The 57,671-nt window shown below is 49.8% G+C and carries 50 protein-coding genes (2 of these 50 running past the window's edge); 38 read left to right on the plus strand and 12 right to left on the minus strand.

The features are described 5' to 3' along the window. From OIR97_RS02345 to OIR97_RS02370, 4 genes are all read left to right on the plus strand, one after another. A protein-coding gene (locus tag OIR97_RS02345) for a CHASE2 domain-containing protein (RefSeq protein ID WP_169544108.1) crosses the window boundary here: on the plus strand, positions 1-1,995 show its 3' portion. It extends 261 nt beyond the left edge of the window; only the last 1,995 of its 2,256 coding nucleotides appear in the window; its start codon lies beyond the left edge, outside the window; the stop codon is at positions 1,993-1,995. 125 nt (positions 1,996-2,120) lie between these two features. Beyond that, positions 2,121-3,437, plus strand: a complete 1,317-nt coding sequence (locus tag OIR97_RS02350) for a TolC family outer membrane protein (protein ID WP_169544109.1) — start codon at positions 2,121-2,123, stop codon at positions 3,435-3,437. Between the two features lie 128 nt (positions 3,438-3,565). Continuing rightward, entirely contained in the window at positions 3,566-9,574 is a 6,009-nt protein-coding gene (locus OIR97_RS18685) for a FecR domain-containing protein (RefSeq protein ID WP_169544110.1), read from the plus strand. A gap of 140 nt (positions 9,575-9,714) precedes the next feature. Beyond that, the gene (locus OIR97_RS02370) at positions 9,715-10,296 is read left to right on the plus strand and encodes a PhnA domain-containing protein (protein WP_169544111.1); all 582 of its coding nucleotides are present in this window, start codon (positions 9,715-9,717) and stop codon (positions 10,294-10,296) included. A 36-nt stretch (positions 10,297-10,332) separates the two neighbouring features. Here the strand turns inward: OIR97_RS02370 and OIR97_RS02375 are convergent, their stop codons facing one another. After that, the gene (locus tag OIR97_RS02375; RefSeq protein WP_169544112.1) at positions 10,333-11,115 is read right to left on the minus strand and encodes an enoyl-CoA hydratase/isomerase family protein; all 783 of its coding nucleotides are present in this window, start codon (positions 11,113-11,115) and stop codon (positions 10,333-10,335) included. A gap of 361 nt (positions 11,116-11,476) precedes the next feature. Here OIR97_RS02375 and OIR97_RS02380 point away from each other — a divergent pair, with 361 nt between their 5' ends. After that, a complete protein-coding gene (locus OIR97_RS02380) occupies positions 11,477-14,269 on the plus strand; it encodes a CHASE3 domain-containing protein (protein WP_169544113.1) in 2,793 nt (930 codons plus the stop codon). A 42-nt stretch (positions 14,270-14,311) separates the two neighbouring features. Here the strand turns inward: OIR97_RS02380 and OIR97_RS02385 are convergent, their stop codons facing one another. Beyond that, a complete protein-coding gene (locus tag OIR97_RS02385) occupies positions 14,312-14,845 on the minus strand; it encodes a glycine cleavage system protein R (RefSeq protein ID WP_169544114.1) in 534 nt (177 codons plus the stop codon). Between the two features lie 247 nt (positions 14,846-15,092). Between OIR97_RS02385 and OIR97_RS02390 the strand changes: the two genes are divergently transcribed. Further along, positions 15,093-16,589 carry an ATP-binding protein gene (locus OIR97_RS02390; RefSeq protein WP_169544115.1) on the plus strand — a complete coding sequence of 499 codons (1,497 nt, stop codon included), beginning with the start codon at positions 15,093-15,095 and terminating at the stop codon, positions 16,587-16,589. Positions 16,590-16,607: 18 nt separating this feature from the next. Here OIR97_RS02390 and OIR97_RS02395 read toward each other — a convergent pair whose 3' ends face one another. Further along, positions 16,608-17,261, minus strand: coding sequence for a response regulator transcription factor (locus tag OIR97_RS02395; protein ID WP_169544116.1), 654 nt, complete (start codon positions 17,259-17,261; stop codon positions 16,608-16,610). Between the two features lie 111 nt (positions 17,262-17,372). Continuing rightward, positions 17,373-18,107, minus strand: coding sequence for a UTRA domain-containing protein (locus tag OIR97_RS02400; protein WP_169544117.1), 735 nt, complete (start codon positions 18,105-18,107; stop codon positions 17,373-17,375). A gap of 347 nt (positions 18,108-18,454) precedes the next feature. Here OIR97_RS02400 and htpG point away from each other — a divergent pair, with 347 nt between their 5' ends. From htpG to OIR97_RS02415, 3 genes are all read left to right on the plus strand, one after another. Next, the gene (gene htpG, locus OIR97_RS02405) at positions 18,455-20,335 is read left to right on the plus strand and encodes a molecular chaperone HtpG (protein WP_169544118.1); all 1,881 of its coding nucleotides are present in this window, start codon (positions 18,455-18,457) and stop codon (positions 20,333-20,335) included. A gap of 129 nt (positions 20,336-20,464) precedes the next feature. After that, entirely contained in the window at positions 20,465-21,544 is a 1,080-nt protein-coding gene (locus tag OIR97_RS02410) for a hypothetical protein (RefSeq protein WP_267177779.1), read from the plus strand. After that, positions 21,528-21,848, plus strand: a complete 321-nt coding sequence (locus OIR97_RS02415) for a hypothetical protein (protein WP_267177780.1) — start codon at positions 21,528-21,530, stop codon at positions 21,846-21,848. The genes OIR97_RS02410 and OIR97_RS02415 overlap by 17 nt, the downstream gene beginning before the upstream one ends. Here OIR97_RS02415 and OIR97_RS02420 read toward each other — a convergent pair whose 3' ends face one another. The 3 genes from OIR97_RS02420 to acnA form a co-directional block, all read right to left on the minus strand. Next, positions 21,849-22,673: an NUDIX hydrolase gene (locus tag OIR97_RS02420; RefSeq protein WP_267177781.1), complete on the minus strand. Its 825-nt coding sequence runs from the start codon at positions 22,671-22,673 to the stop codon at positions 21,849-21,851. It lies immediately after the preceding gene. A 92-nt stretch (positions 22,674-22,765) separates the two neighbouring features. Further along, entirely contained in the window at positions 22,766-23,515 is a 750-nt protein-coding gene (locus OIR97_RS02425; RefSeq protein WP_169544120.1) for a DUF1223 domain-containing protein, read from the minus strand. A gap of 76 nt (positions 23,516-23,591) precedes the next feature. Then, a complete protein-coding gene (acnA, locus tag OIR97_RS02430) occupies positions 23,592-26,285 on the minus strand; it encodes an aconitate hydratase AcnA (RefSeq protein ID WP_169544121.1) in 2,694 nt (897 codons plus the stop codon). 885 nt (positions 26,286-27,170) lie between these two features. Between acnA and OIR97_RS02435 the strand changes: the two genes are divergently transcribed. From OIR97_RS02435 to OIR97_RS02525, 19 genes are all read left to right on the plus strand, one after another. Continuing rightward, on the plus strand, positions 27,171-29,126 hold the full coding sequence (locus OIR97_RS02435) for an AMP-binding protein (RefSeq protein WP_169544122.1): 1,956 nt from the start codon (positions 27,171-27,173) through the stop codon (positions 29,124-29,126). 20 nt (positions 29,127-29,146) lie between these two features. Beyond that, complete coding sequence (locus OIR97_RS02440; protein ID WP_169544123.1) at positions 29,147-29,938, plus strand: ABC transporter ATP-binding protein; 792 nt, start codon at positions 29,147-29,149, stop codon at positions 29,936-29,938. 21 nt (positions 29,939-29,959) lie between these two features. Next, on the plus strand, positions 29,960-30,865 hold the full coding sequence (locus tag OIR97_RS02445) for a branched-chain amino acid ABC transporter permease (protein WP_169544124.1): 906 nt from the start codon (positions 29,960-29,962) through the stop codon (positions 30,863-30,865). Positions 30,866-30,870: 5 nt separating this feature from the next. Continuing rightward, positions 30,871-31,956: a branched-chain amino acid ABC transporter permease gene (locus OIR97_RS02450; RefSeq protein ID WP_169544125.1), complete on the plus strand. Its 1,086-nt coding sequence runs from the start codon at positions 30,871-30,873 to the stop codon at positions 31,954-31,956. Positions 31,957-32,071: 115 nt separating this feature from the next. Beyond that, positions 32,072-33,388, plus strand: coding sequence for an ABC transporter substrate-binding protein (locus OIR97_RS02455; protein ID WP_169544126.1), 1,317 nt, complete (start codon positions 32,072-32,074; stop codon positions 33,386-33,388). Between the two features lie 34 nt (positions 33,389-33,422). After that, positions 33,423-34,238, plus strand: coding sequence for an ABC transporter ATP-binding protein (locus OIR97_RS02460; protein WP_169544127.1), 816 nt, complete (start codon positions 33,423-33,425; stop codon positions 34,236-34,238). A gap of 42 nt (positions 34,239-34,280) precedes the next feature. Then, positions 34,281-35,528 carry a phenylacetate--CoA ligase family protein gene (locus OIR97_RS02465; RefSeq protein WP_169544128.1) on the plus strand — a complete coding sequence of 416 codons (1,248 nt, stop codon included), beginning with the start codon at positions 34,281-34,283 and terminating at the stop codon, positions 35,526-35,528. Between the two features lie 117 nt (positions 35,529-35,645). Beyond that, on the plus strand, positions 35,646-36,272 hold the full coding sequence (gene ccmA / locus OIR97_RS02470; protein WP_169544129.1) for a heme ABC exporter ATP-binding protein CcmA: 627 nt from the start codon (positions 35,646-35,648) through the stop codon (positions 36,270-36,272). After that, positions 36,269-36,934 carry a heme exporter protein CcmB gene (gene ccmB / locus OIR97_RS02475; RefSeq protein ID WP_169544130.1) on the plus strand — a complete coding sequence of 222 codons (666 nt, stop codon included), beginning with the start codon at positions 36,269-36,271 and terminating at the stop codon, positions 36,932-36,934. Before ccmA ends, ccmB begins: the two co-directional genes overlap by 4 nt. 41 nt (positions 36,935-36,975) lie before the next feature. Next, positions 36,976-37,707, plus strand: coding sequence for a heme ABC transporter permease (locus OIR97_RS02480; protein WP_169544131.1), 732 nt, complete (start codon positions 36,976-36,978; stop codon positions 37,705-37,707). Positions 37,708-37,824: 117 nt separating this feature from the next. After that, the gene (gene ccmD / locus OIR97_RS02485; RefSeq protein ID WP_169544132.1) at positions 37,825-38,022 is read left to right on the plus strand and encodes a heme exporter protein CcmD; all 198 of its coding nucleotides are present in this window, start codon (positions 37,825-37,827) and stop codon (positions 38,020-38,022) included. Beyond that, on the plus strand, positions 38,019-38,471 hold the full coding sequence (gene ccmE / locus OIR97_RS02490; protein ID WP_169544133.1) for a cytochrome c maturation protein CcmE: 453 nt from the start codon (positions 38,019-38,021) through the stop codon (positions 38,469-38,471). Before ccmD ends, ccmE begins: the two co-directional genes overlap by 4 nt. Next, the gene (locus OIR97_RS02495; protein ID WP_169544134.1) at positions 38,471-40,465 is read left to right on the plus strand and encodes a heme lyase CcmF/NrfE family subunit; all 1,995 of its coding nucleotides are present in this window, start codon (positions 38,471-38,473) and stop codon (positions 40,463-40,465) included. The genes ccmE and OIR97_RS02495 overlap by 1 nt, the downstream gene beginning before the upstream one ends. A 1-nt stretch (position 40,466) precedes the next feature. Next, a complete protein-coding gene (locus OIR97_RS02500; RefSeq protein ID WP_169544135.1) occupies positions 40,467-41,003 on the plus strand; it encodes a DsbE family thiol:disulfide interchange protein in 537 nt (178 codons plus the stop codon). Next, positions 41,000-41,491 carry a cytochrome c-type biogenesis protein gene (locus OIR97_RS02505; protein WP_169544136.1) on the plus strand — a complete coding sequence of 164 codons (492 nt, stop codon included), beginning with the start codon at positions 41,000-41,002 and terminating at the stop codon, positions 41,489-41,491. The genes OIR97_RS02500 and OIR97_RS02505 overlap by 4 nt, the downstream gene beginning before the upstream one ends. Next, positions 41,488-42,876: a c-type cytochrome biogenesis protein CcmI gene (gene ccmI, locus OIR97_RS02510; protein ID WP_169544137.1), complete on the plus strand. Its 1,389-nt coding sequence runs from the start codon at positions 41,488-41,490 to the stop codon at positions 42,874-42,876. Before OIR97_RS02505 ends, ccmI begins: the two co-directional genes overlap by 4 nt. A gap of 55 nt (positions 42,877-42,931) precedes the next feature. Beyond that, entirely contained in the window at positions 42,932-43,120 is a 189-nt protein-coding gene (locus OIR97_RS02515) for a hypothetical protein (protein WP_169544138.1), read from the plus strand. A 45-nt stretch (positions 43,121-43,165) separates the two neighbouring features. Beyond that, a complete protein-coding gene (locus OIR97_RS02520; protein WP_169544139.1) occupies positions 43,166-43,729 on the plus strand; it encodes an NUDIX hydrolase in 564 nt (187 codons plus the stop codon). An 8-nt stretch (positions 43,730-43,737) separates the two neighbouring features. Beyond that, the gene (locus OIR97_RS02525) at positions 43,738-44,508 is read left to right on the plus strand and encodes a DUF4197 domain-containing protein (RefSeq protein WP_169544140.1); all 771 of its coding nucleotides are present in this window, start codon (positions 43,738-43,740) and stop codon (positions 44,506-44,508) included. A gap of 11 nt (positions 44,509-44,519) precedes the next feature. On the opposite strand, the gene OIR97_RS02530 is transcribed toward OIR97_RS02525, so the two are convergent. The 5 genes from OIR97_RS02530 to dapF are packed head-to-tail and all read right to left on the minus strand — an operon-like array spanning position 44,520 to position 49,021. After that, complete coding sequence (locus OIR97_RS02530) at positions 44,520-45,362, minus strand: heme-dependent oxidative N-demethylase family protein (protein WP_169544141.1); 843 nt, start codon at positions 45,360-45,362, stop codon at positions 44,520-44,522. After that, the gene (locus tag OIR97_RS02535) at positions 45,359-45,943 is read right to left on the minus strand and encodes a septation protein A (RefSeq protein ID WP_169544142.1); all 585 of its coding nucleotides are present in this window, start codon (positions 45,941-45,943) and stop codon (positions 45,359-45,361) included. The genes OIR97_RS02530 and OIR97_RS02535 overlap by 4 nt, the downstream gene beginning before the upstream one ends. 20 nt (positions 45,944-45,963) lie before the next feature. Then, positions 45,964-46,911, minus strand: coding sequence for a signal recognition particle-docking protein FtsY (ftsY, locus tag OIR97_RS02540; RefSeq protein ID WP_169544143.1), 948 nt, complete (start codon positions 46,909-46,911; stop codon positions 45,964-45,966). A gap of 8 nt (positions 46,912-46,919) precedes the next feature. Beyond that, the gene (gene mtaB, locus OIR97_RS02545; RefSeq protein ID WP_169544144.1) at positions 46,920-48,185 is read right to left on the minus strand and encodes a tRNA (N(6)-L-threonylcarbamoyladenosine(37)-C(2))-methylthiotransferase MtaB; all 1,266 of its coding nucleotides are present in this window, start codon (positions 48,183-48,185) and stop codon (positions 46,920-46,922) included. Then, a complete protein-coding gene (dapF, locus tag OIR97_RS02550) occupies positions 48,185-49,021 on the minus strand; it encodes a diaminopimelate epimerase (protein WP_169544145.1) in 837 nt (278 codons plus the stop codon). The genes mtaB and dapF overlap by 1 nt, the downstream gene beginning before the upstream one ends. 245 nt (positions 49,022-49,266) lie before the next feature. Between dapF and ffh the strand changes: the two genes are divergently transcribed. The 10 genes from ffh to OIR97_RS02600 form a co-directional block, all read left to right on the plus strand. Then, entirely contained in the window at positions 49,267-50,628 is a 1,362-nt protein-coding gene (ffh, locus tag OIR97_RS02555; protein WP_169544389.1) for a signal recognition particle protein, read from the plus strand. A 35-nt stretch (positions 50,629-50,663) separates the two neighbouring features. Further along, positions 50,664-51,065, plus strand: a complete 402-nt coding sequence (rpsP, locus tag OIR97_RS18690) for a 30S ribosomal protein S16 (RefSeq protein ID WP_169544146.1) — start codon at positions 50,664-50,666, stop codon at positions 51,063-51,065. Positions 51,066-51,076: 11 nt separating this feature from the next. Then, on the plus strand, positions 51,077-51,646 hold the full coding sequence (rimM, locus tag OIR97_RS02565) for a ribosome maturation factor RimM (protein WP_169544147.1): 570 nt from the start codon (positions 51,077-51,079) through the stop codon (positions 51,644-51,646). A 23-nt stretch (positions 51,647-51,669) separates the two neighbouring features. Then, complete coding sequence (gene trmD / locus OIR97_RS02570) at positions 51,670-52,413, plus strand: tRNA (guanosine(37)-N1)-methyltransferase TrmD (RefSeq protein ID WP_169544390.1); 744 nt, start codon at positions 51,670-51,672, stop codon at positions 52,411-52,413. An 11-nt stretch (positions 52,414-52,424) separates the two neighbouring features. Further along, positions 52,425-52,811 carry a 50S ribosomal protein L19 gene (gene rplS, locus OIR97_RS02575; protein WP_169544148.1) on the plus strand — a complete coding sequence of 129 codons (387 nt, stop codon included), beginning with the start codon at positions 52,425-52,427 and terminating at the stop codon, positions 52,809-52,811. Between the two features lie 103 nt (positions 52,812-52,914). Beyond that, on the plus strand, positions 52,915-54,321 hold the full coding sequence (leuC, locus tag OIR97_RS02580) for a 3-isopropylmalate dehydratase large subunit (protein WP_169544149.1): 1,407 nt from the start codon (positions 52,915-52,917) through the stop codon (positions 54,319-54,321). Between the two features lie 11 nt (positions 54,322-54,332). Continuing rightward, entirely contained in the window at positions 54,333-54,944 is a 612-nt protein-coding gene (gene leuD, locus OIR97_RS02585; RefSeq protein ID WP_169544150.1) for a 3-isopropylmalate dehydratase small subunit, read from the plus strand. Positions 54,945-55,038: 94 nt separating this feature from the next. Further along, on the plus strand, positions 55,039-56,151 hold the full coding sequence (gene leuB / locus OIR97_RS02590; protein ID WP_169544151.1) for a 3-isopropylmalate dehydrogenase: 1,113 nt from the start codon (positions 55,039-55,041) through the stop codon (positions 56,149-56,151). An 83-nt stretch (positions 56,152-56,234) separates the two neighbouring features. Then, the gene (locus tag OIR97_RS02595; RefSeq protein WP_169544152.1) at positions 56,235-57,257 is read left to right on the plus strand and encodes an aspartate-semialdehyde dehydrogenase; all 1,023 of its coding nucleotides are present in this window, start codon (positions 56,235-56,237) and stop codon (positions 57,255-57,257) included. Positions 57,258-57,414: 157 nt separating this feature from the next. After that, positions 57,415-57,671, plus strand: partial view of an HpcH/HpaI aldolase/citrate lyase family protein gene (locus OIR97_RS02600; RefSeq protein WP_169544153.1) — the start only. 619 nt of this gene lie beyond the right edge of the window; 257 of the gene's 876 nt are visible here — the first part of the coding sequence; the start codon lies at positions 57,415-57,417; its stop codon lies off the right edge, out of view.

Raw genomic sequence — 57,671 nt, forward strand, 5'->3', positions numbered from 1 at the left:
GCGCTGGGCCAGTGGCCGTGGTCGAGAGATGTTCTTGCGGATCTGATTACCAAGCTGACCGAGGCGGGTGCCGTTGTGATCGGCTTTGATATTGTGTTTCCTGAACCAGATCGTTTGTCGCCGCCTGTTCTGGCAAATCAATTGAAGGGGTTGGATGCGCAAACGCGGAAAAGACTCTCTGAAATGAAGGGGAGCGATGAGAATTTTGCGGCGGCAATCGCGAATAGTCGTGTGGTGCTTGGCGGATTTATCAGCAATGATCCCTCAGTCCTTCAAACGGAAACCCTGGAGCGAATGCCCAGTGTTAATTTTATGGGGGTAAATCCAAAGAAATTCGTAAAGCCCGCGGCGCATTATGTGGGGAATGTAGATGTGTTGGAGGCTGCCGCGGCTGGCTACTCCAACTTCTCACTCGATAGTGATTTTGACGGTATTATCCGGCGCATTCCGCTTTTGAACAGGGTGGGTGACAAGCTCATTCCTATCCTTGGTTTGGAGATGCTGCGTGTTGCAACCGGCCGCAATATTCTGGTTAAGTCCAATCCGGCTGGTGTCGAAGGGGTCGTTATTGCCCGCTCGCTTATCCCAACGGATGGGTATGGGCGCATGTGGATCCGATATTCCAAATTTGATGACGCAAACTACTTCCCTGCGGTTGATATTTTACAAGGTAGGATTGGTTCCGCCGAGATAGCGGGAAAGCTCGTTTTGGTCGGCACCAGTGCAACAGGGCTCAAAGATTTGCGATCGACTCCGGTGAATTCTGTGGTGCCCGGTGTTGAAGTTCACGCCCAAATGCTGAAAACGGTTTTTGAAGGTGATTTTCTGTATCGGGGAGACCTCATGCGAGCAGTCGAATGGCTGGTGATTCTTGTGTTTGGGCTCCTATTAATTGTATTTGTTCCTCGTTTCGGAGCCAGAACGACATTTTTTTCTGTTCTTTTTGCAGTTGGTCTGGCCGTTTTATGTTCGGCCTATTTGTATATTGAAATGTCGATTTTGATGGACGTAACCTTCCTGATGGGCGCCGTTACTTTTATGTATATCGCGCTAGTCTATTCGGGCTTCCGGTCCGCCGAACAACAGCGCAGTCAGATCAGAAGCGCCTTTTCTCATTATCTTTCCCCGGAAATGGTTAATAAACTCACGGATTCTCCCGATAGTCTCCATCTCGGAGGAGAGGTGCGCAGGATGACGTTTCTTTTCTGTGACATCCGAGGCTTTACGGCAATATCCGAAAAATTTTCTGATGACCCTGTCGGTTTGACCGACCTGATAAATCAGTTTCTGACCCCCATGACGGATGTGATTTTGCAACATGGCGGAACGATCGATAAATATATGGGCGATTGTATTATGGCGTTCTGGAATGCACCGCTGGAAGATGAGGCGCATGCCCGTAATGCCCTGAATGCCGCTACGGAAATGCAGCGTCGCCTTAAAGAAGTTAATAGAACCAGTCGTTTAAGGGTCGAGGAAGAAGGTGGGACGTTTACCGAGATTAGGGTGGGTATCGGTTTGAATACCGGGCCGTGCGTGGTTGGCAATATGGGATCGGACCAGCGTTTTGACTATTCTGTTCTAGGCGATGCAGTGAATTTGGCATCCCGCCTCGAAGGGCAATGCAAGCAATATGGAATGGATATTATTGTCGGCGAAGAGACCTATGAGGAAGTGGACCAGCAGGCGTTATTGGAGCTGGATGTTATCGCGGTGAAGGGAAAAGACCGTGCCGTCAGGATTTTCGGAAGCCTCGCTCATCATGATGCATTTTTAGGCAGTCGTGTCGAGCGATTGAAGGTGCTGAATGAAGAAATGCTTGCTCTTTACCGGGCAAGGGCGTGGGACGAAGCCGAAAAGAAGGCTGTTGAATGTCAGACGATTTACCCCGAGTTGAATAAATTCTTTGGGCTGTATGTCGCCCGAATACGGGAATTCAAAAAGACCCCCCCCGATGACAGCTGGACGGGTATTTACATTTCGCAAACAAAATAACCGCAATAAGTGTGATAGACAGGTGCCGTATTTTTGGATATTTCTTAAATATTAGTTAAAAGTGTTCGAAAATTTGGAATAATAACAAACTGAATACAAGATTTTTTGTGCTTTTGGGGAAGACTATGCAGTTTCGGATTACGGGGTGTAAGAATATTATTCGGATTGGGGTGGGCGTCGCAGTGTTAAGCACGGCTTTGTTTTCTGGATCGGTTGCCACCGCTGATAGTTTGCAGGAAGACCTGAAGTATTTATTGGAAAATCACCCGAAGCTTGCAGCGGGGAAGCAAAATATTGTTTCGGCTGAAAAGGGAATTGACGCAGCGTATTCAGGTTTTTTACCCAAAGTTTCAATCAACGGCGATGCCGGTTGGGAGACGACTGATAATCGGTCATTGGATGGCCGCTATGATACTGACCGCTACAAGGCGGGTATTTCAGTTCGTCAAAACCTGTTTCAGGGGCAAAGGACAACAGCGGATATAAGTTCTGCTGAAACACAAAAGAACATTGCCGATGTTGAGTTGTCATTTGTGACCCAGCAGCTGATTTATGAAGGAGTTGTTGCGTATCTCAATGTTGAGCGTTTCCAGTTCCTCGATTTGCTTGCGCGGGATAATGAAGACACGCTGAAAAAGCAATTGCGGCTTGAAGATGAACGGGTGCAACGCGGCGCCGGAATTGAAGTGGATGTGCTGCAGGCCAAATCCCGCTTGCAACGGGCGATCGAACGCCGGGTTGCTTTTCAGGGGCTGTTGAAAGAGGCGAAATCTCGTTATCTGCAGGTGTTTGGTAAACCTGCAAACAATGTCGGTGTCTTTGATGCGGTTCCGCCGCTTGAGAAAATGCCAACAACGCTGGATGACGGTTTGCTTCGGGCGGTGGAAACGAATTTGCAGATCCAGAGCGTGAAGCTTCAGGTTGAGAATACGGAATACCAGAAAATACAGGCTTCGTCTGATTATTATCCATCAATTGATGCGGTCGCCCGCTATGACTGGGAACGGGATGTGGATGGTACAAAAGGAACAGAGAAAAGCTTCTTTACGGGGCTGGAACTGAACTGGGAAATTTTTTCAGGCTTTCTGACGGACGCTCGTGTTGGTCAGGCGGCGGCCCGGCACAGCGGCTCACTGGCCTCTTTGCAATTTGCAAAGCAGAAAGTCGAAGAAGAAGTTCGGATCGCGTGGGATGCATTGGAGACAGCCCGGGAACGGGAAAACCTTCTGAAGAACGCGGTGAATATTGCCGCGGAAGTATTTGTTGCTCGCCAACGCCTCAGGGATGGCGGCAAGGAAACTGCATTGAACGTGCTGGATGCAGAGAACGAATTTTATAACGCTCGAATTGCTCAGGTTGGTGCAACCTATGAAGCGCGAGCGGCTGTGTATCGAGTATTGCTCGCCATTGGTGAGTTGAGCCCGGAGAACCTGGAACTGTAATTTTCAGTTTTGATGTTTGACGGCAAGTAAGACGTGTTTTGATAATTTGTCTTTTCGTTCCGGGGGGCTGCGAATAGTCAAATTTGGTTTCGTTATTTTCCGGTGGGTTTTCCTGCCAAGGGGGTATTATGGCTATTGATCGAACTGAAGTTGGAACGACTGACGTTGGAACGTCTGATCCAGTTAATCCGCTAGGATTGGGATTAGGAGCTGAGCGCGGAATAGAGGCGGCGCATACTGTTCCCATGGGTTCATTCATTCTGGATGCCGCTTATTCACGCGACGGTCAGGATTTGAAGCTTGAGGATGCGCTCGGCCGTGAGTTGGTTATTGATGGGTATTTTTCTGATACTCCCTACCTTCCTTTGGTCAACGAAAATGGTGCAATGGTCCGTGGCGACTTTGTTGCCCGCCTAGCAGGCCCCGGTCAGGTCGCGCAATCTACAACCAGCGGGACCGATTTAGGGGATCCTGTCGGGACGATTGAAAGTCTGGAAGGGCAGGCGACAGTTCAGCATGCAGACGGAACAAGTGAAACACTTCAGCCCGGCAGCGACATTTACCAAAATGATATTATCGAGACAGGTAGTGATGCCGTCTTGGGCGTCTTGATGAAAGACGGTTCTGTTCTGGGGATAGGCGAGTCCTCCAGGATGACCATTGATGAGTTTGTTTTTGATAATTCATCCAATGACGGTGCCATTGGGCTTTCTTTCCTTAAAGGCGCAATTTCGTTTGTGTCCGGAAAAATTGCCAAGAACGATTATGATGACGTTGAAATCAAGGTCCCTTACGGATCAATTGGTATTCGCGGAACGGAATTTGTCGTCGATATCGCACCGGATGGTACTGCAACGGTGTCCGTGCTGGATGGTGCCGTTTTCACCGGCGGTAACGGGCAACAGCTTATTCTGGATCCCGGCCAGTTTGCCCTGATCGGATCCTTGGGCCTTTCCCCTGTCGAGCAGCTGGCGATTGCCGCTATTCAGGCACGGTACGAGCGTATTCTGGATGCGCAGAATATTACCATCAATATCCGCGACGGTCGGGAAGAAGATGGCGAAGGACTGGATGTAAGTCCAGAAGGCGGCGGGAACCAGCCTTCAGATGAACCTGGTGATGGCGATAGAGGGGATCTGGAAGACTTTATCAAAGTGGTTGAGGGGGACCCAAATCAGGGCCTTAATCAGGCAGATCCTAATTTGGATATCACTGAAATTGCCGGAGAAGATATTGGCCTTATCCCAAATCCGAACGGCATTGGCGGCGGCGCAGGTTTTAATCCTTTCGACCCTGATAATGATGGCTTGCCAGGTGTAACCAACCCATCCAATTTTGATTTCTCAGGCACTGATGGCGACGATACCTTCATCGGCGGGCCTTCCAATGATTTCATTTTTGGGTTTGGAGGCAATGATACGCTTTCCGGCGCAGGGGGCGATGACTTTGTCAGTGGCGGCGACGGTGATGATTTTGTCAGCGGGGATGGCGGTGATGACACCGTCGATGGCGGCAACGGAGATGATATTGTCGCCGGCGGTGAAGGCAGTGTGGACTTGCTGTATGGCGGCGCCGGTAACGATGAAATCTATGGCGATCGCATTATTGATGATGACCCGACAACCGGTGATCTGGATACACTTTACGGTCAAGAAGGGGATGACACCCTTTATGGCGGCGGCGGCGATGATCAGCTGTTTGGTGGTGAAGGACAGGATTCTCTGGTTGGCGGATTTGGTGATGACCTGCTTTTTGGCGGCGCGGGTCAGGATGTTGCGGCCTTTGACGGTAGCAGCAGTGACTTCAGCCTGGTCGCCACAGAGACCGGTTTTAGACTAGAGAACCTGAATACGGGGGAGTCGGATACTCTGGTTGATATTGAAAAAGTGTCTTTTGATGATGATGCTTTTTCATTGGTTACCTTTGATCTGAGCGGAGATGCCGCTGTTAATGAGGGAGGGCTTGCAAGTTATACAGTTTCATTGGGCGGTGTTCCGCTTGTTGCGGGTCAATCGGCGACAGTTCAGGTTTCAATCACCGATTTAGAGACATCATCTTCTGACTACGGAAACCTCATGACTGCCCTGCAATCAGCGGCCGACGCGGCTGCAGGAATAAGCTTCAACGGGGCGGGACAGCTCACGTTTGAAGGTGGTTTCGGATCCGAAACATCCTTGACGTTTGAGTTGCCAATCCCAGTGGATCTGCCGATTGAAACAGCGGAACAATATAACGTTGTTTTGAGCAATCCTGGGGGATCCGGCCCCGCCGGAATGGGTGTTTTTTCGGCCATTAAGAATTCCGATGTGACCACGGAAATTTCAGATCAGAGTGCAGCAAATATTGCATGGTCGTTAGAACAAACGTCCAACATAGTTGGCGAAGGCCAGTCTGCAACCTATACAGTTTCTTTTTCAGGTGTCACTCTGGGAACAGGAAGTGAAGCCTCTATTGATGTTGCTATAGTGACGGGGTCCGCCGGGAGCGATGATCTTGCGGCAGCCCTGAATGATCAATTGTCTGCTGCTGCGGATGTAGTGGCGGGCGTGACGGTTGTTGGGAACCGTCTGACATTTTCAAGCAACGCGCCTCAATCCTTTAGTTTTGACATCCCGCTTGCGGTCGATGGCCTTGCTGAAGGCACTGAAGACTATTCGTTGGTTATCTTTAATTCCCAAGTAGATGGTGTCGCGACAGGCTCCATTAATACCGGGAATGTTACAACCAATATTTCTGATGCAGCGGCCGACGGGATCGTCTTCGGTTTGACCGGCTCGGACGTGGTTGTTGAAGGTAACGGTGCTACCTATACCGTTGGTTATGCGGGCACGCTGGCCGCGGGAGAGACAGCCAGTGTCACTGTATCCCTTGATCATATCAGCACAGAGGCGTCGGATCTGGGGCCTTTGGTCGCTGCCTTGAACGCAGCCGTCTCTGCGACCTCAGGTGTGACGCTGGACGGGACGACCCTTACTTTTGATCACACGGTGAACTCTCTTGATTTTACGGTAGACACCCTTGTTGATGGTCTTGTAGAGGGAACGGAAAGTTTTTCTGTCAGCCTGACTGGTAGCGCCTCAGAGACGGGCGTCGCCACTGAAGTTGACACCGATAATGATGGAATACAGACATCGGTTACAAATATTGACCCTGCCTTTATCACCTTCTCCCTGACAACGGATCAGGAGATCGTATCCGAAGGAAGTTTTGCAAATTACTCCCTGACATACAGCGGAACGATGCCCCCGGAAGAGACCGTTTCGGTTGATGTGACACTTACGGATATCGATACGGATACGCAGGATTACGGTGACCTTCTTGCGGCGTTGGCGACAGCCGCAGCGCTGGTTGACGGGGTTACTGTTGTTGGAAACACGGTTACCTTTGACAGCAGTGTTTCCCAACTGGATTTCTCTCTGGCGCTTACCAGCGGCGATAGTGTTGAAGCCTCCGAGCCATTCTCGCTTGGGCTTGAGAATCCGGGTATTTCAGATGGTGGTGTTGCCGTTCTGGGAGCAAATACCTCTGTTATAACCACTATCGAGGATCAGGATGAACTCTCCCTGTCCTTTGCCTCGAACAGCCAGTCTAAACTGGAAGGGCAGGCCGCCAGCTATACGATTGTGCTTGCCGGTTTGGCTGTCGGGCTTGCGTCATTGCCTGTCGGCTCTTCAGTGCAATTTGATCTGGCCGTTGATTTTGGATCCGCGGATGCGTCCGATCTATCGGAAACACTTGCAGAGGCGTTAAACGATCTGCCGGATGGCGTCTCCTTCTCTGGGAATGGTAACAGCGTTACTGTTACCGTATCCGATACCGCAGCGTTTACGGGCGGCGCGCTAAACATCGATTTTGATCTCTTGCTGGCGGGTGAAGATGCCATTGAGCCCAATGAGACCTTTAACCTGACAATCAGTAACATCAATGGAACGGGAGTTTCGGTAACCTCTGCTGTGGCGGACAGCGTAACGACCATTTTGGATGATGGTATTTCAGGTGTGCCGACACCGGGGAATGATTCAATAACGGGAACAGACAATGGTGATTTGATCGATGCTCTTGCTGGTGACGATATTGTCCGGGGCGGCGACGGGAACGATACAATCCTTGGAAGTGCTGGGAATGACCTTCTTTTCGGGGACGATGGAGACGATAGCCTGAGCGGTGGAAGTGGGAATGATACCCTGCTTGGCGGAGATGCCAATGACATCCTGATGGGCGGCGAAGGAGTAAACCGTCTGGAAGGAGGACAAGGGGATGACCTTTTTGTCCTCGGATTGGGAGATGGTGATCATGTCGCTGTCGATACCGATGGTAATGATGGTGTCCAAATAGAAGATTTCCTGAACGCAGAGCGTGTCGGCAGCTCAGATCTGGTCTTTCATCAGACAGATGGATCCAGCCTTACCATTGATGATTTCTTCGGCGCTAGCAGCATTACAACTGCGCATCTGCTAAACCCCGGCGGATATGATTCTTATACAATCAGTAAAACAGTGGGCGGTACCGATGGAAATGATTTGATTGTTGGTTATGCCGGTATCGATGACTTGCTAAGCGGTGAAAATGGTGATGACCTCCTGTTAGGCGGAACTGGGGATGATACTCTGTCTGGCGGTGCAGGAAATGACCTGTTGTTTGGTGACGCAGGAGACGATCTGCTGATTGGCGGTCTTGGTGACGATGCCATTGATGGCGGTGAGGGTGTGGACACGGCGTCTTATGCGGGCGCAAGTGGCGGTATTTCTGTTGGTTTCAGCGGTGATTTTGCGGTTTCCGGCAGTGCAGGCACGGATAATCTTCAAAATGTCGAACGTGTCATTGGTTCCGCGTTTAACGATACATTACTGGCTAGTGCGCCTTCAGGGGATGAGGAACCCGCCAGGATCTTCATTGAAGCCAATGACGGTAATGACCTGATTGCAGGAAACGGCAACACGACAATTGAATACAGGCTGGCGAATGGCGGTGTTCTTGTCAATCTGGGGATTGGACTTGCAAATGATAGTCTGGGCGCGACCAATGTTGGAAGTGACACGTTGCTTGGCGGGATTAATGGCGCGGTTGGTTCTGATTTTGCAGACAGCCTGACCGGTAGTGATCGTGATTATGTTGAAACCTTCGCCGGTTTCGCTGGAAACGATACCATAGAGGGTGGCGAGGGTTACGATATCGCCCTTTATAACAGTGCGGAACAAACTCAGAGTGTGGACGTCAATCTTGGAACGGGTATCGCCCTGAACGACGGTTTTGGTTTTTCGGATATATTGAGTGGTATTGAAGAAGTCCATGGCGGCGCACTGGGGGATATGCTTACCGGGTCTTCCTCTGCCAACGTTCTTGTCGGTAATGGGGGCGATGACAGTCTGGATGGCGGTGCTGGTTCAGACGTTATTTTTGCCGGTGAAGGCAGCGACACGGTTTTTGGGGGCTCTGGATATGACCGTCTGGATTATAGCGACAGTGATCAGGGCATTCAGGTTGACTATGTCGGCTCTGGAGCGGGCACCGTCAATGACGGAACCGGCATTGATCTCTTTGCTTCCATCGAGGCGATTACCGGATCGGATTATGATGATCTGTTTAACGGTGCAGACGGCTTCGATGTGATGATGGGCGGCGCGGGTGACGATACGTTGAACGGCGGTAGCGGCAATGATGATCTAAAGGGTGGTATCGGTCATGATGTGCTAAACGGCGGGGGCGACAATGACTCGCTAACCGGTGGTTCAGGGTTGGATACCATGAGCGGTGGTGATGGTGTTGACCGCTTCTTCTTTGATGCGTTGAGTGACGCTGTTGATGTTGCTTTCAATACTGTCTTCAATGGCCCAAGCGACGTGATCGAGGATTTTCAGGCAGGCGTGGACAGATTGGTTCTGGACGGTCTGGAGTTTGATTTCAATGGGAGCTTCGATGCTGCGGACGATTTTCTCTCGACGATTGGAGGCGTGGCTTTCGATGGTACCAATGCTGATTATTCAGGCGCTCAGAACACGGGTGAAGCGAAGCTGATCTTTGACGGTAGCCGTCTGTATTATGATGATAACGAAAGCGCCGATGGATATACGGTCGTTGCTGAGTTCAGCTCGGGTGATATTTCGGGGGCGGACGTCGATGTAACGTCCGTTGCCTAATCTGCAAAATTCTCAATAATTAATAGGGTGCAGGGACAGGTTTCGGCTGTCCCTGTCTCAAACCGTCTGATAGGGTCCTCCAAAATAAATCCGTGAGGACGGTTTTCTGCTGTTCTTGCATTCACTCTGCGGAATAAACGATGTCTCTTGAAGCCGATCTCCTTGAAAGAAGTCAGTCAAAATGCGAATTATGCGGTGCCTCCGACACGCTTGGTGTGCTGGATGTTTCGCTTGACGGTGTTCCCGACGCACAGAGCTCCGCTCTTGTCTGCGAAACATGCCGGGCACAAACTGCCAATGAAACCGATCTAAACCCTCATCACTGGCATTGCCTGAACGAAACCATGTGGAGTGATATTGGGGCTGTGAAGGTTCTGGCGTGGCGCTTGCTGAATCGTCTGAAAGCCGAGAGCTGGGCGCAGGATTTACTCGACATGCTGTATATGGAAGAAGAGGAACTTAGTTGGGCGAAAGCGGGCCTCATGGATCAGGACGAGGGCGCGCGTGTTATTCACAAAGATAGCAATGGTGCAGTCCTCTCCGCGGGGGATACAGTGATCCTGATCAAGGACCTGCCTGTAAAAGGTGCTGGTTTTACTGCGAAACGAGGTACCGCCGTTCGCAATATCTCGTTGGTACCTGATAACCCCCAGCATATTGAGGGCCGGGTGAGTGGTCAGCAAATTGTTATCCTGACCCAATTTGTCAAGCGATCAACCTGATACGATTGATCGCGTTGATATCCGGAGGGGCGCTGATTAGCGCCCTTTCCAAACGGGCGCTCTTTTTTCGATATAGGCTTTGCGGGCTTCCCGGCTGTCTTCAGAAGCAAAGGCCACGGCCATTGCGTCCAGTGCTGTTGGCGGAACCTGTTTAAACGCCATATCTTCTACCCGATACATCAGTTCGCGAGCGGATTTGAGCCCGATGGGAGATAATTTGGCCAATTTTTCCGCCAGCGCCCGGGTCTCGGAATACAGGTCTTCCCTCGGCACCATCCGCGTGATCAAGCCGAGCTGATCGGCTTGAGCGGCAGGCATGGGATCCCCTGTCAAGATCAGTTCCGCGGCTTTCATGCGGCCAATTAACTTTTGCAGGTGCCAAACATGCATGCCCGGCGGAGCCGCCAGATTAGGGACGCCGGGATACCCGAAATCGGCATCATCTGATGCAATAATCATATCACAGGCAAAGGCCAGTGTGCAGGCGCCTTCTCGGGCATATCCCTGAACGGCGCATATGATGGGTTTTGATAGCGCACGCACTCGCTCAACGGTTTTGATATAAAAAAGGCTGAGAAAGTCCTTCATTTCAGTGGGGCCAAAGCTTTCGAGGAATTTGAGATCAACTCCCCCTGAAAGACCACGCCCTTCTCCTTTCAGGATGATGACACGCACATTTTCATCGGCATCGGCAAGGTCAAGGGCGGCAAGATATTCGTGTGTGAGGATGTCGTCGATCAGGTTGAGGGGCGGTCGATCCAGCGTAATCTCGGCAATCCTGTTGGCGGTTGAATAATTCAGTGTTTGGAACTCAGTCATTTTTTATGCAGAAACGTTCCCGGCAAGCCCCAGTTTACAGCTTGGAAAAGCCTTGGCAGGGGGCCACCTGGTAGGTTCTGTCCCTTTGTTATTCTTGTTCAGATTATCATAACGGCCAGCAAGATTGAGTGCAATGCGTGGCATTTTATGAAATTTATAAAAATTAAGTCTTTGAAATAAATATAGAATTTTAAAATACGTGAGAAAATTATCATGTTTAAGTACATGTTAATTTTTTCGAGGCACTCTTTTTCCAAATCAAAAAAGGGGGTTTGGCATGTGGGTTGTTGCGCTGAACCATAAATAAAATGCTTCCAGACGGTATCTTCTGGACATGGTGAAAAAGAGGATTGTGGGAACCATGGCAAAGAAAAAGCTCGGTTTTTCAACGGAAAAAAAACGTAAAAATAATGCTGTAATGGCAAAGTTTTCCAACTTGAAAACCAAAAGTAAGATTCTCCTGGGGATCTGTTTACCGCTTGTTTTGTTGATGGTTGTCGGCGTAGTTGCCGTCGTGGATATTGACTCCATGGTCTCCACCAACAAACGCTTGGACGAGTCGCGGACAACAGAAGCCAAGGCATCCGCGATTGTTTCTTCCGCCGTGAATATGGAAACAGGCATGCGCGGGTATCTCCTTGCCGGTCAGGAAGACTTCCTCACTCCTTATAAAAACGGTGAAACAGAAACCTATGCTTTAATCGAAGAACTCAAGGCGTTTCAAACAAGCAACCCAGACCAACTCGCGCGTCTTGAAAAAGCGGAAGAAATTCTCCGCAATTGGCAGAAAGATGTGACCGAACCGACCATTGAGCTGCGCCGTCAAATTGGTGACGCCCCGACTATGAACGATATGGCGAAACTGGTTGGCCAAGCCAAAGGGAAGGTGTATTTCGAAAAATTCAGAAAGCAGCTTTCCGAACTGATTAAAATTGAGCAGGACCGGCTAGCCACACGTAATGCAGAGTTTTCTGAAGCGAAAGACGCTGTGAAACAGCAGTTTGCTGTTGTGAAAGAAGCCGCAGCGGCGGTTGAGTATACGCAATCAATACTGACCGCTGTTTCGCGTATCGAGAACTACATTACGCAAATGCAGTCCGGATTACGGGGATATCTGATCGGCGGGAACGAAAAGTTCAAGGAAGATTATCAACAAGCCGAAGATATCATGTTTGCTGAACTTGAGGTGCTTGGACTTGTTGTTGAAGAAGACCCGGAACATGTAAAGAAGGTTGTTGAAGCTGACGAATTTATTTACGAGTGGGTCGAAACAGCAGTGAAGCCAGCGATTGCCCTGAGAGAAGGCGTCGATAATGGCACGAAAAACCTGATTCAACTTAATGGTTTTATTGGCGCAAATGTAGCTGCGGATAAACTGGAAGCGTTCAAAAATGCGCTGGGGGCTATTTCTCAAAAAGAAACTGAACGTGTACATTACAGAAAATCAGATGCACTGGCGGCTGAACAAAAAGTCGAAGCGGGCCTGGTTACAATGATCGTGAACGAACAGAAGGTTTCTGAAACCTACTCACTGATCACAAAGATTGAAACAACTTTGCTTGCTGCGGTTGATATGGAAACAGGCATGCGGGGGTATCTGCTGTCGGGTCAGGATGGGTTCCTGCAACCATATAAAGACGGCGCTGTTGCGTTTAAAGCAGCGGTTTCAGAGCTGAAAAGCCGAATGAAAGAGGACGCCAGTCAGCTTTCTCTTCTGGAAGCGGCTGAAAAAACAATGACGGGTTGGCAAAAAGATGTTGCAGATGTGACGATTGCTTTGCGCGCCCGGATTGGTGATGCAAAAACCATGGATGATATGGCCGACCTTGTTGGTCAGGCGCGTGGACAAAAATATTTCAGCGAGTTCCGCACGGTTATGAACGAATTCCAGCAGGTCGAACGTGATCAAATGCTGGAGCGGCAGCAAGCCAGTGAAGCGGCAGTTACAAGTACATATATGATCATCGGATTGTGTGTCCTTGGTGCCATCGCGATCGGGTTGGCGTTGGCCTTCGTTATCGGAAATGGTATTGCGAACCCAATTCGGAAAATGACTACCGCGATGAACGAACTTGCCAACGGCAAGCTTGATGCGGAAGTACCGTCCTCTGATACAAAAGATGAAATCGGTGAAATGGCCAAAGCGATGTCTATCTTCAAGGACAATGCGATTGAGGCAGAACGCTTGCGGACCGAAGCTGAGAAAAACGCAGCTGCACAGCGTGAACGCGAGGCTCAGGAAGCGGAAGAGAAACAGCGCCGGGAAATGGAAGCTGTCGCGGAAAAAGAGCGTCAGGAAAACGAAAATCGCGAAAACCTGCTTAAGTTGGCGTCTGAATTTGAAGCCTCTGTTGGGACCATTGCCTCAACAGTTGCCGAGGCCGCAAAAGATATGCAGTCTTCTTCACAACAGATGTTGAACACTGTAGAAGAGAGCAACCTGCAAACCTCTGGCGCATTGAGTGCGGCAGAACTGGCCTCTAGCAATGTGCAAACTGTGGCGTCTGCCGCTGAAGAGATGTCCAGTTCCATTCGCGAAATCAGTCAGCAGGTGAACCAGTCGACACGTGTTGCTGGTGATGCCGTAAAGCAGGCGGAAGATACCCATGAACAAATTCAGTTCCTTGTAAACTCTTCTCAGAAAATTGGTGAGGTGGTCGCCTTGATTACGGACATTGCCGAGCAGACGAACCTGCTGGCGTTGAACGCAACCATCGAGGCTGCCAGAGCCGGTGACGCGGGTAAAGGTTTCGCGGTTGTTGCAAGCGAGGTTAAAAACCTGGCATCGCAAACAGCGCGGGCAACTGAGGAAATTTCAAGCCAGATCAGCGGTATTCAGGGTGCAACACAGCAATCTGTTGATGCTATTCAGAATATCTCGACGACCATTGGTCAGATGGACGAGATTTCCGCGGCGATCGCTGCGGCGATTGAAGAACAGTCCGCGTCGACTGACGAAATTACTCGGAGTGCCGGTGAGGCCTCTTCTGGAACCAATGAAGTGACGACGAATATCTCGAACGTCACCCGGTCATCACAGGAAACCGGAAGCTCGGCAGGTCATATGCTGGAGCAATCCAACAGTCTGGCAGAACAATCTCAGGAACTGAACGAACAGGTCGCCTTGTTCCTTAAGAGTGTTCGCTCAGCGTAAAATTCAAAGTTTATTGGGAGGCGGGCTTAGACGCGTCTCCCTTTATCTTTTTACCGCTTCAAACGAGAGAGATTGGCCCAGCCCTTCTGCGGTATTGCCAAGGGCCGCCAGACAATTGTCAGCGCGTTCTTTCGGAATGTTAACAGAAAAGCGGGTTATAAAGCGGTTCCCGCTTGGGGTTTCCATCTGATCAGATTTTAATCGCACGATGTTGGAATCAAAATTGATGAAGACTTCAGAAAGCCGGGCCAGTAAGCCGGGCTGATCTTCTCCTTCACATTTGATACGGTGGGTGATTTCTTTCGGCGGCGTTTCCGAATTTCGAATGCTAAACCGTTTTATGTCGATCTCGGCATCTTCGAGACCAGTAACAGAATGAAGACCATCCGACAGATCCTGTTCGCTCAGGTCATTTGGAATTTCAAGGATACTGGTAAATTCACCACCTTTTCCCAAAATCGCAAATGTCGTATCGCCCAGATTGACCCCCCTGTCAAAAAGATGTCCTGTAACGTGTGAGATAAGGCCAACACGATCTTGAGAATAGACAGAAAGAAGGGCTTTATAACGGCTCATGATAATCCCTATCGGCAAAATGGGTTGTTGTTGTTTAGCAGTTTACACAATCACGTCACGGGCGGAAATCGAATATGCTTTTTATGGGCCCTTTATCCGTAAAAATGCGGGATGCGGGGCGTTGAATTGCTGATTGTATTAAAATTTCTCTATTTCCTAACCCAGCGTTAACGAAAAGGCGCGATACTCTTGGCAGGGAATTTAAAGCCTATTTCCCCGGTGTATATTCCATAATGGAGAGTAGAAAATGCTGATCGGTGATCTGTTGTTGGCTCATGGCCTTGTTACAGCGGCGGATATAGAACTTGCATCCCACAGACAAAAAGAAAATGGTGGACGTCTGGGAGACAACCTTGTTGCGCTTGGTGTCTTAAGCCAGGATCAGCTCGACAAAATAATCTATGAAGCACCGCAAGCGCCCAAAACTATTTCCGACACAGGAATTCAATCGGCGAATTTGCTGCGCATAATGTTTAAGGCGATCTACGTGAACAGCCTTGAAACCGCATCAGAGTTTTCGGCGGCCATCAAGTTGCCCGTCCCGGTGATTAACCGATTGATACAGGAAGCCGGTGACAGGAAGTTTCTTGAAGCGTTGGGGACAACCGATCAGTCAACATTTTCTGAAAATCGCTACGTTATGACGGAAGCTGGGCGCCGGTTTGCATTGGAATCGCTTCAGCAGAATCAGTATGTTGGGCCGGCACCGGTTTCGTTGGAAAATTATCAGGACCGGATTGTTCAACAGAAAATTACAAACGAGCGCGTCGAGCAATCGAAAATCGAAAAGAGTTTTGAAAAGCTCGTGATCGCTGAAGATTTCGTTCGCCGTCTGGGCCCCGGTATCAATGCCGGCAAGAGCATCCTTCTATATGGCCCTCCAGGGAACGGGAAAACGACGGTTGCCGAAAAGGTGGCCGACATCTTTGCCAATATCATCTATATCCCCTACTGCTTTGAAGTGGATGGCCAGATTATCAAGGTTTTTGATCCGGCGATCCATACCCCTGTTCTCAAAGAGTCAGAAGAACTCCCGAAAAGTGGTTTGCGTCGCGAAGAGTTCGATGGCCGTTGGGTTCCGTGTGAACGACCGATCGTCATTACAGGTGGTGAATTGACGCTTGAGATGCTGGATCTCAGCTTTAACGCGCATGCAAAATATTATGAAGCGCCCCTTCATGTGAAGGCTTCCAATGGTACCTTTATTATCGATGACTTTGGCCGCCAGCTTGTGAGCCCGGAAGAGCTTCTCAACCGCTGGATTGTGCCACTGGAAAGTCGGATTGATTTTCTGAAATTGCATACAGGTAAAAGTTTTCAGTTGCCGTTTGATGAGCTGGTTATCTTCTCAACCAATCTGTCGCCCGATGACCTGATGGATCCTGCCTTTTTACGTCGTATCCCATACAAACTCGAAACCGTTGGTCCGAATAGAAGTCAGTATTTTGACATCTTTAAAATTGTGGCAGCGTCGCGGGGTCTGGAAATGACGGAAGAGATTTTGGATATTGTCATAGACGAGCTGCAGGTCAAAAACAGTTTTGAGCTCGCGTGCTATCAGCCCAAATTTATTATTGATCAGGTTCTGTCTGCCTGTAAGTATCAGGGTATGGACCCGCATTTCACCCATGAACTTGTAACGGACGCGCTGAAGAACCTCTATACAAGTAACGCACAAGGGGCTGGGAAAACAGCGGCAAAATCACTGTCAAGCAGCTCTGCTAGCCTTGCGGCAGCTCAATAATTCAATCGGTAAATCGGATCAGGCAATCTCGCGCGCGTGAAGAACGGCTTGGGTCCGGTTGCTGACACCCAGAGTGCGGAAAATGGCTGTAATATGAACCTTAACCGTGCTTTCGGCCAGGTTCAGGCCCGCCGCAATTTCCTTATTTGACTGCCCTTGTGCCATAAGTTCCAGAACATTTTTTTGTCGACGCGTCAGGTGTTGGGTCGCATGCGACTTTTCTGGTGCCTGTTTTGAAAGATGCCCAGTTTTGGTGGCGACTTTTGCGTCGGGCAGGTTAAAGGCCTGTGAAGGAATGTATTTACCGCCTGATAAAACAAGGCGGATAGCGCTCACAAGGACTTCTCTTGTTGATGATTTTGGAATGTAACCATCGGCCCCCAATTGTAAGGATTGGGTCATGTCACCAATTTCTTCAGATGCAGAAACGATCACCACAGGAATGGAGGGATGATCCCGTTTCAGTTTTTTCAAAGCATCCTGAAATGACGCACCCGGCATTTGAATGTCGAGGACAATAAGGTCTGGCAAATCAGTCGCGTTCAGCATCTCAGCCTGCAACTCGTTGAAATCATTACAGTCGACTATGTCGGTCTTTGCATCTAATTGTGAAAGCAAGCCTGACAACGCCATACGATACAGTGGATGATCATCCGCAATTAATATTTTCATGCCTGAAATCTATTCCTAAGCTATGGACTGATTTTATACCATAAACGGATATAAATGTATAGGTAAATAAACCAAAGAGAAACACACCTATAGCGAGAAGTGATTAAAAAATTACCATGTAATTTGGTGTCGATTGCTTGGATAAATATATTGTACAGAAGAAAGAATCTGATTCCCGATCCAAGTCCGTCGGTTGTGTTGCAAACACGGAACGGCCTGGTCCAATTCCAGGAAATGGACAGCTTCGGGGGTTGCCAGGGTCGCTTCTATTTTGTGATCATCCGACAAAAGATTAAAGGTCTTCCGAAAATAGGTGTCCGCGGTTTGACCGGTAAAGTCGAAGGACAGGAAATCGGGTGCCAGTTCCGGGTTTACATATCGGTCTTCCAGCATAACAGGCATGTTGTTTTCCCTGTGAACGCAATATAGGCGATACACTGTCTGGCCTTCAGGGATGTGTAAAAGGGATGAGCCTTCCGGGCCGATTGGTTCGGCCTGCAAGAAGTGAACTGCACAGCTGTGAATATTTCCGCGACTACGAATGGCGATATCTACTTCCTTGATGGATTTGGCGGCTTTGCTGGGCCGAGATTCAGCAACGAAAGTACCAACGCCCTGAATTCGGTCCAGATAGCCTTCCTGCGTTAACTCCCGAAGTGCCCGGTGAATGGTCATCCGGGAAATCTTCATGTCCCGAACGAAACTGTGTTCCGAGGGAATTTGCGAGTAAGGAGGCCATTCGTTCTTCAGGATTTTGTCGATTACAAGTTCCTTGACCTGTTTGTACAGGGGTTGAGGAGGTTTTACAGTTTTGGGATCGTTGTTTTTCAAAATGGCGTGTTCCATAAATGGTCCTCATATGCAGTCGTTGCTGTTTTAGGAGGACGCATGGGAACAGCTTTTGTGAAAGCTGAAAGTGAAGGCGGTTAAAAAAATAACACTGCCGTCTTTTTTTACTTGAACGATCATTCCAAATAAATATATGTTAGTGACTGATCAACACCATCTACACACATCGGTTGATGATCAAGTGGGTCCACTCCGAATTTTTTGCGCCCCTCGAAGTGGACCCTTTTCATTTTTCCCCGGAAACAAAAAAATTGCCTTACAATGTTGGGGTCAAGACTTGATCCAAACGTTTCTTCTCTTCATATAGAGGGATGAACTTTCAATCGTTGTGAGAAAAGAAAAAAATGACCGAACAGACACATGAGTTTCAGGCCGAAGTTGCCAAGTTGTTGCACATTGTCACCCACTCCCTGTACAGCGAAAAGGAAATTTTCCTGAGGGAGCTGATCTCCAACTCGTCGGATGCATGCGATCGCCTAAGATATCTTGCGCTAACACAGCCAGAATTGATCAAGGAAGACCCTAAATTCCGGGTAAAAGTTTTTCTGGATAAGGCGGCGGGTACGCTGACTGTTGACGATAATGGTCTAGGCATGACGGATCAGGAGATGATCGAGAATCTTGGAACCATCGCGCGCTCGGGTACGTCGAATTTCATGTCAAAGCTAACCGGCGACGAAACCAAGGATCTGACAGCCATTGGTCAATTTGGTGTCGGGTTCTATTCGTCTTTCATGGTCGCTGAAAAAGTGGAAGTGACCAGCCGCAAGGCGGGTGAAGAAAAAGCGCATACCTGGATTTCTGATGGACAGGGATCGTTCACGCTGGCGGAAAGCGACAGAGAAGTACGTGGTACGACAATCACCCTCTTTTTGAAAGAAGAAGCGGCAGAATTTCTGGAGCCGCAGCGCGTTCGTTCTGTTATTAAAACCTACGCCGACCATATCGCGCTTCCGGTTATATTGAAATCGGCCGATGATGAGCCTGATGCGGCGGACGATGTGGTCAATACGGCTAGCGCCCTTTGGACCCGGCCGAAATCAGAAATTACCGAAGAGCAATATACGGAATTTTATCATCATGTGGGACAGGCGTTTGATACCCCTTGGGCAACCTTACATAGTCGGGTGGAAGGGATCATCGAATATAGCATGCTGCTGTTTATCCCCGAACAACCGCCTTTTGATCTGTTTAATGCAGAGCGAAAATCGAACCTTAAACTTTATGTAAAACGCGTCTTCATTACGGACGAGTGCGAAGAACTGATTCCGGCCTATTTGCGATTTCTTAAAGGCGTGGTGGATTCCGAAGATCTGCCGTTGAATGTGAGCCGTGAAATGCTGCAGAACAATCCGGTATTGATGAAAATCAAGTCCGGGCTGGTGAAGAAAGTGATTGGCGAGCTGGAAAAACGCGCCAAAAAGGACGAAGAGGGTTTTGCAAAATTCTGGTCAAACTTTGGGGCTGTTCTGAAAGAAGGCATCTACGAAGATACCGAGAACGGTGAACGCCTTTTGAAACTGTCGCGTTTCAATTCAACAGGGTCGGATAAAGCTGTCACACTGGACGAATATGTTTCGGGCATGAAAGAGGGGCAGGACGCCATCTATTACATCACAGGGGATGACCTGGATGCGCTTAAACAAAGCCCTCAACTGGAAGGCTTTAAAGCCAAAGATGTTGATGTATTGCTCTTGAGTGATCCCGTTGATAGCTTCTGGCTCAGCCGTCATAGCCAGTTTGATGGCAAGGAATTCAGATCAGTCACGCGGGGTTCTGCTGAACTGGATAAAATGAAAGGTAAGGACAGTGATGAGGATACGGACGACAAGAAAGAACCGTCGCCAAATCTTTCAACACTGATAGCCGCTTTCAAACAGACCCTTGATGGTAAAGTGAAGGATGTTCGTTCTTCTTCCCGGCTAACTGACAGTCCGGTTTGTCTGGTTGCTGATGAAGGGGATATGGATATCCATCTGGAAAAGGTTCTGAAGGCACATAAACAATTGGGCGGAGGGCCTTCTCAGCGTATTTTGGAAATTAATCCTGATCACGCCCTTATCCGTAAGCTGGCGGAAAAGATTGAAGAAGACAGCACCGCGCCGCAAGTCTCCAATGCTGCGCTTCTGTTGTTGGATCAGGCTTATATCGTAGAAGGGGATCCGGTCTCAGACCCTGTTCTGTTTTCGAAAAGAATGGCTGATTTCATGGCTTCCGGCCTCTGATTTTAGTGAGAATGATCTTCTAAAAGGCGGCCTTGACGGGGCGCCTTTAAGATTTTTTCAAATTTAGAATTCACTATTTCCCCCTGACAGCAGTCATAGAGATAACTGATCAATCTTTCAGGTATCGCTATGACAGGCTTGACGAAAAAAATAGTATTTGCCGCAAGCCTGCTTTGGCTGCTCGGAGGCTGTGCGCTTGGCGTAAGCCCGAAACTATCCAGTGATGCCAACACTTTTCGTCGCTCAGTCGATCTGTTGTCGGTGCTCATTAACACTCAATATGAAATGCTCGAAGACATTCATCAGTTGTCTTTAAGCGATAGCATCGATTTGCAATTAACGCTTGGTGGATCGCCTTCGTTGTTTGCTGAGCCGCTTTTGTCTGATGCCGCGCGCCTGGCCCGAAAAAAGGTTCTGGATCTATTAAGGCTCTATGCCTATCGGCTCTCCAATATTTTATCGACAGAAACACCTGAGACAATTCTATCGGTGGGCCTGTCTTCCTATCACGCTATGGAAAGGTTGAAGCCCGCTGACTTTAATCTTTCCCATTCGTTGGATCCCTCTCAGGCCGCAGCGCTTACAACTTCGATGACGGGGTTTGCCAAGATCCTCTTCCTGCCAAAGACAACTCGAAAGTTGTCAGAGCTGACCAAAGAAACACAGGTTCATATTCGTCAGCTGGTCTATCTGTTTTTTGCAGATTTGGGGTCATCGGCTGACCTGGCAGCGCAGTGCCGGTTTTCAACACCGGCCTTACTGGGCGAGCTGGATTTCAAAAAGCCGACGCTTTGCCGGGGCGGCATACGCGGATTGATGAAAGCAGCGGTGGACGCAAATTTGAGAACGTTGCGTCAACGGCTTCAATTGCTGAGCACCAATGATAAAGCCATAGGGGATGAGCGCAGGATCTTAGTTGGAAAAGTAATGGCGATCCAGAAATTTGGCCGTTTGCAGGACAGTCTGATCGCCGACCTTCAGGAAAGCCTACTTCTTATGTTGCAGGCGCATGCTCAGTTGTCAGCCCGTCTTCAAATCGAGGCGGGTGAAACGCAAGCAGGCGGCTCCATGGAAAAATCACACATGTCCCAAATGTCGTTAACCGAACAGTTTTACGCCTATGTTACGACGCTATCCGGACGTCAAAAAAAGTTGTTGGTTTATTTTACAAAATTGTCTGATGAGAACCGTTATGCCGACCAGTTATAAAGAAGCCTATCGAATATTGTTAAACTGTCAGGAAAAATTGAACGCACAGGATATCGCAAGCCTGCCGCGAGACAAACAACTTGCTTTGCTCAAGGCGCAGCAGTCAGTTTATCTGGAGATACAGCATTTGCAAACACAGCGCATGACGGCCCGCACGGATCCGTTTGTGGCCCTGACAGCAGACTTTCAAACGTCAGAAGAAGGATTTCGCGAGATACAACAATGGGCTGCGGAGGCCAGACAAACAAGTGAGACCATCACGGGGCTGCTCAAAGGACTATCGTTGGTGCTGAGCCTGTTCTGATTATTTTTTGCGGTCGGGGTCCATCATGGGGTCAATTGCGCGGCGGGTAATGCTGTAATCCGCCTCAGCCGGGATATTGAGGAACTTGCCCTTTTCTGTTGTTTCCAGTTCAGGAAGGACAGAGACCGTGTCGGTTTCCGAAGCGCGGGCAATCGCATCGTCAGCCGATGTATAGCGGGTCAGATATTCGATATTCATCAAGGTCGGGAAGATGATGGTATATTCGTTTTCCTTGGCCGCCCGCAAAGCCGCATTTGGTCCGATCCAGACAGAATCAACAGATTCCTCCCCATCATGAACAGCCAGTTGTTCCGGCGGCGCCTTGGCGATGAAGAAATGGGTGTCGAAACGCTTTGGCATGAAGGTTGGCGTCAGCCAGTGCGAATAATGCGCCAGTAAATCTGTTGCAAGTTCAAGATTTTCGGCTTTCGCCATGGACAGAATATCAATCTTTCCCGATTGCATATCCTGTCTATAGGTATCCACCAGCCCAGAGAGCCGGTCCGGTGTGATCAGAGCCTGGGTTTCTTTGTTTCGGGCGAGCAAAATGTTGCATTCTTCAAAGGCTTCGCGAATAGACGCGATTTTGAACGAGAGGAGCGGATCCTCTGTTTCCTGTTGTGCAGGAAGATGCTCGAAAAGAGCCGGATTTAAATCTGCATCGTCCACTTTCCCGCCAGGAAAAACCAAAGCACCCGACGCAAAATCAATCTGATGATGTCGGACCACCATAAAAACCTCGATATTATCCTGTATGTCGTCGCAATCGCGGACAAGAAGAACGGTAGCGGCCGGTTTTAATGGAGACGGGGTTTTGGACATCATGCGCACCTGTTTTTATTTCTCTTTTCCCGTTTATAGCGCGTGTTGGAACCCTCAGGCAAGGGCATGCTTGCCTTTCGTTGTTGTCTTCTGGATTAAAGGTCAATCTCCAGTGCGGCAATGATCGGCCCAAAGCCGCGCTCCTGAATTAAAATAGCACATCCGTCGCGTCCTTCATTCATCAGTGCCGCCAAATCCAGTTCAATTGTTTTGTGTTGGCCATCCCAGTTTTCCAATGGCTGTGTCCGGCGGGCAATATTATGATATGTGATGGACTTTCCGGTATTTTCGCCCCGACCAATCTGAACCTCTTGTTTGTGATCGATATCCACTTGCCAAATGGTTGCGCCGTTTAAATGGTCAGGCAAGTTTATAAAAAGACGGTTGCCGTCAATGCGCCATGTCAGCTTAATTTGTTCGGCATGTCCTTTGAAAGCGAGGAGGTTCTGTTCAAGTTCATGGGCGTTTGAGCCCACAAAGTGGTCCGCTCCGGCGACGACCATTTGCGGGGTATATACATACCGGGCGCCAAACTGATCCCGATAGCGGGTCTGGCGAGCATCATTCTCTGAATTGGCAAAGGTATCTTTCCAGCCGATATAATCCCAGTAGGTTACGGCAAACGACAGTCCCAGCACATCTGGTTTCTGAACAATTTCACCCATCAATTTGTCCGCAGGGGGGCAAGATGAACACCCTTGAGACGTATAAAGCTCAATGACTGTTTTGGGTTGTCGGACATCCAGAGCGCTTGCTGAAGTCATGCTCAGGGTAAAAAATAACGCGACTGAAAAAATATAGGCTGCCTGTTTCATGCTCTCGACAATAAGCGGAACTGTGCTCACTGGCAATTCAAGCTTCGGTGAACAAAAAAACGGCGGCCCGAGGACCGCCGTTTTAATTGCAAAGATGCAAGTCCGATTAGGACGCTGACAGTTTCCGCAGAACATATTGCAGAATACCTTCATGCCGATAGTAGTCGACTTCGTCCACGGTATCGATCCGGCAGAGCAGTTCCAGTTTTTCAACAGAACCATCTGCGCGAGTGATAGTGCAAGGAACGGCCATCCGTGGTTTGATTCCGTCAGCGATACCGGTGATATCAACTTTTTCAGAACCATCCAGATTGAGCGTTTTGCGGGTCACGCCTTCCGGGAACTGGAGGGGCAGAATACCCATGCCAACGAGGTTGGACCGGTGAATCCGCTCAAAGCTCTCGGCAACAACGGCTTTAATACCGAGTAACCGCGTTCCTTTGGCAGCCCAGTCACGGCTTGAGCCTGTGCCATATTCTTTACCGGCAAACACCACCAATGGAACACCATCTTTCTGGTATTGCATGGAGGCATCATAGATCCACTGCTGAGTGCCGTCAGGCATGTGGCGGGTTACACCGCCTTCAGTGCCAGGGGCGACTTCGTTCCGCAGGCGAATGTTGGCGAAAGTACCGCGCATCATCACTTCGTGGTTGCCACGACGCGAGCCAAACGAGTTGAAGTCTTTGACCGGGACCTGATGATCGTTCAGGTAGTCACCGGCAGGGCTGTCCGCTTTAATTGCACCGGCAGGTGAAATATGGTCGGTTGTCACAGAATCGCCGAGCAATGCAAGAACACGCGCGCCGTTGATGTCTGAGAAATCGCCCGGCTCTTTCTTCATTCCCTCAAAATACGGAGGATGCTGAACATAGGTTGAGCCACTGTCCCAGGTATATGTCTGGCCCTCAGCTGTTTTTATGCTCTGCCATTCGGCGTCGCCTGCAAAGACATCACTATACTGGGCGACAAACATATCACGGGTCAGGGCCGCCTGAACGGTTTCCTGTACTTCCTGATTTGTTGGCCAGATGTCTTTCAGATAAACCGGGTTCCCGTCTTTATCTTCGCCAAGCGCTTCTTTTGTAATGTCAATATTCAGCGAGCCGGCAATTGCATAAGCAACAACAAGAGGCGGAGAGGCCAGATAGTTGGCTTTAGCATGTGGGCTTACCCGGCCTTCAAAGTTACGGTTTCCTGAAAGGACAGAACATGCAACCAGTTCTCCTTCAGTGATAGCCTCTGCAATTGGCTCTGCAACCGGTCCAGAGTTACCGATACATGTTGTGCAGCCGTACCCTACCAGGTTAAAGCCGAGTGTATCGAGATCGTCCTGAAGTCCAGCCCGATTTAAATAATCCGTGACCACTTTTGAGCCAGGAGCCAGAGATGTTTTGACCCAAGGTTTAACTGTCAGGCCTTTTGCAATGGCGTTTCTGGCAACCAGACCCGCAGCCAGCATGACGCTTGGATTGGATGTGTTTGTGCAGGATGTAATGGCGGCGATAATGACGTCACCACTCCCAATACTGTAATCCGTTCCTTTAACAGGCACTTTCTTCTCAATGCCAGCGTCGTTGCCAGAAAGAACCGGCAGGGCTGTTTTGAAAGAAGAGGCTGCGTCTGTCAGCAATACGCGGTCCTGTGGACGTTTCGGTCCCGCCAGACTTGGAACAACTGTTGAAATGTCCAGTTCCAGTGTCGCTGTGAATTCCGGATCAGGTGTGTTGGCATCGCGCCACATGCCCTGTGCTTTTGCATAGGCTTCAACCAGTTTAACACGTTCCGGATCACGGGCTGTGAAATTCAGGAAGTTGATTGTTTCTGCATCAATTGGGAAGAAGCCACAGGTTGCCCCGTATTCAGGTGCCATGTTCGAAATGGTTGCCCGGTCGGCAAGTGCCAGTTCATCCAGGCCTGGACCAAAGAATTCAACGAACTTACCAACAACGCCTTGGGCGCGAAGCATCTGAGTGATGGTCAAGACCAGGTCAGTTGCCGTGGTGCCTTCTTTCAGCTTTCCAGTCAGTTTAAAGCCGACAACTTCTGGAACCAGCATGGAAATCGGCTGACCCAGCATAACCGCTTCAGCTTCAATACCACCAACACCCCAGCCAAGAACGGCCATGCCGTTGACCATTGTTGTGTGGCTGTCCGTACCAACCAGTGTATCTGGATAAGCAACTTCGTTACCGTTCTGGTCTTTTGTCGTCCAGACAGTCTGTGCAAGATATTCCAGATTTACCTGATGGCAGATCCCTGTTCCAGGAGGAACAACACGGAAATTATCAAATGCTTTTTGACCCCAGCGAAGGAAAGAATAGCGTTCGCCGTTCCGTTCCATTTCAAGGTCAACATTTTGTTTGAAAGCGCTTTGCGAGCCTGCTTTATCAACCATCACAGAGTGATCGATGACCAGATCACACTGTGCAAGTGGGTTGATTTTTTCCGGATCGCCGCCCAGTTTGACCATGGCATCGCGCATCGCGGCCAAGTCAACAACGGCAGGAACGCCTGTAAAGTCTTGCATAAGAACGCGGGCAGGACGGTAAGCAATCTCACGGTCTGCTTTTTTCTCTTTCAACCAACCAGCCAACGCGCTGACATCTTCTGATGTAACAGTGCGGCTGTCTTCATGACGCAGCAGGTTCTCCAGCAGGACCTTTAACGAGAACGGAAGGCGGGACAAATCGCCCAGACCAGCTTCTTCGGCAGCAGGAATGCTGTAATAGTCGATTTTCTTGCCGTCGACATCGAGTGTGCGACGTGTATTGAGGCTATCGTGACCAGTTGTTGTCAACGCTTCGCTCCTTGCTCAGAATGGGAACGGGAAGGTGCCAGGTATTAACGTGATTGAGTTGGCACCCGTAATCTTTCGGCCCGTATGTGCCTTAATTTTCACAGATACTCAAGACCAAAAGGTAAGAATCTCATGATTTAGGTCTCTATTCTTATATCGGCTCCGTTCATTTTACCACTTTCTTTGTTATTTTTTGAAGCGTGGACAGTTGCTGTTGAACGAGAAGCGAAGGGAATGTTTCGAAAAGGTGGCCCTCAATTATAAGATTCGGAAAAAAATAGTCGGCGGGCCGACATTTCTGTTCAAAATGCCGGATCTGAACTGTTTTGAACGCTTTTCGCACCTGCGTCGTAATACTGTTATCCACCGCTTAAACTAACGAGCGTTCAAATTGGTGCTCGGCAAAAAATAATACAAATCAAATGTGTATCTATTTAAAGTAAAACCATTAATAAATTTATACGGATATACGTTTTTGTAGAGTTAAAGATAATCTATATAGTTTAAATTCAGTACGTATGTATTATTATTTTACTTTTTAGTTCGTATCTGTCTGAACATTACTTCTAATACAAACGCTTGTTTTTTTTTAATATTTCTATTTTTTTTGATAAAACCAACAAATATCCTTGAATCTACCAATTTTTATGGTTTTTCTCTTGACGATGGTGAGGCGGTTCGACTATTGACGTTGGTAAGGTTCATCAAGAAGCCAAAAAACAACATGATAAAAACCATATCGGTTCTGGGAGGAACTGTCCGCACCGTCAGCGTAGTATGCGTGGGCGTGGTGTTTTTTGCATCAAATGATGCCGCGGGGTCTACTCCTCCTGAGCTAAATAAAAAATGATTTGAAATCTTTTTTGTTAAGGAATCAGGGAGCCTATGACAAACAAAGACCAGGGTTTAGACACCTTTCCAAAACTCTTGCGGCGCAATGCCGAGCAACGCCCGACCGTGCCAGCCTATCGTGAAAAAGAATTTGGCATCTGGCAGACCTATAGCTGGAAGGATGTCTATGACAACTCCCGGGCTTTGGGTCTTGGTATGGTTGAATTAGGCATTAAGCGCGGCGATGCTGTTGCCATTCTTGGATCCAATCGTCCGCAGCTTTACTGGGTGTTCGCAGCCGCACAGGCCATTGGTGCCTTGCCGGTTCCCATCTATCAGGATGGTGTTGCCGATGAAATTCAGTATGTGCTTGAACATTCCGGTGTGAAAATGGTCGTCGCCGAAGATCAGGAGCAGGTAGACAAGATTTTGTCTATTCTGGACCAGTGTCCGGCGATTGAGCAGGTCATTTACAAAGAAACACGCGGTATGCGTCATTACAAACAGGAAAATCTGCGCTCTTATACGGACGTGCAGGATCTGGGGCGGGAGTTTGATAAGAAAAACCCGGCTTTTTATGATGCTGAAACGGAAAAAGGCGTTGGTTCGGATATTGCGACCCTGCTTTATACATCAGGAACGACGGGCCGGCCTAAAGGCGTGATGCTGAGTTTTGATAACATGGTTCAGGCTGGCGCCCTTTCTGTTGAGTTTGAAAACCTGACAGAGAAAGACAAGGTTCTGTCCTACCTGCCAATGGCTTGGGTGGGCGATCACTTGTTTTCTTACTCGCAGGCGACCCACGCTGGTTTCTCAGTCAATTGCCCTGAAAATGCTGAGACAGTGTTGACAGACCTTCGGGAAGTTGGCCCAACATATTATTTCGCACCGCCAGCGGTGTTTGAAAACATGTTGACCCAAATGATGATCCGCATCGAGGATGCCAGCGCGATCAAGCAGAAGATGTTCCATTATTTCATTGGCGTTGCCAAGAAATGCGGTGTTCAGATTCTGGAAGGAAAGCCGGTCTCCCTGATGAACCGCCTTCTGTATACTGTTGGTGACTTCCTGGTATATGGGCCGCTTAAAAATACACTCGGCTTCAGTCAGATCCGCGTTGCCTATACAGCGGGTGCGCCGATGGGACCGGAAGTTTTCAAATTCTATCGGTCGCTGGGTATCAATCTCAAGCAGCTTTACGGTCAGACGGAAAGCTGTGCGTATGTCTGCATTCAAAGCGATAATGATGTGCGGCCTGATACGGTTGGACCGCCAGCCCCTGGATGTGAAATCAAGCTGGATGAGGTTTCTGGTGAGGTTCTGTATAAAAGTCCGGGCAGCTTTGTGGGTTATTATAAAAATGATGAAGCCACCAAAGAGACAAAAACGGACGATGGTTGGGTTCACACGGGCGATGCCGGTATCATGACGGATGACGGTCAATTGAAAATTATTGACCGGGCGAAGGATGTTGGAAAGCTGCAGGATGGTACATTGTTTGCCCCTCAGTATCTTGAAAATAAACTCAAGTTTTTCCCAGCCATTTCAGAAGCTGTCTGCCATGGTGCTGACAAGGACACGGTAACCACTTTCATCAATATTGATTTGGAAGCTGTTGGCAACTGGGCCGAACGTCGCGGTATTTCATATGCCAGCTACATGGATCTTGCCAACCGCGAAGAAGTCTACGCGATGATCAAGGAAAATATCGAAGAAGTGAACCGGGATCTTGCGATCGACAGTGAACTTGCCGGTGCCCAGATCAGTCGTTTCCTCATATTGCCTAAAGCACTGGATGCTGATGATGGAGAATTGACCCGGACCCGTAAAGTTCGGCGTCGGATTATCGCTGAGCGGTATGGTCCCCTTATTGATGCGCTGTTCTCGGATGTCAGCGAGGTTCATATTGAATCTCAGATGACCTTTGAAGATGGTCGTAAAGGGGTTCTGAAAGCGGACATCCGAGTCCAGAATGTCGAAACCTATCCGGCCATGCGCGCCGCCTCGTAAATTTCAGGGACTGTATTGTTATGGAAGAACAAGGAAGACAAATTGGTGATGTCCTTCTGTCGGTAGAGGATATTAGCCTGTCCTTCGGTGCAGTGCGTGCCATTTCCGATGTTAGCTTTGATATCAGAAAAGGTGAGATCCGCGCGATCATTGGACCAAACGGAGCGGGCAAAACGTCGATGCTGAACTGCATCAACGGTTTCTACCACCCGCAACAGGGCACAATTACCTATAAGGGTCAGAAACGAAGCGCGATGAAGCCCCATGAAGCTGCGGCTCAGGGGATCGGCCGAACCTTTCAGAATGTGGCACTTTTTAAAGGCATGTCGACACTGGACAACATCATGACAGGGCGAAACCTGAAAATGAAATCCAGCCTGCTCAGCTCCATGATCTGGTGGGGACGTGCTGAAAAAGAAGAAATGAAGCATCGTCGCTTTGTCGAGGATATTATCGATTTTCTGGAAATTGAAGCGATCCGCAAAACGCCTGTTGGGCGTCTGCCATATGGTTTGCAGAAACGTGTGGAACTTGGTCGTGCCCTCGCGGCAGAACCAGAGCTTCTTCTTCTTGATGAACCGATGGCAGGAATGAACCTGGAAGAAAAAGAAGACATGTGCCGGTTTATTCTGGATGTGAACGACGAGTTTGGCACCACAATCTGCCTTATTGAGCATGATATGGGTGTTGTTATGGATATTTCCGATCGGGTTATGGTTTTGGATTATGGCGGGAAAATCGGAGACGGTGTCCCGGAAGAAGTTCGCGCCAACCAAAATGTTATCGACGCCTATCTCGGCGGCGGTCACTAATCAGGATACAGGAGCACACTTATGGAATTTTTTAATGATGATGTTCTGTTTTTCCTGGAAGTTCTTTTCAGCGGATTATTGACCGGAACACTTTACTCACTTGTCGCCCTTGGCTTTGTTTTGATTTTTAAAGCATCTGGCGTGTTTAATTTTGCCCAAGGCGCCATGATGCTGTTCGCAGCCCTGAGCCTTGTTGGTATTCAGGAAATGCTCGGGGTTCATTGGACCATCGCGTTTGTTCTGACGGTTGCTGTCATGGTCCTGTTGGCCTGGTGTGTTGAAAAGTTTGTCTTGGGCAAGCTGGTCAATCAGGAGCCGATTATTCTGTTCATGGCGACCATTGGTATTACATTTTTCATCGATGGTTTCGGCCAGACGATTTGGGGAAGTGATATCAAGACGCTGGATATCGGCCTGCCAAACGGTTCAATCGACTTCGGCGGTATTTTTATTGATGAGCTTGAACTTGTTGCTGGTTTGACAGCGGGTGCACTGGTTCTGGCGCTTGCGATCTTTTTCAACAAAACCCGCATTGGCCGGGCACTGCGTGCGGTGGCCGATGATCACCAGGCGGCAATGTCTGTTGGTATTTCGCTGCGCAACATCTGGATCATCGTTTGGACGGTTGCGGGCCTTGTTGGTCTGGTTGCCGGGATCATGTGGGGATCGAAACTGGGTGTTCAATTCAGCTTAAGTCTCATTGCACTAAAAGCCTTGCCGGTTTTGATGCTGGGTGGTTTTACCTCCATCCCCGGGGCAATTTTAGGCGGATTGATCATTGGTGCAGGTGAAAAACTTGCAGAAATTTATCTTGGCCCCTTTGTTGGTGGCGCCATTGAAAACTGGTTTGCCTATATGCTGGCGCTAGTCTTTCTTCTTTTCCGTCCACAAGGCCTGTTTGGCGAAAAGATTATTGAGAGGGTTTAGGCAGAATGTTTTATCGTGAAGCAGGACAGTTCAAGTCCTCCTATAAAGAAGACCAGGCCGTTTTTCCGATCCTTCAGGATCGGATCGGTATCGCCATCATCCTTTTGATCGCATTTGTCGGTATTCCCCTGTTTGCAGGTGATTATTTCATCGGCGCGATTATGACTCCCTTTTTGATCCTGGCCCTCGCCGCGATCGGTTTGAATATCCTGACAGGCTATGCGGGTCAGATTTCTCTGGGAACCGGTGGATTTATGGCAGTAGGGGCCTTTGCCGCTTACAAATTTGCCACCTTTACGATCACAATCGGTAGTATCGAAGGTACGTTGCCGCTTATCATCACGATCCTCCTTTCAGGGGTAGTCGCGGCGCTTGTCGGTATCATGTTTGGTATTCCAAGCCTTCGCATTAAGGGCTTCTATCTGGCTGTGGCGACGTTGGCGGCTCAATTCTTTATTGAATGGCTGTTTATTAAAGTGGGCTGGTTTACAAATTATAGCCCGTCCGGTGTTATCACTGCGCCTCCATTGAACGTCATGGGGTATGTCTTCGAAACGCCCGCAGAAAAATATCTGTTTACACTCGGATTTGTTGCCGTTCTTGCGATGGCAGCCAAAAATCTGGTGCGCAGCCATATTGGCCGCGGCTGGATGGCGATCCGGGATATGGATATTGCGGCGGAAATCATCGGCTTTAAGCCGTTGCAAACGAAACTGTCTGCCTTTGCGGTCAGCTCTTTCTTCTGTGGTGTCGCGGGCGCTCTGTGGGCGTTTGTTCATCTGGGAACAGTGGAGCCTGAAGCCTTCGGCATTAACCGTTCTTTTGCCATTCTCTTTATGGTGATTATCGGCGGTATGGGCAGTATTCTTGGGTCATTTATCGGAGCGGCTTTTATTCTGCTCCTGCCTATTTTCCTGAATAACGTGCCGCCTATGATCGGCTTGGAAATCGGTGTTGATATGGTGGCGCATTTGGAGTTCATGGTATTTGGCATTCTGATCATTTTCTTCTTGATTGTTGAGCCCCATGGACTGGCAAGATTATGGACCATTGGTAAGGAAAAACTGAGATCCTGGCCATTTCCATATTGATCTGTTGCCAAAAGGCGGCCAGAGTTGTCTGGGCGCTTTTTATAAGCGATGGAAAATTTATCTCTTGGCGGCTTACGCCGTACCAAACAACAAGAGAAATTCTGGGAGGAAAGATATGAGTTTGAAGAAATTTGTACTTGGTGCTTTGGGAGCAGCTGTTGTTGCGGCACCATTTGCGGCCCCTGCGCCGGCATTGGCAGAAGATACACTGTATCTTCCAAAATTGGTTTATCGTACGGGTCCATTTGCCCCTGGCGGAATTCCAACAGCGAACGGTGCCGTTGATTACTGGGCGATGATTAATGAACGTGACGGTGGCGTAGGTGGCGCCAAGGTTATTGTTGAAGAATGTGAGTTTGGCTACAACACAGACCGTGGTGTGGAATGTTACGAACGGACAAAGAATAAAAATGGTGGTGGTCTTGTCTATCAGCCATATTCAACAGGTGTAACATATGCATTGGCTGACCGTACACGGACTGACAAAATCCCTCTGTTGACAATGGGTTATGGTCGTGCGGATGCCGGTGTTGGTACAGCATTTCCTTATGTTTTCCCACTTATGACAAACTACTGGGGCCAGGCCACCGGTATTATGAAATATATGGGTAAAGAAGAAGGCGGACTGGACAAGATGAAAGATAAAACGATTGCGCTCGTTTATCTTGATATCGCCTACGGTAAAGAATCCATTCCGATCTTTAGATCTCTGTCCGAAAAATTCGGTTTCAAACTAAAAGAATACCCTGTCGTATTCCCAGGTCTTGAACAGAAAGCAACTTGGTTGCAGATTCGCCGTGCGAAGCCTGACTATATTGTCATGTGGGGCTGGGGTGTTATGAACCAGACAGCGATTAAAGAAGCCGCGAAAATCAAGTTTCCAGCTGAAAAATTCATTGGTAACTGGTGGGCCGGTGCTGAGCAGGACACAGTTCCAGCTGGTGATGCGGCAATCGGTTACAAAAGTGCTGCATTCGGTGCTGCTGGTAAAGACTTCCCGGTTATCCAGGAAATCATGAAGCACGTTTATGGAAAAGGAAACGGCAAGGGTGAAGAAAATGTCGGTCAGGCTCTGTACAACCGTGCCGTTCTGACGCAGGTCGTTATTCATGCGGGTATCCTGAAAGCACAGGAAAAAACTGGCAAGAAAGCGATTTCTTCAGAAGACCTTCGTTGGGGCCTTGAAAATATCGTTCTGGATGATGCACTTGCAGAAAAACTCGGTGTAAAAGGCATGGCGCCAACTCTGAAGCCTAACTGCGCTGACCACATCGGTGGTGGTTCATTCTACATTCAGCAGTGGGACGGTAAAAGTTGGAACAAAGTTTCTGACACTTTGACACCAATGGAAGACATGATCATTCCTGCGATGAAAGAGTCTGCGGAAAAATACCTGAAAGAAAAAGGTCTTGATGCTGTTTCCTGCAGCTAAGGTCTGACTAAGTTTTAAAGAGAGAGTCTTGCTTATGAATGCGACAAGCAATCCCCTTCTTAGGGTCAATAATATCGAGGTCATTTATGACCATGTTATCCTTGTCTTGAAAGGGGTCTCGCTGGAGGTTCCGGAAGGGAGCATTGTCTCCATTCTGGGTGCTAACGGTGCTGGCAAGACTACCTCTTTGAAAGCCATTTCGAACCTCCTCCGCTCTGAGCGCGGGGAGGTTACGAAAGGCACCATTGAGTATGAAGGTCGGGATATTACGCAAAAATCTCCGGCTGAGCTGGTGACCGAGGGCGTTGTTCAGGTGATGGAAGGCCGTCACTGTTTTGAACATCTGACCGTTGAGGAAAATCTTTTGACAGGTGCCTATACCCGTAAGGGCGGCCGAGCTGTCATTAATGAAGAGCTGGAAAAAGTATATCACTATTTCCCGCGTCTAAGAGAGCGCCGGACTTCACAGGCCGGTTATGTTTCTGGTGGTGAGCAGCAGATGGTGGCCGTGGGCCGCGCCTTGATGGCCAAGCCAAAGCTGATCCTGCTGGATGAGCCATCAATGGGGCTGGCGCCTCAGTTGGTGGAAGAAATTTTTGAAATTGTGAAGCGTTTGAACGAAGAAACCGGCGTGAGTTTTCTCGTTGCCGAGCAGAACGCCACAATCGCACTGAAATATGCCCACTATGGCTACATTCTCGAAAATGGCCGGGTGGTTATGGATGGGGCCGCTTCCGATTTGTCAAACAACGAAGATGTGAAGGAATTCTATCTTGGTCTGGGAGGCGATGGCCGGAAAAGCTTTAAAGATGTGAAGCATTACCGGCGGCGTAAGCGTTGGCTCGCTTAATCCTGATTTTTCCAAATCTCTCAATAAAGAAATAGTAGTTCTATGACCGGTACTGGCAAATATTATGACGAACTTGAAACCCGTGAGGGGGCGGTTCGTGAAAAAGAACAGTTTCAGGCATTGCAAGCACAGATCGTGCACGCGAAAGCCAATTCTGATTATTTTGGCGAGATACTGAAAGATGTCGACCCTGCGTCGATCACCTCTCGGGATGCGTTAGCCAAATTGCCAGTGACCCGGAAAGCGGACCTGATCGGATATCAGACGTCCAACCCGCCTTTGGGTGGTTTGAACGCAGAGCCGATCGGAGACGTGGCGAATGTGTTCATGTCGCCTGGCCCGATCTTTGAGCCTGGGCAACGGACAAAGGATTACTTTCGGATGGGGCGTGCCATGTGGGCTGCCGGCTTCCGTCCGGGAGATCTAGTTTACAATACGTTTTCCTACCACATGACCCCGGCCGGTCACATGATGGAAAGCGGAGCCCATGCTGTTGGCTGCCCTGTTTTCCCCGCCGGAATTGGGAATACGGAGATGCAAATTCAGGCAGTGGCAACCCTGAAACCACGGGCCTATGTCGGGACGCCGTCCTTCTTGAAGATTCTGCTTGAAAAAGGCAGGGAAGCAGGTGCCGACATGTCGTCCATCAAGGTTGCCAGTGTTGGTGGGGAGGCGTTGCCACCCTCGTTACGAACCGCATTGCAGGATCTGGGGATCGATCTGGTGATCCAGTCGTATGGGACAGCCGATCTTGGTCTGATTGCTTATGAGACAGAAGCCATGGAAGGTATGACAATCGATGAAGGCGTTTTTGTCGAGATTGTCCGGCCTGGTACAGGCGATCCTGTTGGTCCGGGTGAAGTTGGTGAGGTTGTCGTCACCAGTTTTAATAAAACATATCCATTGATCCGTTTCGGTACGGGCGATATGTCTGCATTTTTGCCGGATGGCAGTGCCTGTGGCCGAACAGGTCCCCGGATCAAGGGGTGGATGGGACGCGCTGACCAGACCGCTAAAGTGAAGGGCATGTTTGTTCATCCCGGCCAAGTGGTTGATGTTCAGAAACGCCATAGCGAGATCAAAAAGGTTCGTCTGGTGATTACCAGTCATGACAATGTCGATGCGATGACGCTTCAATGCGAAGTTGAAAAAGGAAATGATCCACTGAAATCGGCGATTGAAGAGTCCGTTCAAAGCCTGTGTAAAGTGCGGGGCGGCGTGGAGTTCGTTGCGCCGGGGTCGCTTCCAAATGATGGAAAAGTGATCGACGACGCACGGAGCTACGAATAACGGCGCACTACGAGACTATTCGTCGCATCTGCAAAGGTTGCGAGAAGGGGAACATTCCTGTAGTCAGTGAACGGACCTCTTTTTTATTTGTAATGATCTTGGATAGTCCGTTTTCTGATGACCCTGCATGTTAAAAACCTGAGTTGTATTCGTCAGGATCGCTTGATATTTCGGGAACTCGACTTTTCGCTCTCCCCCGGATCGGTTATGTGGATCAAGGGAAAAAACGGTGCAGGCAAGTCTTCTTTGTTGCGGATGATTGCCGGTCTGTTACGCCCGGTAGAGGGCGACATTTTCTGGAATGACCAGAATGTCCACGCAGACCCCGACAGTTTTGCCGGCCAGTTTCACTTTCTGGGTCATCAGGAACCTTTGAAACCAGTTTTTACCGTTTATGAAAATCTCGACTTCTGGTCGCGCTTTCACGGGGGTAGTCGCGCCGCCGTTGACGCGGCGATGGATGCCTTTGATCTACAAAGGCTTCGCAACACGCCAGCCCGTATTTTATCAGCAGGTCAAAAAAAGCGGACGAACCTTGCACGTCTGATTGCCAGTCCCGCCCCCTTATGGCTTCTTGATGAGCCGTTAAGCTCCCTCGACGTTCATTATATCGAACTTTTCACTCACGTCCTTGAGGCACATGTCTCGGCGGGTGGAATGGCATTATTGGCCACCCATCAGGAAATCGGGATTCCGTCCCTTAGAACGCTCAATCTGGACGCAGCCAAGGGTGGCGTGTCATGAATAGTTTCCTCTGCGTCTTTAAGCGGGACTTTAGTTTGGCGGCACGGCAAGGCAGTGCCCTGACCATGACCTTGTCTTTTTTTGTGATCGCAGTGACGCTTTTCCCTCTGGGTGTAGGGCCTGAACTTTCTGTTCTGGCACGGATTGGGCCCGGGGTTTTATGGGTTGGTGCCTTACTCTCCTGCCTTTTGACATTGGATCGAATGTTTCAGGCTGACTATGAGGATGGTTCACTTGATCAATTAATGGTCGGAACGCTTCCCGTAGAAATGATGGTTCTGGCGAAGGTTTTGGCCCACTGGATTACCTCGGTGCTGCCATTGATTGTAATCACACCGGTTCTTGCCATATCCTTTAATATGCCGGCGGATAGCTTGCCGGTTATGGTTTTGGCATTATTTGTGGGATCACCCGTTCTCAGTCTGATAGGATCAGTTGGGGCGGCCCTTACGGTTGGGATGCGTCGCGGTGGGGTGCTTTTATCTTTGTTGGTATTGCCCCTGTATATACCGGTTTTAATCTTTGGTGTTGCAGCCGTAGAAGCGGCGGTTGCCTTGTTACCGGTCGCGCCTCATTTATTGTTGTTGTCCGGGCTCTCGCTTGGAGCATTAGTGGTATGCCCCCTGGGGGCGGCGGCTGGCTTAAGGCTTGCAGTAGAGTAGAAAGAGCAGGATGAGAACGAAGTTAATACAAGGAGTTTGGAATGGCTGTTGACCTTCATCGATTTGCCAATCCCACGCGTTTTCTAAAGTTAGCGTCTGTGATATTCCCATGGGCAACCGGCCTGACGGTTCTGCTTTTAGGGATTGGTCTTTACTATTCTCTTTTTCTGTCTCCTGAAGATTATCAGCAGGGCGATACTGTCCGTATCATGTTTGTCCATGTGCCGGCGGCGTGGATGGCGATGAGTGTTTATACCATGATGGCTGTTTCGTCTGCTGTTGGGTGGATCTGGAAACATCCGGTCGCCGATTTGTCAGCGAAAGCGGCGGCCCCTATAGGGGCAAGTTTTACGTTTTTGGCCCTTGTAACAGGCGCTCTGTGGGGGCAGCCAATGTGGGGAACCTATTGGGTTTGGGATGCGCGTCTGACCAGTATGCTCATTCTGTTTTTCCTGTATTTGGGCTATATGGCCATTTGGGAAAGTTTTGACGAACCGGGCAAGGCGGCCAAGGCGGCTGCCATTCTTGTCCTGATTGGTGCCATCAATATTCCAATTATCAAATTTTCAGTTGATTGGTGGAATACCCTGCATCAGCCTGCCAGTGTCGCGACGATGGAAGGGCCAAAAATTCACAGTTCTATCCTGACGCCACTGCTTATAATGGCCGCGGCCTATACAACGCTGTTTGTAAGTTTGTTCATTATTCGGGTGAAGACAGAGATCTTAAGCAGACGGTTAAGAATTCTACGGGTGAACGCCGCACAGGATTGACGGCAGCGGTACGCGTCATTGTGACGCATCAGGGTGGAGTTAGAGTGGAAAATTGCAGGAAATTGATTATATTTCTGGCACATGCAAGAACGCAGATTAGCAGGAGCGTTTGAGACTATGGAAGAGTTTTTGAATATGGGCGGGTATGCTGCTTTTATCTGGCCATCATATGGTATTTCTGCGGCTGTTTTGGGGTTGCTTGCCTTCCAAAGTGTTCGTCGCCTTCGCAAGGTTGAAAACGAATTGGTGCCATTTGACGCAAAGCGGCAAAAACGGCGCAACAAAGTAATGCGTAACGAAAGTATTCAGTCATGACAAGAAAGCGCCGGCGCCTTTATTTCCTGACGGCTGGCCTTGCCGTTTTGGGTTTGGCCGCGACCCTCGTCCTAATGTCTTTTGAAGACAGTTTGGTGTTTTTCAGAAGCCCTTCTGATTTGGCTGAAGAGCCTGTCCCTGCGGGGCGCAACTTTCGGTTAGGAGGGTTGGTTGAAGAGGGTAGCGTTGTCAAAGAAGGCGTTGAAATTCGATTTGTTGTTACGGATATGGCCGAAACGGTTCCTGTGAGATTTCGGGGGCTTGTCCCTGACTTGTTCCGCGAGGGACAGGGCGTTGTCGCAGAAGGCCAGCTGGACGATGAGGGTGTCTTTGTTGCGTCGAACGTGCTCGCGAAGCATGACGAAAATTATATGCCGCCAGAAGTCGCTGAAAGCTTGAAGAAAGCTGGACAATGGCAACCTGAAACTGATTCAAAGGCGACAGACTGATGACAGCAGAAATTGGACAATTCACTCTGATTTTGGCGCTTGTGGTTGCTATTTTGCAATCAACTGTCCCTCTAATCGGGGCCGCGCGACAGAACGGCCCGATGATGGCCTTTGCTGACTCGGCGGCACTTGTTCAATTCCTTGCCGCATCGGTTGCCTTCATCGCCCTGACAGTGGCGTATGTATCCAGTGATTTCTCGGTCCTGAATGTCGTGAAAAACTCTCATTCTCTGAAACCAATGTTATATAAAATCAGTGGCGTTTGGGGAAATCATGAAGGATCGCTTCTTCTATGGGTATGGATTTTGGCGCTGTTTGGTTTTGCCGTTTCGGCGTTTGGTAAAAACCTTCCGGGAAGCCTAAAGGCGCGCGTTTTATCCGTTCAGGGCTTTGTCGGTGTCGGTTTTCTTCTCTTTATCATTTTTACTTCCAATCCGTTCGAGAGAATTGATCCCGCCCCCTTTGATGGTCAGGGACTGAACCCTTTGCTTCAGGATCCGGGCCTCGCTTTTCATCCGCCATTTCTTTATCTGGGATATGTCGGTCTGTCTGTGACATTTTCATTTGCCATTGCGGCGTTGATCGAGGGCAAGGTTGATCCGGCCTGGGCCCGCTGGGTTCGCCCGTGGACGCTGGCAGCATGGGCGTTTCTGACAATTGGTATCGCCTTGGGTTCCTGGTGGGCTTACTATGAGTTGGGCTGGGGCGGCTGGTGGTTCTGGGATCCGGTAGAAAATGCGTCTTTCATGCCGTGGCTCGCCGCAACGGCTCTCCTGCATTCTGCGATCGTCGTTGAAAAACGGGACACGTTGCGGAATTGGACGATCCTGCTTGCCATTATCGCGTTCAGTCTTTCGCTTTTGGGAACTTTCCTGGTGCGTTCGGGCGTTTTGAATTCTGTTCATGCCTTCGCCACGGACCCGGAACGCGGGATTTTCATCCTCTGTTTTTTGAGTGTCATCATTGGCGGCTCTCTTCTGTTATACGGTGTTCGGGCACCTTCGATGAAAGGGGGCGGTCTATTCTCGCCTGTTAGTCGTGAAGGGGCGCTTGTTTTGAATAACCTTCTGTTATCAACAGCGGCTGCGACTGTGTTGCTGGGAACCCTGTATCCTATTTTTCTGGATGCGTTCAGTGGTGCAAAAGTGTCTGTTGGACCACCGTATTTCAACGCCACCTTTTTGCCGCTGGCGATGCCATTGGTTGTCGCCGTTGCCATCGGGCCGTTACTTCCGTGGAAACGGGCGGATCTGGTCGGTGTTTTGTCCCGCCTGAAATTCGCACTTTTTGCGGTTGTTGCCATTGTCGGCATAAGTTGGTGGATTGCTGAAGATGGCCCCTTTCTTGCCTTTGTCGGGATGGGTTTGTTCGGATGGTTATTTGTCGGTACTCTTCTGGAATGGACCGACAGGTTCAAGTTGTTCAGGATCCCGCTGGGGAACAGTTGGAAGCGGATGGTCAATCTGCCTCGAAGTGCCCACGGTATGATGCTTGCGCATTTAGGGGTTTCTCTGGTTATTCTGGGGATAACCGCGTCGGAAGCCTGGCAAAGCGAGCGGCTGGAAGTGATGCGGCCGGGTGAAGTCGCCACCGTTGGTGGGTATGATTTCCGTTTTGACGGTGCATCCGATAAGACCGGGCCTAACTATACCTATCTTGAAGGGACTTTCACCGTGTCAAAGAACGGACGGGAAGTTGTGGTTCTCAACCCAGAGCAACGCCAGTATACGAACCCGCCTATGGAGACAACAGAAGCGGCTATCTGGCCGATGCTAACGGCAGACCTGTATGCGGTTGTGGGCGAGTCTGATGGTAAGGGAGGGTATGCGACGCGTATTTATCATAAGCCGTTTATATCCTGGATCTGGATTGGCGCCATTGTCATGTTTATTGGAGGCGGGTTTAGCCTGAGCGATCGACGTTTTCGCATTGGTGCCGCCCGTAAGAAAACGAAGCAGGCTGCAACAGACCAGCCAGTAGCAGGGGTATCCTAGTATGCGGTTTGGTTTTTTGGCGCCTGTCGTGACGTTTGCCGTTATTGCAGGCGTAATGGCATATGCTTTATTTTTTCTTGATCCAACAGAAATCCCGTCCGAGCTTGTTAGCAAACCGGCCCCTGAATTCAGTTTGGCGCCCGTTCCAGATTATGGCTTGCCTTTAGAAACCGCTCATTTGAAGCAGGGAAAGGTTACGTTGCTCAATGTTTTTGCGTCCTGGTGCGTGGCCTGCCTTGCAGAACACCCAACTTTGATGGCTTTGAAAGAGAAAGGAGCCGTTGAAATTTATGGGTTGAATTACAAGGACAAACCGGAAGCAGCCCGCAAATGGCTGAAAAAACACGGTAATCCTTATACCCGCACGGGAATGGATCTGAACGGGCGCGTTGGGATTAACTTTGGCGTGTATGGGGTTCCTGAAACCTTTATTATGAGCCCGGAAGGGACCATTTTGGATAAGATTATCGGTCCGATCACTGAAGATGATTTGAACAATCGTATCCTTCCACGACTTAAAGGGGCTAGCGGGTCATGAAAACCGGACTGATACGGCTATTGATCCTGATGACCCTGTTTTCACCGGCCGTTGGTCAGGCGGTCTTTGTTGAAGAGCGTTTGCCCGATACCGCCGCTGAAAAACGGGCCCGAGATATTGCGGAAGACATTCGGTGTCTGGTCTGTCAGAACCAATCCATCATGGACAGCAATGCCGACCTTGCCAAAGACCTTCGCGGTATCGTGCGAGAGAGAGTGGCGGCTGGGGATAGTGACGAGGACGTGCGTCAGTTTCTTGTGGATCGTTATGGCGACTGGGTTTTGCTAGATCCGCCATTTAAACTGACGACCTTTATTCTTTGGGTGGGCCCTTTGTTTGTTTTTCTGATTGCGGGCATTGCGACGGTCCTTTTTCTCAGAAGAAGGTCTGTTCCCGCAGCGACTAACGACAAAGCCGCGCCGCTTAGTCAAAGTGAAAAAGAAGCATTTGATAAGCTTCTTAAGGAAGAAGAAGGATCAGCATCGTGACGTGGTTCATACTGTCGCTTATCTGTTTGCCTGCGATTTTTATCCTTGCCTATCCTTTATTGTTTCGCTCTGCCCGGACAATTGGTCGAAATGAAGGGGGCATGTCCGTTTATCGTCAGCAACTGAATGAGCTGGATGCAGACATTGAACGTGGGGTTCTGAAAGAAGCTGAAGCAGAAGCGACCAAGATTGAAATTCAGCGCCGCATGTTAAAGCTTTCAGCCGATGGATCTTCCGACGCGTCTAAATCCGGGTCTCCTCTGATCGCGGGGGTGCTGTTACTCTGTATTCCTTTGGCGGCTTTTATCCTTTACGGTCTGCTAGGAAACCCCGATTTGCCATCAAAGCCCCTTGCTGAGCGGGATATCGCGGCAGAAAAGCAGGATCTTGCAGGCAGCAATCTAAACACGTTGGTCCAGAAGCTGGCGGAACGGCTTCAGGAACAACCTGAGAATCTGGATGGCTGGATTCTGCTGGCCCGCACCCTTTCACGGATGGAACGTTATCAAGAAGCGGCTGAAACCTTTTTGCAGGCCACAAAAATTGCACCTGATGATGCCGATCTGTATGTCGGCGCCGGCGAAAATTTTTACTTTAAGGCTGATGGTGTGATTTCCGAAGATGCTGCAAAAGCATTTGAAGCGGCGGCCAAAGTGGACTCATCCCATGCCGGTGCCCGATATTATCTGGCATTGAAGGATGCTCAGAACGGGCAGGAAAAAGCAGCATTGGATCGCTGGGCCGCCTTGTATGAAGAAAGCGATGCAACGGCTCCCTATATGAGAATTCTGCACGGCCGAATTACCGAGGTTGCTGAGAATCTGGGGCAGGATGTCAGCGCTTTACTCGCTTCCAAAGATGTCATGGGGGCTGCCTCCGCTCAGGAAATGTCTGGGCCGAGTGAGCAGGATATGCAGGCCGCTGCGGATATGTCTGCAGAAGACCGACAGGAGATGATACAAAATATGGTGGCCCGCCTGGCCGAACGGATGGACGATGCGCCTGATTTTGCAGGTTTGATGCGGCTTGGTAATGTTTATGGAACATTGGGCCAGCATGAAAAGTCAGCGGCCGCCTATGGTCGGGCGGCTGAAATATCGCCAAATGATCCTAATCCTCTCAATCTTCAGGCGTTTGCTCTGACGCAGGCTGCCGGAAAAGGGGCGCCGCCGCCTCCTGCCGCCATTACCTTGTTTGAAAAGGTGCTATCGATGGATAAGAATGCGCCGGAGGCCCTTTGGTATCTTGGTATTGCCGAGGCGCAGAAGGGGAATAATGAGGCCGCACTGGATTATTGGAAACGTTTAAAATTGTTGGCGCCAGCCGATAGTCAGCTTTATCAAAATGTAACCAAAGCCATCAATGCTCTTCCCCAAAAGCAGTAGAATTGCTACCCTTGGATTACGGATAGAATATCCGCGTTATTAGGTCAGAAGGCACATGGTCAAAATCTCAGGGACACTTTCCAGTAATGTCAGCTTGTCAGGACGCGCAGCTGGGGGGCACACTCAACCCAATATGGACAGGGTTGAGGCTGTTAAAGAAGCAAGTAAACCGTCGCTTCAAAAAGAACAGCGCCCGGATATGACCTTCAACGGCATTGGCCGACAAATCGATATTCGAGTTTAGCGGACCAGCATTCGGTCTGCCTTTTGCGCAACCAAAGAGGTCGCGATGACATCAACAGATCCAACAGATTATGGTTTTAAGAAGGAAGTCCCAGCCGGAGACAGCCTGGAACGCCATGTTTGTACGGATTGTGGTTGGGTCCATTATGAAAATCCGAAGGTCGTGGTGGGTTCTGTTGTTACCCATGAAGACCGTTTTTTGCTCTGCAAGCGGGCGATCCATCCACGCAAGGGATATTGGACGTTGCCCGCCGGGTATATGGAGCAGAAAGAAACCACAGAAGAGGGAGCCCGCCGGGAAGCCTACGAAGAGGCTAACGCGGATATCCGTATTCTGGATTTACTGGGTATTTACAACGTAACCCATATTAGTCAGGTGCAAATCATGTATCGGGCTGTACTCGATAAGCCAGAATTTTCAGCGGGTGAAGAATCGCTGGAGGTCGCCCTGTTCACCTGGGATGAAATTCCATGGGACGAACTTGCGTTCCCCACAGTTTATTGGGCATTGCATCATTTCCGGGATGTGCGCGATCAGGACCGTTTTGTTCCCTTTGGAAATGCGGAGGGAGAATTGCTGAAAACCTCGTTTGAGATTATGAAAAGGTAGGGCTGAGTATGAAGAGATTGGCTTGGGTAACAGGTTTTTGTGCGGTGATGCTGATCGGGTCTTTTCCGTTGATAAGTCAGGCCAGCTTCTTGGATGATATGAAGGGGGCCTTGAAAAAATCTGTTGAAGGAGCAGAGGGCAGTAGTGGCAGCAGCGGTGGTTCTTCATTGAGCGGTCTAAGCTCGCCTGAGATCATTGAGGGGCTAAAAGAAGCCCTTAAAGTCGGCACAGACACCGTTGTTGGACAAATCGGAGCGGACGGCGGGTATGGTGAGGATCCCGCTATTCACATCCCGCTTCCTGAAAAGATGCAGCAGGCGCAAAAATATCTGCGTAAATTCGGATTGTCCGCCATGGCCGATGACGTGGAAGCGCGTTTGAATAAAGGCGCGGAAGCCGCGGCTCCTAAAACAAAGGAACTGATCGTCAAGGCGATCAACGACATGACCTTGAAAGATGCGGAAGAAATTTATAAAGGGGCGGATGACGCGGCGACACAATATTTTCGAAAGGTCGCGACCGCAGATTTGAAAGAGACCGTTCGTCCGGTGATCGAGCAGTCTTTGCAGGATGTCGGGGCGCTAAAAGCCTATGATGCGCTGATCAGTGAGTATAAACAAATTCCCCTTGTCCCCAATATTCAGTCGGACCTGACGGAACATGCGACCGATCTTGCGCTTGAAGGATTATTTCATTATCTGGCGAAAGAAGAGGCGGCTATTCGGAACAATCCGGTAAAACGGACAACAGAAATATTGCAGTCTGTTTTTGGTCGCTAGACCACTGAGTGTCAGCCAGCCAGCTTTCTAAGATAGGCCATCAGAAGTTCTTCATAGCGGGCAACGGCCTTATAGCGCCTTACGGGCGCGTCCATTGTCGTCAGCGCGTGCAGTAGCCGCGCTGCCCGGTCTTGATCGCTGACAACTTCAGATAATGGTGTGTTGAAGATACGGATGCTGAACAGGGTATCCCGGTTTTCAGGGAGGCGCTGCAATGTTTGTTTTTCAACCCTGAAAAACAGGGCATCGCCGATGGTTTGTTCCGTGACCCTATCGTTTCCTATCTGACGGTTTTCATGAGATCCGGGCTGAAAAAGGGCGTCGTCATCAAACAGTCCCCAATTGAACCGTTGTACTTTTTTGCGGGGATTGAGGTGAGAAAAAAATCGATCGATTGAGGGGCCAATCCTGTTATTCAGGTCCGGAACCGGAATGTGGATGTCGGAAATAGCGTGACCGACTTTTTCGGTCAAATCCCAGCCAGAGGGAAAACACACACAGGCAGCGGTTAGTTTAAAAACACCGCCGACCTCCTGCATCAGGACAAGGTCTTCCTGAACAAGGCTCGCCGCTTGGGCAAGGGGCCCCGCCGGTTTGTAGGCGGGGGACTGATCCACCGTCGGGTGGTGGATATTCAGCTCTTGCCGGACAAGATCAAGAATATGGGATTGGGCGTTTTCGCTGCCGGGCAGGGTGGCCAGAACATGAGGCCGTTTGTTGGTTAAAAGGTTACGCTTCTGCGCCGTTTGGGATAGATAATTCTCGTCGACTTCAAGCCAGCTTTCTTTCAGGGCTGACAAGCCCATGGAATGCTGAAAATCAGCTTTCTCTATGGGAAAGTATGGCAAACTCATTCGGAATCACTGGGGTCCGTTTCTTCATTGGTTGCATTGCCGTGACGGGTGATCAGCGGAACCTGAGACATAAAGAAAACGAAAGTTGCAATTGTAAAACCGAATACCTTGGCATTTACCCATAATTCTGTAGAGAAGTTGCGCCAGATAACCTCGTTGGCTATGGCCATGCCGATAAAGAAGAGCATCAACCGAACGGTCAGTTTCTTCCAGCCTTCATCGTTCAAATCCCAGAAATTGGAAAACAGAATCTTTACAAAAGACTTTCCAAGAGCCAGTCCGGCACCCAGTGTGACGGCGAATAATGCGTAGATAATGGTTGGTTTAAGTTTGATGAAGGTTTCATCATTCAGATACAGGGTCAGTCCGCCAAAGACCATCACGACAATGGCCGTGATCAAAGGCATGGCCGGTAGTTTCCGTTCGTAATAATAGGAAACGGCCAGGGCGACGATCGTTGTCACCATAATGGCGGCAGTGGCTGTGATCAGGTCATAAAGATAATAAAAGCCAAAAAAGACCAGGATAGGTCCCATTTCGGTTGCGGTCTTAACGCCTTGATGCATTTTTCGTGTCGACATGCTGTACCCTGTTAAAACTGTTAGTCTGTTGTTGCACCGGACAACGCCCGGGCAAAGTCCTTCGCCGCGAAAGGCTGTAGGTCGTCGATCCCTTCTCCTACTCCAATAGCATGGACGGGCAAAGAAAATTTATCAGCAATTGCAACCAGAACGCCGCCACGGGCTGTACCGTCCAGCTTGGTCATGACAAGACCAGTAACATCGCAAACCTTGCCAAAAATCTCAGTCTGATTAAGGGCGTTTTGTCCGGTTGTCGCATCAAGAACCAGTAAGCATGAATGCGGTGCATCCGGGTTCAACTTTTTTATAACCCGTAAAATCTTCTCGAGTTCAGCCATCAAATCAGATTTATTCTGTAGCCGTCCCGCAGTATCAATCAGGAGTAAATCCACATTTTCGGCTTTCGCCTGTTCAAGGGCGGAATAGGCAAGTCCGGCGGCATCGCCACCGACTTTGGTCGTAATGACCTTGGCGCCTGTGCGCTCTCCCCAGATGGTAAGTTGTTCCACGGCGGCGGCCCGGAAGGTATCGCCCGCAGCCATCATGACTTTTTTGCCCTGATCAGCATATTGTTTGGCAAATTTACCAATTGTCGTGGTTTTTCCTGATCCGTTGACGCCCACCACAAGCACCACATGCGGGGACAGGCTTTCGTTTAATTCAAACGGTTTGGCGACGGGTTCAAGAATGGCGGTAACTTCATCAGAAAGTGCTTCGCGGATTTCTTCCGGCGAGATTTCCTTGTCATACCGGCTTTTCCCGATATTGGCGGCAATCCGGGCGGCTGTGGTTACGCCTAGATCGGATGTAATCAGCAATTCTTCAAGTTCTTCAAGAACATCATCATCCAGTTTCCGTTTGGTGAAAATGTCCGAAATACCGGTTGAAATGGCATTGGATGATTTTTTAAGCCCATCTTTCAGGCGACTAAACCACCCTTTTTTTTCTTTTTGTTCCGGATCACTCATAAATTTACTCAGGCTCCAAGGCTTGCGTAGAGTTTTTTATCGTCAGTTCTGGTAATGTGAACCTGTATTATCGTACCGGGTTCAGCAGTGAAATCCAGAGTCACCGGCGCATAATGTTCTGTGCGGCCGGTTGTTTCGTTTTCGACCAGGACCGACAGGGTGTTGCCAACCTGGCTTTGCAGGAAACGCCGAAGATTGTCATCCCCGATCTGGCGTAACCGTGCGGCGCGCTCTTTTCTGATATTTCCGGGAACTTGCGGCATTTTCGCCGCCGGTGTTCCCGGACGTTCAGAATAAGGGAAGACATGCATATAGGTAATGTCGCATTCAACGGCAAGGCGCTCGCTGTTTTCAGCCATCTCATCGGTTTCAGTAGGAAAGCCGGCGATAATATCCGCGCCGAAAACGGCATCAGGACGCAAACGTCTTGCTTTCTCAACAAAGTCATACACGTCAGCCCGCAAATGCCGGCGTTTCATCCGTTTCAGAACCATGTCATCCCCGGCCTGCAGGCTGATATGCAAGTGAGGCATCAGGCGGGGTTCCCCTTCAATCAAGCGCCACAAATCGTCGTCGACCTCAACCGGATCAAGGGATGAAAGTCGCAAGCGCTCGATTTCCGGTACTGCCGCCAGCAGCCGGCGACACATTTGACCCAGCGTCGGCGTACCCGGCAAATCTTCGCCATAGGCTGTAATATCGACGCCCGTCAGGACAAATTCTTTATAGCCATTTTTTGTAAGCGATTTGGCCTGATCCACAATCGCCCCCAGCGGCACGGATCGACTGTTCCCTCGTCCGTAAGGAATAATGCAGAATGTGCAACGGTGATCGCATCCATTTTGAATTTGCAGAAACGCGCGGGCCCGTCCTTCAAATCCTTCGATAAGGTGGCTGGCAGTTTCTTCCGCGGCCATGATATCATTGACCTGCACGCGCTCCTCATTTTCCAGACCGAAAGAGCTGGCCTCCAGCTTTTCGAGGTTCCCCAGAATCTGGTCAACTTCGTCCATTTCTTTGAACTGATCCGGATTGGTTTGCGCGGCGCAGCCTGTTACCACGATTTTGGCGTTGGGATTGTCCCGGCGAGCCTTGCGAATGGCTTGCCGGGCCTGGCGTTCTGCTTCATTGGTTACCGCGCAGGTATTAATGATAATCGCATTGTCCATGCCTGCGGCAATGGCATGCCCGCGCATGACTTCGGACTCGTAGGTGTTCAGGCGGCAGCCAAAAGTAATGACTTCCGGAGCGTTTACAGGTTTTTGATTTCCCATCAGACCGCCTCTTTAAAGATGTCGGTATGCAGGAAGCCAATGAACGAATAGGCAATCGCGCCGCCCATAAAGACCGGCCCATCTTTTTCCCACGACATTTGCAGCGGACCGCCGTTCAGGTGCAGAACGGCTTTTCCGTCAACAAGGCCGCGCAGGGTTGCCGCGACAATGGTTGCGCATGCGGCTGATCCGCAGGCCAGCGTAATGCCGACACCCCGCTCCCAAACCCGCAAGCGCAGGCTGCCATCTTCGTTAGCACTGGCAACACTGATGTTGGCTTTTTCTGGCAGGAGCGCATGATGTTCAAGGACGGGTCCCCATTTCTCCAGATCAATGGCTTCAGCATCTTCGACAAAAAACACGATATGCGGATTGCCCATGTTGACACCCACGGGATCTTTCAACGGGCCTGCCTGCATATCTATATGCAATGTGTCCTGTTGGCTGGCCAGCGGAATAGATTGCCAGTCCAGACGGGGCGCTCCCATATTGATCATGATATTGCCGTTGGGCATTTCTTCGCCGTGCAGCAGTCCGGCAACAGTTTCAATAACTGTTGTGTCTGTCTTCTGTTCTTTCATCATCAAATAGGCCACGCAGCGCGTTGCGTTTCCGCAGGCCTCTGCTTCGGTGCCGTCGGAATTGTAAATCCGCATGAAAATGTCGGCGTCCTGAGACGGTTCCAGGACGATCAGCTGGTCATATCCCACACCGCGATGCCGATCCCCGATCGCCCGCAATTTTGCGGGTGTCAGATCGGGATTCTCATCGCGGCCATCAATAATGACAAAATCGTTGCCCAAACCGTGCATTTTAATAAATGAAAGCTGTTCCATATGCCGCGATATAGGGGTTAAATGGTCTTCGGTCCAGAAATATGTGTGCGGGGATACTGAAATCCTTGACAGAACAGGCGCTCTATGGCTATTTCAAGCCACTCCAGAAATGTGAGCCATACATAAAAGTACCTTTTGATGGTATCCGCCAGCCCGCGAGTTTCGCGCACTGGCGTTTTTTGCGTTGTATGATTCGGGTTCTGGGAATTGAAATTTTAAGCAGTTTTGAACGGGCTTCCGACCATATGTTCGAAAATTTGACAGGCAGATTAGGCGACGTCCTTGGTAAATTGACCAAGCGAGGGGCGCTAACAGAATCAGACGTCAGTGACGTGATGCGCGAAGTGCGTGTGGCGTTGCTTGAGGCGGATGTGGCGCTGCCTGTCGTAAAAAGCTTTGTTAAAAAAGCTAAAGCAAAAGCGATCGGAACGGATGTTCTGAAATCGATTAATCCCGGTCAGATGGTTATCAAGGTGGTCCATGATCAGCTTGTCGAGACATTGGGATCAGACAGTCAGGAATTGAACCTGGTCGCTGTACCGCCTGTTGTTTACATGATGGTCGGTCTTCAGGGCTCTGGTAAGACAACCTCGACTGCAAAAATAGCGAAGCTCCTGACGGAAAAGCATGGCAAGAAAGTCATGATGGCGTCTTTGGACGTTCGCCGGCCTGCGGCTCAGGAACAGTTGCGTGTGCTGGGTGAACAAACCGGTGTTGCGACATTGCCAATCGTTGAAGGTCAGCAGCCTGTAGATATTGCGACCCGTGCCTTGCAGTCGGCAAAGCTTCAGGGTGTTGATGTTATCATGCTGGATACAGCTGGTCGCCTGCATGTTGATGAGCAGTTGATGGCCGAGATGAAGGCGGTTCATCAGATCTCGGCGCCGACAGAAACCTTGCTGGTTGTCGATAGTCTTACTGGTCAGGACGCGGTTAATGTCGCGGAGCAGTTTAAAGAACGGGTCGATGTTACCGGTATTGTCATGACCCGTATTGATGGTGATGGTCGCGGCGGTGCTGCGCTCTCCATGCGGGAAGTCACCGGATGTCCGATCAAGTTGCTGGGTACCGGTGAAAAGCTTGACGAACTGGAACTGTTTCATCCAGACCGGATTGCAAATCGCATCCTGGGTATGGGTGATATTGTGTCGCTGGTTGAAAAGGCCGCGGCAACGATTGAAAAGGATGAAGCCGAAAAACTGGCGCTTAAAGTTCAAAAGGGCATTTTTGACCTGGATGATCTGGCCGGTCAGCTTCGACAGATGATTAAAATGGGTGGTATTAGCGGCCTTGTCGGCATGCTGCCTGGTGTTGGCAAAATGAAAAAGCAGCTTGAGGGGGCTAACCTCGATGACAAGCTGCTCAAACGTCAGATTGCCATTATCGAATCCATGACGCCTAAAGAGCGTCGGAACCCACAGATCATAGCCGCTTCCCGCAAACGTAGGATTGCTGCGGGTGCTGGTCTGTCCGTACAGGAAGTCAATCGCCTGCTGAAACAGCATAAGCAAATGGCTTCCATGATGAAGAAGGTGAAGAAGATGGGCAATAAGGGCGTCATGCGTGGCGGCCTGCAAGGTCTTCTTCCACCAGGTATGAAATTTTAAGTTATTGATTTTACTGAAAAGAAAGAACGTACGTTATGGCATTGAAAATTCGCCTTACCCGTCAGGGTGCTAAGAAACGTCCCTTCTACCGTATCGTAGTTGCTGATGTTCGTAGCCCTCGTGATGGCCGTTATATTGAGATTTTGGGCACTTATAACCCAATGCTCGCAAAAGATGACGAAAACCGCGTGAGCTTGAAAGAAGATCGTGTGAAGCATTGGATCGAAGTGGGTGCGCAGCCTACAGACCGTGTCGCCAAATTCCTGGCAGCGGCTGAACTTGGTGATAAAGTTGAGCGCAACAACCCGCAGAAAGCCAAGCCTAAAGCGAAAGCACAGGAACGCCTCCGTGAAGCTGAAGAAGCCGCTGCCGCTGCTGCAGAAGCTGCCGCAGAAGCTGCTGCTGCCCCTGCTGAGGAAGAAGCAGCTGAAGCCTAAGGATAGGGTGCATGCCTGATGATAAAGATCGGCTGCTGCTAGGGGTTATTGCCGGACCAAGAGGCATTCGGGGCGAGATGAAGGTGAAGACCTTTACTGAAAACCCTGAAGATATTGCCGCTTACGGTCAATTGGAAAGCAAAGACGGTAAGGTCAAGTACAAGCTGTCCTTGCAAGGTTTTTCAAAGGCAATTCCAGTTGTTCGGATTAAAGGCGTTACAACGCGAAATGAAGCAGAGGCTCTGAAAGGAACCGAGCTTTACGTTGCGCGGGACAAGCTGCCAAAAACCGACGGAGACGACGAATTTTACCACGCCGACCTGATAGGGTTGGATGCGGTACTTGAAGACGGATCAAAATTCGGTTCCATTTTTCGTGTATTCGAATTCGGGGCCGGGGATATGCTGGAAATTATACCTGAAGGCAAAAGCGCGAAAGCTGCTATTCTGGTTCCTTTCACCCTTGAAATGGTACCAGCGGTGGATCTTGAAAAGGGTCATGTGGTTTTGAGTTTGTCGGATGATTTTTTTGATGTTCCTGAAAAGGAAGTTTCGTCAGAGAATAAAGAAGACACAGAATGAACAGGAGTGCTGACCAGAGTGGAATGCCCCTGACCGGTAAGGACGGAACAGCAGACAGTAATAACTGGTCTGCTCATGTTCTGACCCTTTACCCGGATATGTTTCCAGGCCCCCTTGGCCAGTCATTGGCTGGACGGGGATTGGAAAAAGGAGCCTGGGAGTTGCAGGTTTCGAATATTCGGGATTATGCGGTTGGTAAGCATAATACTGTGGACGACAGTCCTTTTGGCGGTGGCGCCGGCATGGTCATGCGACCAGATGTGCTGGGGAATGCCGTTGATGCAGCGAAAGCTGCCTCTGGTGACGACAAGAGAGTGATATACTTCAGTCCGCGCGGCCGGGTTCTTGATCAGGCTTATGTGCGGGAAATATCGGAGGGACCAGGTGTTATACTGGTGTGTGGCCGATTTGAAGGGATTGATCAGCGGGTTATCGAAGCCCGGCAAATGGAAGAAGTCTGTTTAGGTGATTTCATTTTGTCCGGAGGAGAGATCGCAGCTCTTGCCATGCTGGATGCGGTTGTCAGGTTGTTACCGGGGGTCACCGGCAATCAGGCGTCGCTGACGGAAGAAAGTTTTGAGACCGGGTTGTTGGAATATCCACATTATACCCGCCCACCAGTTTGGGAAGATCGGGGTGTTCCGGATGTTCTCTTATCTGGGCACCATGAGAAGATTAAAGAATGGCGGCAGCGCTGTTCAGAAGAATTGACGAAACAACGGCGAGCAGACCTTTGGGAACGCTGGTCAGATGAAAATTTGAAATAGAGGTGAAAGCGATGAATGTTATTCAGCAGCTAGAGCAAGAGCAGATTGAAAAGCTTACGTCAGAGCGTCCGGTTCCACAGTTCCGCGCAGGGGACACCCTTCGCGTGCACGTGAAAGTGGTTGAAGGTACGCGTGAACGTATTCAGGTTTTTGAAGGCGTGTGTATCGCTCGCAATTCAGGCGGTATCAACGCAAACTTTACAGTACGTAAGATCTCTTACGGCGAAGGTGTGGAACGTGTGTTCCCACTTTACTCACCACGTGTCGACAAAATCGAAGTGGTTCGCCAGAGTGACGTGCGTCGTGCGAAGCTTTATTACCTCCGCGAATTGCGCGGTAAGAAAGCACGTCTTCGCGAACGTCGCGACGATCGTTACACGAAAACGACAAACAGCTAAACGCGTTCTGCCTTTTTGGGGCGGAACTGCCCGGCATGGGGTCGCCTGTGCCGGGGTTTGCTGTATAATGAGAAAACAAATCCAGGCTTGAGAGGACACGAAAATGGGCGAAGCAAAGACCCTTTATGACAAGATATGGGACAGCCATCTGGTCGATGTACAAGAAGATGGTGCCAGTCTGCTTTATATTGACAGACATCTGGTTCATGAGGTGACAAGCCCGCAGGCCTTTGAAGGGCTTCGTATCACCGGACGAAAAGTTCACCGTCCGGAGGCGACCTTCGCGGTTGCAGACCATAACGTGCCGACTAAAGATCTGGATAAAGGTATTACAAACCCTGAAAGCAAGTTGCAGGTGGAAACACTTGAAGCCAATGTGAAAGAGTTTGGTGTACCTTACTTCTCAATGACCGATGAACGTCGGGGCATTGTTCATATTATTGGTCCTGAGCAGGGCCTGACCCTTCCGGGTATGACCATTGTTTGTGGCGACAGCCACACGTCAACGCATGGTGCATTCGGCTCGCTTGCCCATGGTATCGGCACGTCTGAGGTCGAGCATGTGATGGCAACCCAGACACTGATCCAGAAAAAAGCAAAAAACATGCTTGTTCAGGTCGATGGCAAGTTGCCTGTTGGCGTGACCGCCAAAGACCTTGCCTTGGCAATCATTGGTAAAATCGGGACGGCAGGCGGAACAGGCTGTGTCATCGAATATGCTGGTGAAGCCGTGCGGTCCCTGTCAATGGAAGGGCGCATGACACTTTGTAACCTGACCATTGAAGCGGGTGCGCGTGCAGGGCTTATCGCTCCGGATGAGACAACCTTCGAATATGTCAAAGGCCGCCCTTACGCGCCGAAAGCCGGTGCTTTTGAACAGGCCGTTGCGTACTGGAAAACCCTGGTAACAGACGAAGGTGCCCATTTTGATGAAGTGGTCACAATGGATGCCGCTGACATTGTTCCTTACGTTACTTGGGGAACAAGTCCGGAAGATGCCCTGCCGATTACGGCAAGCGTTCCGGCACCGTCCGATTTCGCTGATAGCGGAAAACAGATTGCAGCTGAACGGGCCCTGAAATATATGGGTCTGGAAGCAGGCATGAAACTGACTGATATTGTCGTCGATCATGTGTTTGTCGGTTCTTGTACAAACGGGCGTATCGAAGACTTGCGGGCGGTTGCCGCGATTGTTGAAGGCAAACAGGTTAAAGACACTGTAAATGCGATTATCGTTCCGGGCTCTGGTCTGGTCAAAATTCAGGCTGAAGAAGAAGGCCTGGACAAGATCTTTACGGCCGCCGGTTTTGAATGGCGCGAGCCCGGCTGTTCCATGTGCCTTGCCATGAACGCCGATCGTCTTGATGAGGGAGATCGCTGCGCGTCAACGTCTAACCGTAACTTTGAAGGCCGTCAGGGCCGCGGAGGCCGGACGCATCTGGTGAGCCCGGCAATGGCAGCCGCAGCAGCCATTACTGGTCATCTGACTGATGTGCGCGATTTGGCTTAAGGGGACGAAGAATGGATAAATTTACGAAACTCACAGGCGTTGCCGCCGCGATGCCACTGGTCAATATCGACACTGATATGATCATTCCAAAGCAGTATCTGAAAACTATTCAGCGCGCCGGCCTTGGCCAGCATCTCTTTGCCGAAATGCGCTACGAAAATGACGGCAGCGAAAAGGAAGAGTTTGTTCTGAACAAACCTGCCTACCGTGGTGCCGAAATTCTGGTGGCCGGGGATAATTTTGGTTGCGGTTCAAGCCGCGAGCATGCGCCTTGGGCGTTGCTGGATTTTGGTATTCGCTGTGTGATTTCAACGAGCTTTGCCGACATCTTTTATAACAACTGTTTCAAAAACGGTATCCTGCCAATCCGCGTCACCGCGGAAGAGCTGGACAAATTGATGGATGATGCAGATCGGGGTGCGAACGCAACCTTAACCGTTGATCTGGCCGCTCAGGAAATCAAAGGCCCGGACGGCGGAACGATTTCGTTCGAAATTGATGAATTCCGCAAGCATTGTCTTCTCAATGGTCTGGACGATATCGGTTTAACGATGCAGAAAAAAGATAAGGTGAGCAGCTTCGAAGAAAAGCAGAAGCTGTCTCAACCCTGGTTGCAGGCGTAACGTCTGGTGGCCGGGTAACTGGCCAACCCAAAATCATTTCGGGGCGGCTGTTCTGGCCGCCACCAACCAAGCACTGAAAAGGAAGCAAGAAACAATGGCGTCAAATAAATCTCTTCTTATTCTGCCGGGCGATGGTATCGGTCCCGAAGCCATGACAGAAGTCCGCCGTGTTGTTGACTGGATGGAAAACAAGCGAGCTGTCAAATTTGATGTGGATGAAGATCTGGTCGGTGGTGCATCGATTGATGCGCACGGTATTCCAATTACAGACGCTGTTGTCGAAAAGGCACAGAATGTTGATGCGGTTCTTTTAGGCGCTGTTGGTGGTCCGAAATGGGATAACCTGGATTTCTCGATCAAGCCGGAGCGGGGCTTGCTGCGTCTTCGCAAGGATCTGGAACTATATGCCAACCTGCGTCCTGCTATTTGTTTTGATGCCCTTGTTGATGCGTCCAGCCTGAAGCCGGAACTGGTTGCTGGTCTGGATATCATGATCGTTCGCGAATTGACCGGTGGTGTCTATTTCGGTGAACCTCGCGGTATTGAAGATCTGGGCAATGGTATTCGAAAAGGTGTGAATACTCAGGTTTACACAACACCAGAAATCCACCGGGTTGCGCGGGTTGCATTTGAGCTGGCACAAAAACGGGATGGTCGTGTTGTTTCCAGTGAAAAAGCAAATGTAATGGAATCCGGTGTTCTTTGGCGCGAAGAAGTCATCAAGATTCACGAGAGTGAATTCCCGGATGTGGAGCTTTCACACATGTATGCGGATAATGCCGCCATGCAGCTGGTGCGGGCGCCAAAACAGTTTGACGTGATTGTCACGGATAATCTGTTTGGTGACATTCTTTCTGATTGTGCCGCGATGCTGACAGGCTCTTTGGGTATGCTCCCATCTGCCTCTCTTGGTGATGTGGACGAGCATGGTCGCCGGAAAGCGCTTTACGAGCCAGTACATGGTTCTGCGCCAGACATCGCGGGCCAGAATATCGCGAACCCAATCGCCACCATCCTTTCCTACGCTATGGCTCTTCGCTATAGCTTTGATATGCCTGGTGAGGCAGATCTGGTCGAACAAGCTGTCCAGAACGTCCTCGCAGGTGGTATGCGGACTGCCGATATTATGGCAGAAGGCATGGCTAAGGTATCGACCACAACAATGGGCGATGCCATTTTACGTGAGCTTGATAAACTGAACGGGTAACCCTAAGTTTAGCTCATTAATTGAGTAACCCAGTTCTGGCGATGCAATGGTGCTTCGCCAGAATCAAATGAGAGATCAAAATCATGGGATATAGAGTTGCTGTTGTAGGCGCCACAGGTAATGTGGGCCGCGAAATGCTGAACATTCTGGACGAACGTCAATTTCCTGTCTCAGAAGTAACCGCATTGGCCTCTAAACGGTCAGTCGGGAGACAGGTTTCCTTCGGTGACAAGACCCTTACGGTGAAGGCACTGGAAGATTTTGATTTCACGGGAACCGATTTTGCCCTGTTTTCTGCAGGCGGATCCATTTCCGAAAAATTTGCACCGATTGCCGCGTCACAGGGCTGTATTGTTATCGACAATTCATCTCATTACCGGATGGATCCGGATGTGCCGTTGATCGTGCCTGAAGTGAACCCGCAGGATGTTGCCGGCTATACAAAGAAAAACATTATCGCCAATCCAAACTGTTCAACAGCACAGTTGGTTGTGGCCCTAAAGCCTTTGCATGATAAAGCGACAATCAAACGGGTAGTTGTCTCGACTTACCAGTCCACATCGGGCGGCGGTAACGAAGCAATGGACGAGCTTTTCAGTCAGACGAAAGGTATTTTCGTCAATGATGAGCCTACACCTTCCGCGTTTACCAAGCAGATTGCGTTCAACGTGATTCCGCATATTGATGTATTTCTGGATGACAGATACACCAAAGAAGAATGGAAAATGACGGTCGAAACCAAAAAAATCATCGACCCGAAAATCAAGCTTACAGCCACTTGTGTGCGCGTCCCGACTTTTGTCGGGCATGCGGAAAGCGTGAATATCGAATTTGAAAACGAGCTCTCTGCGGATGAAGCCCGTGATATTCTACGGGAATCACCGGGGATTATGGTTGTCGATAATCCGGAAGAAAACGGATATGTAACACCGGTTGAATGTGTTGGTGATTACGCGACCTTCATTTCCCGGATCCGCGATGATTCGACGGTGGAAAATGGGATCAATCTTTGGTGCGTTTCTGACAATTTGCGAAAAGGGGCCGCCCTCAACACCGTTCAGATTGCTGAACTTGTTGGTCGTGAATATTTGAAAAAAGCTGCCTGATCCGCAACTTAGTGACTAAAATCAAAAGCCGCCTCGCATATGGGGCGGCTTTTTTTATTGTGGCAATCGAACTTTCCTCGCAACAATGTTGCGTTGCAGCAAAATCCGGGTATGATGCAGCAAAAAAGAAATAACGCTGTTTGCACCGGAGAAAAAAATGTCAAAAACCCTGCGCCCTCGCCGTTCCGTATTGTATATGCCCGGCTCCAATGCCCGAGCCCAGGAAAAAGCCAAGGGGCTGATGGCCGACGGACTGATCCTTGACCTTGAAGATGCGGTTGCCCCAGACGCAAAGGCGGAAGCCCGTGAGATCGTATGTGGTAATGCCGCGGCCGGTGGTTACGGCAATCGTGAGATCATTATTCGCGTGAACGGTCTGGATACACCCTGGGGAGAGGCTGATGTGATTGCGGC

This window comes from Sneathiella aquimaris (assembly GCF_026409565.1).
Taxonomy (GTDB): Bacteria; Pseudomonadota; Alphaproteobacteria; order Sneathiellales; family Sneathiellaceae; genus Sneathiella; species Sneathiella aquimaris.

Excerpts from the sequence above, each read along its gene's own strand:
- OIR97_RS02535 (WP_169544142.1), bottom strand. The coding sequence starts at position 45,943 with ATGTCGACACGAAAAATGCATCAAGGCGTTAAGACCGCAACCGAAATG.
- dapF (WP_169544145.1), bottom strand. The coding sequence starts at position 49,021 with ATGGAACAGCTTTCATTTATTAAAATGCACGGTTTGGGCAACGATTTT.
- OIR97_RS02400 (WP_169544117.1), bottom strand. The coding sequence starts at position 18,107 with ATGGAACACGCCATTTTGAAAAACAACGATCCCAAAACTGTAAAACCT.
- rpsP (WP_169544146.1), top strand. The coding sequence starts at position 50,664 with ATGGCATTGAAAATTCGCCTTACCCGTCAGGGTGCTAAGAAACGTCCC.
- OIR97_RS02465 (WP_169544128.1), top strand. The coding sequence starts at position 34,281 with ATGACCGGTACTGGCAAATATTATGACGAACTTGAAACCCGTGAGGGG.
- OIR97_RS02520 (WP_169544139.1), top strand. The coding sequence starts at position 43,166 with ATGACATCAACAGATCCAACAGATTATGGTTTTAAGAAGGAAGTCCCA.
- OIR97_RS02450 (WP_169544125.1), top strand. The coding sequence starts at position 30,871 with ATGTTTTATCGTGAAGCAGGACAGTTCAAGTCCTCCTATAAAGAAGAC.
- OIR97_RS02410 (WP_267177779.1), top strand. The coding sequence starts at position 20,465 with ATGACAGGCTTGACGAAAAAAATAGTATTTGCCGCAAGCCTGCTTTGG.
- mtaB (WP_169544144.1), bottom strand. The coding sequence starts at position 48,185 with ATGGGAAATCAAAAACCTGTAAACGCTCCGGAAGTCATTACTTTTGGC.
- leuD (WP_169544150.1), top strand. The coding sequence starts at position 54,333 with ATGGATAAATTTACGAAACTCACAGGCGTTGCCGCCGCGATGCCACTG.
- ccmD (WP_169544132.1), top strand. The coding sequence starts at position 37,825 with ATGGAAGAGTTTTTGAATATGGGCGGGTATGCTGCTTTTATCTGGCCA.
- OIR97_RS02415 (WP_267177780.1), top strand. The coding sequence starts at position 21,528 with ATGCCGACCAGTTATAAAGAAGCCTATCGAATATTGTTAAACTGTCAG.
- ffh (WP_169544389.1), top strand. The coding sequence starts at position 49,267 with ATGTTCGAAAATTTGACAGGCAGATTAGGCGACGTCCTTGGTAAATTG.
- ccmB (WP_169544130.1), top strand. The coding sequence starts at position 36,269 with ATGAATAGTTTCCTCTGCGTCTTTAAGCGGGACTTTAGTTTGGCGGCA.
- ccmA (WP_169544129.1), top strand. The coding sequence starts at position 35,646 with ATGACCCTGCATGTTAAAAACCTGAGTTGTATTCGTCAGGATCGCTTG.
- OIR97_RS02420 (WP_267177781.1), bottom strand. The coding sequence starts at position 22,673 with ATGATGTCCAAAACCCCGTCTCCATTAAAACCGGCCGCTACCGTTCTT.
- ccmE (WP_169544133.1), top strand. The coding sequence starts at position 38,019 with ATGACAAGAAAGCGCCGGCGCCTTTATTTCCTGACGGCTGGCCTTGCC.
- OIR97_RS18685 (WP_169544110.1), top strand. The coding sequence starts at position 3,566 with ATGGCTATTGATCGAACTGAAGTTGGAACGACTGACGTTGGAACGTCT.
- OIR97_RS02505 (WP_169544136.1), top strand. The coding sequence starts at position 41,000 with ATGAAAACCGGACTGATACGGCTATTGATCCTGATGACCCTGTTTTCA.
- OIR97_RS02375 (WP_169544112.1), bottom strand. The coding sequence starts at position 11,115 with ATGACTGAGTTCCAAACACTGAATTATTCAACCGCCAACAGGATTGCC.
- leuB (WP_169544151.1), top strand. The coding sequence starts at position 55,039 with ATGGCGTCAAATAAATCTCTTCTTATTCTGCCGGGCGATGGTATCGGT.
- OIR97_RS02495 (WP_169544134.1), top strand. The coding sequence starts at position 38,471 with ATGACAGCAGAAATTGGACAATTCACTCTGATTTTGGCGCTTGTGGTT.
- OIR97_RS02390 (WP_169544115.1), top strand. The coding sequence starts at position 15,093 with ATGCTGATCGGTGATCTGTTGTTGGCTCATGGCCTTGTTACAGCGGCG.
- htpG (WP_169544118.1), top strand. The coding sequence starts at position 18,455 with ATGACCGAACAGACACATGAGTTTCAGGCCGAAGTTGCCAAGTTGTTG.
- OIR97_RS02515 (WP_169544138.1), top strand. The coding sequence starts at position 42,932 with ATGGTCAAAATCTCAGGGACACTTTCCAGTAATGTCAGCTTGTCAGGA.
- OIR97_RS02445 (WP_169544124.1), top strand. The coding sequence starts at position 29,960 with ATGGAATTTTTTAATGATGATGTTCTGTTTTTCCTGGAAGTTCTTTTC.
- OIR97_RS02460 (WP_169544127.1), top strand. The coding sequence starts at position 33,423 with ATGAATGCGACAAGCAATCCCCTTCTTAGGGTCAATAATATCGAGGTC.
- OIR97_RS02480 (WP_169544131.1), top strand. The coding sequence starts at position 36,976 with ATGGCTGTTGACCTTCATCGATTTGCCAATCCCACGCGTTTTCTAAAG.
- ftsY (WP_169544143.1), bottom strand. The coding sequence starts at position 46,911 with ATGAGTGATCCGGAACAAAAAGAAAAAAAAGGGTGGTTTAGTCGCCTG.
- OIR97_RS02455 (WP_169544126.1), top strand. The coding sequence starts at position 32,072 with ATGAGTTTGAAGAAATTTGTACTTGGTGCTTTGGGAGCAGCTGTTGTT.
- OIR97_RS02350 (WP_169544109.1), top strand. The coding sequence starts at position 2,121 with ATGCAGTTTCGGATTACGGGGTGTAAGAATATTATTCGGATTGGGGTG.
- OIR97_RS02530 (WP_169544141.1), bottom strand. The coding sequence starts at position 45,362 with ATGAGTTTGCCATACTTTCCCATAGAGAAAGCTGATTTTCAGCATTCC.
- leuC (WP_169544149.1), top strand. The coding sequence starts at position 52,915 with ATGGGCGAAGCAAAGACCCTTTATGACAAGATATGGGACAGCCATCTG.
- OIR97_RS02500 (WP_169544135.1), top strand. The coding sequence starts at position 40,467 with ATGCGGTTTGGTTTTTTGGCGCCTGTCGTGACGTTTGCCGTTATTGCA.
- rplS (WP_169544148.1), top strand. The coding sequence starts at position 52,425 with ATGAATGTTATTCAGCAGCTAGAGCAAGAGCAGATTGAAAAGCTTACG.
- OIR97_RS02370 (WP_169544111.1), top strand. The coding sequence starts at position 9,715 with ATGTCTCTTGAAGCCGATCTCCTTGAAAGAAGTCAGTCAAAATGCGAA.
- OIR97_RS02440 (WP_169544123.1), top strand. The coding sequence starts at position 29,147 with ATGGAAGAACAAGGAAGACAAATTGGTGATGTCCTTCTGTCGGTAGAG.
- OIR97_RS02435 (WP_169544122.1), top strand. The coding sequence starts at position 27,171 with ATGACAAACAAAGACCAGGGTTTAGACACCTTTCCAAAACTCTTGCGG.
- OIR97_RS02385 (WP_169544114.1), bottom strand. The coding sequence starts at position 14,845 with ATGAGCCGTTATAAAGCCCTTCTTTCTGTCTATTCTCAAGATCGTGTT.
- OIR97_RS02380 (WP_169544113.1), top strand. The coding sequence starts at position 11,477 with ATGGCAAAGAAAAAGCTCGGTTTTTCAACGGAAAAAAAACGTAAAAAT.
- rimM (WP_169544147.1), top strand. The coding sequence starts at position 51,077 with ATGCCTGATGATAAAGATCGGCTGCTGCTAGGGGTTATTGCCGGACCA.
- OIR97_RS02395 (WP_169544116.1), bottom strand. The coding sequence starts at position 17,261 with ATGAAAATATTAATTGCGGATGATCATCCACTGTATCGTATGGCGTTG.
- trmD (WP_169544390.1), top strand. The coding sequence starts at position 51,670 with ATGCCCCTGACCGGTAAGGACGGAACAGCAGACAGTAATAACTGGTCT.
- OIR97_RS02595 (WP_169544152.1), top strand. The coding sequence starts at position 56,235 with ATGGGATATAGAGTTGCTGTTGTAGGCGCCACAGGTAATGTGGGCCGC.
- OIR97_RS02525 (WP_169544140.1), top strand. The coding sequence starts at position 43,738 with ATGAAGAGATTGGCTTGGGTAACAGGTTTTTGTGCGGTGATGCTGATC.